General features: G+C 62.3%; 54 protein-coding genes and 2 pseudogenes. 25 read left to right on the forward strand and 31 right to left on the reverse strand.

Annotated elements, in window-relative coordinates; all coding sequences use genetic code 11:
• A pseudogene (locus tag G7016_RS19585) lies at window positions 1-134 on the forward strand (IS3 family transposase); the annotation flags it as partial.
• A gap of 359 nt (window positions 135-493) precedes the next feature.
• Here G7016_RS19585 and G7016_RS19590 read toward each other — a convergent pair.
• The 3 genes from G7016_RS19590 to G7016_RS19600 form a co-directional block, all read right to left on the reverse strand.
• Window positions 494-877 (reverse strand): hypothetical protein, encoded by a 384-nt coding sequence (locus G7016_RS19590; protein ID WP_181117394.1) that lies wholly within the window; start codon window positions 875-877, stop codon window positions 494-496.
• A gap of 165 nt (window positions 878-1042) precedes the next feature.
• Window positions 1043-1456 (reverse strand): hypothetical protein, encoded by a 414-nt coding sequence (locus tag G7016_RS19595; protein ID WP_181117395.1) that lies wholly within the window; start codon window positions 1454-1456, stop codon window positions 1043-1045.
• 17 nt (window positions 1457-1473) lie between these two features.
• Window positions 1474-1914 carry a hypothetical protein gene (locus G7016_RS19600; protein WP_181117396.1) on the reverse strand — a complete coding sequence of 147 codons (441 nt, stop codon included), beginning with the start codon at window positions 1912-1914 and terminating at the stop codon, window positions 1474-1476.
• A 302-nt stretch (window positions 1915-2216) separates the two neighbouring features.
• Here G7016_RS19600 and G7016_RS19605 point away from each other — a divergent pair, with 302 nt between their 5' ends.
• Window positions 2217-2765: a helix-turn-helix domain-containing protein gene (locus G7016_RS19605; RefSeq protein WP_258195255.1), complete on the forward strand. Its 549-nt coding sequence runs from the start codon at window positions 2217-2219 to the stop codon at window positions 2763-2765.
• 199 nt (window positions 2766-2964) lie between these two features.
• On the opposite strand, the gene hrpB is transcribed toward G7016_RS19605, so the two are convergent.
• Together hrpB and G7016_RS19615 are read right to left on the reverse strand one after the other, a co-directional pair.
• A complete protein-coding gene (gene hrpB / locus G7016_RS19610; protein WP_181117397.1) occupies window positions 2965-5487 on the reverse strand; it encodes an ATP-dependent helicase HrpB in 2523 nt (840 codons plus the stop codon).
• A 777-nt stretch (window positions 5488-6264) separates the two neighbouring features.
• Window positions 6265-6645: pseudogene (locus G7016_RS19615) on the reverse strand (DEAD/DEAH box helicase); the annotation flags it as partial.
• A gap of 194 nt (window positions 6646-6839) precedes the next feature.
• Here G7016_RS19615 and G7016_RS19620 point away from each other — a divergent pair.
• Together G7016_RS19620 and G7016_RS19625 are read left to right on the forward strand one after the other, a co-directional pair.
• Window positions 6840-7259: a polyribonucleotide nucleotidyltransferase gene (locus G7016_RS19620; protein ID WP_181117399.1), complete on the forward strand. Its 420-nt coding sequence runs from the start codon at window positions 6840-6842 to the stop codon at window positions 7257-7259.
• Between the two features lie 4 nt (window positions 7260-7263).
• A complete protein-coding gene (locus G7016_RS19625) occupies window positions 7264-8163 on the forward strand; it encodes a cation diffusion facilitator family transporter (protein WP_181117400.1) in 900 nt (299 codons plus the stop codon).
• On the opposite strand, the gene G7016_RS19630 is transcribed toward G7016_RS19625, so the two are convergent.
• On the reverse strand, window positions 8148-9251 hold the full coding sequence (locus tag G7016_RS19630) for a DUF6515 family protein (protein WP_181117401.1): 1104 nt from the start codon (window positions 9249-9251) through the stop codon (window positions 8148-8150). The genes G7016_RS19625 and G7016_RS19630 overlap by 16 nt on opposite strands.
• Before the next feature lie 467 nt (window positions 9252-9718).
• Between G7016_RS19630 and G7016_RS19635 the strand changes: the two genes are divergently transcribed.
• From G7016_RS19635 to G7016_RS19645, 3 genes are all read left to right on the forward strand, one after another.
• A complete protein-coding gene (locus G7016_RS19635; RefSeq protein ID WP_181117402.1) occupies window positions 9719-10198 on the forward strand; it encodes an Lrp/AsnC family transcriptional regulator in 480 nt (159 codons plus the stop codon).
• A gap of 86 nt (window positions 10199-10284) precedes the next feature.
• A complete protein-coding gene (gene amn / locus G7016_RS19640; RefSeq protein ID WP_375139197.1) occupies window positions 10285-11757 on the forward strand; it encodes an AMP nucleosidase in 1473 nt (490 codons plus the stop codon).
• A gap of 53 nt (window positions 11758-11810) precedes the next feature.
• Window positions 11811-12419, forward strand: a complete 609-nt coding sequence (locus G7016_RS19645) for a pseudouridine synthase (RefSeq protein ID WP_181117404.1) — start codon at window positions 11811-11813, stop codon at window positions 12417-12419.
• Between the two features lie 40 nt (window positions 12420-12459).
• Here G7016_RS19645 and G7016_RS19650 read toward each other — a convergent pair whose 3' ends face one another.
• Together G7016_RS19650 and G7016_RS19655 are read right to left on the reverse strand one after the other, a co-directional pair.
• Complete coding sequence (locus tag G7016_RS19650) at window positions 12460-14106, reverse strand: acyl-CoA dehydrogenase family protein (protein ID WP_181117405.1); 1647 nt, start codon at window positions 14104-14106, stop codon at window positions 12460-12462.
• A gap of 85 nt (window positions 14107-14191) precedes the next feature.
• Window positions 14192-16612 (reverse strand): hybrid sensor histidine kinase/response regulator, encoded by a 2421-nt coding sequence (locus G7016_RS19655; RefSeq protein ID WP_181117406.1) that lies wholly within the window; start codon window positions 16610-16612, stop codon window positions 14192-14194.
• A gap of 247 nt (window positions 16613-16859) precedes the next feature.
• On the opposite strand from G7016_RS19655, the gene G7016_RS19660 reads away from it, so the two are divergent.
• From G7016_RS19660 to G7016_RS19675, 4 genes are all read left to right on the forward strand, one after another.
• Complete coding sequence (locus tag G7016_RS19660) at window positions 16860-17657, forward strand: hydroxymethylpyrimidine/phosphomethylpyrimidine kinase (protein WP_181117407.1); 798 nt, start codon at window positions 16860-16862, stop codon at window positions 17655-17657.
• A gap of 52 nt (window positions 17658-17709) precedes the next feature.
• Window positions 17710-18333 (forward strand): thiamine phosphate synthase, encoded by a 624-nt coding sequence (gene thiE / locus G7016_RS19665; protein ID WP_181117408.1) that lies wholly within the window; start codon window positions 17710-17712, stop codon window positions 18331-18333.
• 21 nt (window positions 18334-18354) lie between these two features.
• Window positions 18355-19635, forward strand: a complete 1281-nt coding sequence (gene hemL / locus G7016_RS19670; protein ID WP_181117409.1) for a glutamate-1-semialdehyde 2,1-aminomutase — start codon at window positions 18355-18357, stop codon at window positions 19633-19635.
• Between the two features lie 155 nt (window positions 19636-19790).
• Window positions 19791-20339 carry a tetratricopeptide repeat protein gene (locus tag G7016_RS19675; protein ID WP_181117410.1) on the forward strand — a complete coding sequence of 183 codons (549 nt, stop codon included), beginning with the start codon at window positions 19791-19793 and terminating at the stop codon, window positions 20337-20339.
• A gap of 1 nt (window position 20340) precedes the next feature.
• Here the strand turns inward: G7016_RS19675 and G7016_RS19680 are convergent, their stop codons facing one another.
• On the reverse strand, window positions 20341-20667 hold the full coding sequence (locus G7016_RS19680; protein ID WP_181117411.1) for a DUF1820 family protein: 327 nt from the start codon (window positions 20665-20667) through the stop codon (window positions 20341-20343).
• A 219-nt stretch (window positions 20668-20886) separates the two neighbouring features.
• On the opposite strand from G7016_RS19680, the gene G7016_RS19685 reads away from it, so the two are divergent.
• The 4 genes from G7016_RS19685 to lnt are packed head-to-tail and all read left to right on the forward strand — an operon-like array spanning window position 20887 to window position 24770.
• Window positions 20887-21879 (forward strand): PhoH family protein, encoded by a 993-nt coding sequence (locus G7016_RS19685; protein WP_181117412.1) that lies wholly within the window; start codon window positions 20887-20889, stop codon window positions 21877-21879.
• Window positions 21872-22345, forward strand: coding sequence for an rRNA maturation RNase YbeY (gene ybeY / locus G7016_RS19690; RefSeq protein ID WP_181117413.1), 474 nt, complete (start codon window positions 21872-21874; stop codon window positions 22343-22345). The genes G7016_RS19685 and ybeY overlap by 8 nt, the downstream gene beginning before the upstream one ends.
• Window positions 22346-22380: 35 nt before the next feature.
• Window positions 22381-23220, forward strand: a complete 840-nt coding sequence (locus tag G7016_RS19695) for an HlyC/CorC family transporter (protein ID WP_181117414.1) — start codon at window positions 22381-22383, stop codon at window positions 23218-23220.
• Window positions 23221-23228: 8 nt separating this feature from the next.
• Window positions 23229-24770, forward strand: a complete 1542-nt coding sequence (gene lnt, locus G7016_RS19700) for an apolipoprotein N-acyltransferase (protein ID WP_181117415.1) — start codon at window positions 23229-23231, stop codon at window positions 24768-24770.
• Here the strand turns inward: lnt and G7016_RS19705 are convergent.
• Together G7016_RS19705 and G7016_RS19710 are read right to left on the reverse strand one after the other, a co-directional pair.
• A complete protein-coding gene (locus G7016_RS19705) occupies window positions 24764-25525 on the reverse strand; it encodes a YdcF family protein (RefSeq protein ID WP_181117416.1) in 762 nt (253 codons plus the stop codon). The genes lnt and G7016_RS19705 overlap by 7 nt on opposite strands.
• A 42-nt stretch (window positions 25526-25567) precedes the next feature.
• Window positions 25568-25876, reverse strand: coding sequence for a hypothetical protein (locus G7016_RS19710; RefSeq protein ID WP_181117417.1), 309 nt, complete (start codon window positions 25874-25876; stop codon window positions 25568-25570).
• 215 nt (window positions 25877-26091) lie between these two features.
• Between G7016_RS19710 and leuS the strand changes: the two genes are divergently transcribed.
• The 4 genes from leuS to G7016_RS19730 all read left to right on the forward strand — a co-directional run bounded on the left by leuS (window position 26092) and on the right by G7016_RS19730 (window position 31797).
• Window positions 26092-28698 (forward strand): leucine--tRNA ligase, encoded by a 2607-nt coding sequence (gene leuS / locus G7016_RS19715; protein WP_181117418.1) that lies wholly within the window; start codon window positions 26092-26094, stop codon window positions 28696-28698.
• Between the two features lie 67 nt (window positions 28699-28765).
• Window positions 28766-29371 (forward strand): LPS-assembly lipoprotein LptE, encoded by a 606-nt coding sequence (locus G7016_RS19720; protein WP_181117419.1) that lies wholly within the window; start codon window positions 28766-28768, stop codon window positions 29369-29371.
• A 31-nt stretch (window positions 29372-29402) separates the two neighbouring features.
• Window positions 29403-30440, forward strand: a complete 1038-nt coding sequence (holA, locus tag G7016_RS19725; protein WP_181117420.1) for a DNA polymerase III subunit delta — start codon at window positions 29403-29405, stop codon at window positions 30438-30440.
• A 67-nt stretch (window positions 30441-30507) separates the two neighbouring features.
• Complete coding sequence (locus tag G7016_RS19730) at window positions 30508-31797, forward strand: lytic murein transglycosylase (protein ID WP_181117421.1); 1290 nt, start codon at window positions 30508-30510, stop codon at window positions 31795-31797.
• A gap of 69 nt (window positions 31798-31866) precedes the next feature.
• Here G7016_RS19730 and G7016_RS19735 read toward each other — a convergent pair whose 3' ends face one another.
• From G7016_RS19735 to G7016_RS19795, 13 genes are all read right to left on the reverse strand, one after another.
• A complete protein-coding gene (locus G7016_RS19735) occupies window positions 31867-32793 on the reverse strand; it encodes a S66 peptidase family protein (protein ID WP_181117422.1) in 927 nt (308 codons plus the stop codon).
• Window positions 32790-33800 carry a lipoyl synthase gene (lipA, locus tag G7016_RS19740; RefSeq protein ID WP_181117423.1) on the reverse strand — a complete coding sequence of 337 codons (1011 nt, stop codon included), beginning with the start codon at window positions 33798-33800 and terminating at the stop codon, window positions 32790-32792. Before lipA ends, G7016_RS19735 begins: the two co-directional genes overlap by 4 nt.
• A gap of 1 nt (window position 33801) precedes the next feature.
• Complete coding sequence (lipB, locus tag G7016_RS19745) at window positions 33802-34452, reverse strand: lipoyl(octanoyl) transferase LipB (protein ID WP_181117424.1); 651 nt, start codon at window positions 34450-34452, stop codon at window positions 33802-33804.
• Window positions 34452-34727 (reverse strand): DUF493 domain-containing protein, encoded by a 276-nt coding sequence (locus G7016_RS19750; protein ID WP_181117425.1) that lies wholly within the window; start codon window positions 34725-34727, stop codon window positions 34452-34454. Before G7016_RS19750 ends, lipB begins: the two co-directional genes overlap by 1 nt.
• 81 nt (window positions 34728-34808) lie before the next feature.
• Window positions 34809-35969 carry a D-alanyl-D-alanine carboxypeptidase family protein gene (locus G7016_RS19755; RefSeq protein ID WP_181117426.1) on the reverse strand — a complete coding sequence of 387 codons (1161 nt, stop codon included), beginning with the start codon at window positions 35967-35969 and terminating at the stop codon, window positions 34809-34811.
• Window positions 35970-36095: 126 nt separating this feature from the next.
• The gene (locus G7016_RS19760) at window positions 36096-37103 is read right to left on the reverse strand and encodes a septal ring lytic transglycosylase RlpA family protein (protein ID WP_181117427.1); all 1008 of its coding nucleotides are present in this window, start codon (window positions 37101-37103) and stop codon (window positions 36096-36098) included.
• Window positions 37103-38113 (reverse strand): lytic murein transglycosylase B, encoded by a 1011-nt coding sequence (gene mltB / locus G7016_RS19765; protein ID WP_181117428.1) that lies wholly within the window; start codon window positions 38111-38113, stop codon window positions 37103-37105. Before mltB ends, G7016_RS19760 begins: the two co-directional genes overlap by 1 nt.
• 17 nt (window positions 38114-38130) lie before the next feature.
• The gene (gene rodA / locus G7016_RS19770; RefSeq protein ID WP_181117556.1) at window positions 38131-39234 is read right to left on the reverse strand and encodes a rod shape-determining protein RodA; all 1104 of its coding nucleotides are present in this window, start codon (window positions 39232-39234) and stop codon (window positions 38131-38133) included.
• A 31-nt stretch (window positions 39235-39265) separates the two neighbouring features.
• Window positions 39266-41161, reverse strand: a complete 1896-nt coding sequence (mrdA, locus tag G7016_RS19775) for a penicillin-binding protein 2 (RefSeq protein ID WP_181117429.1) — start codon at window positions 41159-41161, stop codon at window positions 39266-39268.
• A 20-nt stretch (window positions 41162-41181) separates the two neighbouring features.
• Window positions 41182-41649, reverse strand: a complete 468-nt coding sequence (gene rlmH, locus G7016_RS19780) for a 23S rRNA (pseudouridine(1915)-N(3))-methyltransferase RlmH (protein WP_181117430.1) — start codon at window positions 41647-41649, stop codon at window positions 41182-41184.
• Window positions 41650-41657: 8 nt separating this feature from the next.
• Complete coding sequence (gene rsfS, locus G7016_RS19785) at window positions 41658-42047, reverse strand: ribosome silencing factor (RefSeq protein WP_181117431.1); 390 nt, start codon at window positions 42045-42047, stop codon at window positions 41658-41660.
• 54 nt (window positions 42048-42101) lie between these two features.
• Window positions 42102-42770 (reverse strand): nicotinate-nucleotide adenylyltransferase, encoded by a 669-nt coding sequence (gene nadD / locus G7016_RS19790; protein WP_181117432.1) that lies wholly within the window; start codon window positions 42768-42770, stop codon window positions 42102-42104.
• Window positions 42767-44041: a glutamate-5-semialdehyde dehydrogenase gene (locus G7016_RS19795; protein WP_181117433.1), complete on the reverse strand. Its 1275-nt coding sequence runs from the start codon at window positions 44039-44041 to the stop codon at window positions 42767-42769. Before G7016_RS19795 ends, nadD begins: the two co-directional genes overlap by 4 nt.
• Window positions 44042-44206: 165 nt before the next feature.
• On the opposite strand from G7016_RS19795, the gene G7016_RS19800 reads away from it, so the two are divergent.
• Both G7016_RS19800 and G7016_RS19805 read left to right on the forward strand, forming a co-directional pair.
• A complete protein-coding gene (locus G7016_RS19800; protein WP_181117434.1) occupies window positions 44207-44884 on the forward strand; it encodes a DNA-3-methyladenine glycosylase in 678 nt (225 codons plus the stop codon).
• Between the two features lie 2 nt (window positions 44885-44886).
• A complete protein-coding gene (locus G7016_RS19805) occupies window positions 44887-46203 on the forward strand; it encodes a bifunctional DedA family/phosphatase PAP2 family protein (protein ID WP_181117435.1) in 1317 nt (438 codons plus the stop codon).
• Window positions 46204-46230: 27 nt separating this feature from the next.
• On the opposite strand, the gene G7016_RS19810 is transcribed toward G7016_RS19805, so the two are convergent.
• From G7016_RS19810 to G7016_RS19820, 3 genes are read right to left on the reverse strand one after another with little or no spacing between them, the layout of a single operon-like run.
• The gene (locus G7016_RS19810) at window positions 46231-46821 is read right to left on the reverse strand and encodes an LON peptidase substrate-binding domain-containing protein (RefSeq protein WP_181117436.1); all 591 of its coding nucleotides are present in this window, start codon (window positions 46819-46821) and stop codon (window positions 46231-46233) included.
• Between the two features lie 11 nt (window positions 46822-46832).
• Window positions 46833-47549, reverse strand: a complete 717-nt coding sequence (locus G7016_RS19815; protein WP_181117437.1) for an LrgB family protein — start codon at window positions 47547-47549, stop codon at window positions 46833-46835.
• Complete coding sequence (locus tag G7016_RS19820) at window positions 47539-47916, reverse strand: CidA/LrgA family protein (protein WP_181117438.1); 378 nt, start codon at window positions 47914-47916, stop codon at window positions 47539-47541. Before G7016_RS19820 ends, G7016_RS19815 begins: the two co-directional genes overlap by 11 nt.
• Before the next feature lie 160 nt (window positions 47917-48076).
• On the opposite strand from G7016_RS19820, the gene G7016_RS19825 reads away from it, so the two are divergent.
• From G7016_RS19825 to G7016_RS19835, 3 genes are all read left to right on the forward strand, one after another.
• Window positions 48077-48532 (forward strand): MaoC family dehydratase, encoded by a 456-nt coding sequence (locus G7016_RS19825; RefSeq protein WP_181117439.1) that lies wholly within the window; start codon window positions 48077-48079, stop codon window positions 48530-48532.
• 84 nt (window positions 48533-48616) lie between these two features.
• On the forward strand, window positions 48617-50344 hold the full coding sequence (locus tag G7016_RS19830) for a C13 family peptidase (RefSeq protein WP_181117440.1): 1728 nt from the start codon (window positions 48617-48619) through the stop codon (window positions 50342-50344).
• 16 nt (window positions 50345-50360) lie between these two features.
• Window positions 50361-51002 (forward strand): oxidoreductase, encoded by a 642-nt coding sequence (locus G7016_RS19835; RefSeq protein WP_181117441.1) that lies wholly within the window; start codon window positions 50361-50363, stop codon window positions 51000-51002.
• Between the two features lie 12 nt (window positions 51003-51014).
• Here G7016_RS19835 and G7016_RS19840 read toward each other — a convergent pair whose 3' ends face one another.
• From G7016_RS19840 to G7016_RS19855, 4 genes are all read right to left on the reverse strand, one after another.
• Window positions 51015-51299: a YceK/YidQ family lipoprotein gene (locus G7016_RS19840; protein WP_181117442.1), complete on the reverse strand. Its 285-nt coding sequence runs from the start codon at window positions 51297-51299 to the stop codon at window positions 51015-51017.
• Entirely contained in the window at window positions 51292-51921 is a 630-nt protein-coding gene (gene ubiX / locus G7016_RS19845; protein ID WP_181117443.1) for a flavin prenyltransferase UbiX, read from the reverse strand. The genes G7016_RS19840 and ubiX overlap by 8 nt, the downstream gene beginning before the upstream one ends.
• Complete coding sequence (gene mpl / locus G7016_RS19850; protein WP_181117444.1) at window positions 51918-53267, reverse strand: UDP-N-acetylmuramate:L-alanyl-gamma-D-glutamyl-meso-diaminopimelate ligase; 1350 nt, start codon at window positions 53265-53267, stop codon at window positions 51918-51920. The genes ubiX and mpl overlap by 4 nt, the downstream gene beginning before the upstream one ends.
• Before the next feature lie 71 nt (window positions 53268-53338).
• Window positions 53339-55237 (reverse strand): sigma-54-dependent Fis family transcriptional regulator, encoded by a 1899-nt coding sequence (locus G7016_RS19855; RefSeq protein WP_181117445.1) that lies wholly within the window; start codon window positions 55235-55237, stop codon window positions 53339-53341.
• 264 nt (window positions 55238-55501) lie between these two features.
• On the opposite strand from G7016_RS19855, the gene exaC reads away from it, so the two are divergent.
• On the forward strand, window positions 55502-57022 hold the full coding sequence (gene exaC, locus G7016_RS19860; RefSeq protein WP_181117446.1) for an acetaldehyde dehydrogenase ExaC: 1521 nt from the start codon (window positions 55502-55504) through the stop codon (window positions 57020-57022).
• The last annotated feature ends 98 nt before the right edge of the window (window positions 57023-57120 follow it).

Below are 57120 nucleotides of genomic sequence, written 5' to 3' on the forward strand. Positions count from 1 at the left end.
CTTCGCTAGCGCAACAGGATATCAGCCGGTTCCTGATGGAGCGATACAACTGGCGGCGACCGCATCAGTTCAACGAAGGGCTAGCGCCGGCGGTCGCTGAGGAAAAACTCAATTCAGTGTCCGGGATCAGTTGACCACTACATGGCAGCGCTCCCCAAGGGTTGTCTGGCACACCGCCCCGCCACTCAACAATCACGTAGGAAAATACACGCGTCTCTAGCAGCCAGAAACTGTTGTTTCTCCAGGCTGCCTTGATTCCATCCGTTCGGGTTATGCAGCCGATCTGGAAGAACCTTGACGTGATCCGCTCTTGATTCCTAGAAATGATGCCGACGGCGCTCGTCCCGCTGATGAACACATCACACAGGTAAAAGTCCACCAGATACCCTGCGAAGCATTCCCCGGCCTGAACGGTTAGCCGACATTGCAAAGGGGAAAGCGGCCTAGGGAGTGGGAATGTCTTTTCACGCTTCAACAGCGAAGCCCTCCAACCTCAGTGCAAGGTCAGTTGAGGGAAGTCTCCAGCCGTAGCAGAGTTTCCGCCCTCGCTTTCGAAAATCGCTTCATCCGCACCTGCTCGCCACGAGGCAACAATGTAGAGGCTGTTGCGCGTTTGCACCGCGCTGAAGCAACCGATTTGCCACGCCTTGAGTAGCATCGAGGTATGGATGACATGGCCATCCATGAAGGTACCGTCCGCGGTCTTCCGCACGTGCCCGTAGACCACTCCAATGACAGCGCCATGGGACACAAAGGCGTCACTGATGAAACCGGTGACAGCTTTGCCTGCAAAATCGTTGTAGGCATCAGCAAGAAGGGAAAGCTGCTTCTCAGTGAGTCGCACGCGCAGGAGGGCGTTGATATTCAGTTCAGGCATTTTCAATTCAGTTGATCATATCGGGGCGGCGTCACACATACCTATGCCTGCATACAATACAGATGGCCTTTGCTCGGGCCGGTTTGGGCGTTTCCAATCTGGTAGCCGAGATGGATGCATTAACGTCGATCAATGCAGATCTCGATTGACGAAGCAGCGTCGCAGCTATAGGCGGAACCCCTTTCGCCACTGCCGGTTAGTCAGCGCAACCTCAGGATCAATATACTCAACGCCGTCTTCCACCGAGGTTGCGTACTCAAGAGACTCTTCCCAACTTAAAACCAGGAAACGCTCCTCCTCGCTGCACAGTAGCCAGAAGCGCCCGAGCGGCACGGCGAATGACAAAACCTTTGAGCGAAAGATTGCCCCCTCATGTAAACGACGTGAACCAGGCGCGTCTTGATCAACGTGTCCATACACGTACCCGACAGCTGTTCCTTCCATGATGAAGGCTTGGCAGAGGATGGCGGTCAGCTTTTCGACATCACATAGAAGAGGGACGAAGTCGACGTTACGCTCCTCCTCTGCTGTCAACGGACGTCTCACATATTCGGGAAGTCGAGATGATGCGATTGCCATAGAGGTGTCCATCGACGTTACGAGCTAAGGGAATGGGCAGAACGATAAAGGGTCTTGACTCGGTGTAACTCGCTTGCCGACGAAAGCGTATGAGGTTCGGTTACCACCGAACCATCCTGCAGTTCGTGAACGACAACCTGTCGTCCATCATGTTCGTAACCAACCTTGAGAGCTGTGACGGAGCGCATTTCCCAGGCCGCTTCGTCTCCGGACTGAGGTAGAACGATCTGCATAGAGAGAATCGTGTGGTCGTCTTCAAGGCTTCTGATGGAATCATTGAGTGACCTAATGTCCGGGCACATTCTCCGGTAGCGTCGCATGCCCGCCTCGTCCGCCTGGACAATATCCAGGTGGTACCAGGCAAGCGTTCCCGGAAGCTCAACGGCTTTTACCCTGAAGCAATCCTCACCAAACAGCCCGGGGATGCCGAGCACTGCGTCGTTGTGAATTGAAAACACTGGTGCTCCTACAGCTTGAAAAACGATATGTGCACGGTACTGCGCTCTCTGTCCTTGTGCCTGTACGCGGTCGAGGTAGTGAAGCTCTTCCAACCTAGGTCATCGCTCAGCAGCTACTGCGCCGATGAAGCAAACTTACCCCCTAGTCGTGTTAGGGCGGTGCAGCCGCCAAAGCCAGATATCCGCAACGGCCATTTTTCAACACTGCAAAAGGGAGGTTTCGAGGAAGCCTCGGCGCCCAACCATCCTTTCTACGCTGAGCATCATCTGGAGAGAGCTGGGTAAACGGATAATACATTGTTTTGCTGTTTATCCGCAAAGCCGAACGTGGCTATATCCTGAATTTTGGGTGGCCAATGGATCTCAGGGACGCATTCGCTGGTGCACTGCGGGCTTTTCGTCTTGTCCGCAGAGCTCGATACGCCGACCTATCTGAAGCCACAGATCGAACAAAAATCAGCGCTCTCGAAAACGCTAAAACGAGCATCACGATCGAACGGCTCGAGCAGGTTGCGGATAGCCTCGACGTCGACCCCATCGCTATGCTCGCCATCTCCATCGCGCAAAAACGAGGCGAGCCTGCGGAGGCAGTCATCGCCCGGGCCCTCACTCATATCAATGCGTTCGAAGCGGAAGGCGGTATGAAAACGCTGGCCGAGCAATTCGATGACAACGGCAATCTAATAAGACGAACACGTGGCAAGCCTCTCAATGCGGATAACGAGGCCGCTGTCCTTTCACTGAAAGCAACTGGGATGAAGCAGTATCAGGTAGCGGCTCAGCTTGGCTTGGCATTAACGACGGTTCGAGACTATTGGAAAAAATCCAGGGATGTGAACGGAGGCGGTTGAGTCGAGCCGGTCACTGTCGCACCTGGAAGGTCGATCTGGCGACAAAGTTTGCATCCGAGGGGTTATGCATCAGGCTTGATCGAAAATTCCTAGGGATGCTTGAGCGTGATCTCGAGCCAATCAATTAGTCGCCCCAGTTTGCGGAAAATCAGCCAGCCAATGTGCTTGGCTGACTGCGCTTCGATCGGAAGTCGTCCGTCTAGGTTCCTTTCGGTTTAGCGCGAGCAGTTGCCTCGGCCACCAATGGATCTTCGGGCCAATGGTGCTTTGGGTATCGGCCCTTAAGATCCTTCTTTACCTCTGCATAGGTACTGCGCCAAAAGTTGGCGAGATCCTGGGTCACCTGTACAGGCCTGCGGGCCGGCGATAGGAGATGCAGCACCAGTGGCTGCTTGCCCTGGGCTATGCGGGGAGTTTCAGCCAGGCCAAAAAGCTCCTGCAGCCGCACAGCCAGGATGGGGGGATGCTGCGAGTAATCAATACGAATACTCGAGCCGGACGGCACTTGAATCGCCTGGGGCGCCTGGGCCTCCAGTTCCTGTGGTAGCGGCCAAGGCAGGAGATTTCTGACTATTGAAGACAGATCCAACTGGCTGAAGTGGCTGAGCCTGGTAACTTTGCCCAAGTAAGGAAGGAGCCATTCCTCCAGCGTCCTCAGGAGGTTGGTATCACTGAGGTCAGGCCATTTGCTTTCTGCCTGGCCATTTTGGAGATCGAGCCGGCGAAGCAGCTCCACCCGCGCCTGCCAATGCCGAAGCTCAGTATTCCAGGGTAAGAGTTCGATGCCCTTGCGCCTCACCAAGTTGACCAAGGCGAGCGAACGTGCCTGCTCGTCCAGATTTGTCAGCGGTGTAGTGGACAATACCAACTGCCCCACCTTCAGCTGCCGCTCAGCCTTAAGCACCCCCTCCCTTTCATCCCAGTCGACCTCATCGACAGACCTCACAAGATCAGCCAGTTCGTCATCAAACAGGGCCGGATCAAGGTCACTTGCCAGGTAGATCCGCTCCTCACGCTGGCCTTGCCGGCTACCCAGATCGGCTACCACCAGCCACTCGTGCTTGGTGAGAGCATCAGGCTCTGGGAACACGGCTGCCCGCCCGTTGGAGAGACGGTATTCGGATGCAGTTGCACGCCTTTGGAGGCCAATTCGGTCAGGATAGGCGAACGCTAGTAGGCACCCTACCCAGTGTGGGTGATCAGGCTCACTGACGGAGCTAGACGCCTTCCCACGTAGCAGAGATCGGTACTGCCGAGCAGACTCCTTCACCCGCTGAAACAAGCCACCGCCTCGACGTGCATGTTGCTCGCCTAATAAGGCACTTAGCCTGGTGTGGAGGTCGGCTCCGGCTCCGCGCAGGATGTCCTTTTCACCGAGCAGCGCCGCGATGTTGCACGCTAGGTCATCCAGGCCCATCGCGTTGCCTTTGATGAGCATATGAGCGATTCGGGGATGCATTGGAAGCTCGCTCATGGCTGATCCGTGCGGTGTGAGCTGTCCAGCATCGTCGAGTGCGCCCAGACGCTTCAGCAGGTCTTTGGCTTGGGAGAAGGGAGCTGATGGAGGGTGGTCGAGCCAGGTCATCTCCTCCGGCTTCATTCCCCACCGGGCCAACTGGAGAGCGAGGGCTGCAAGATCCGCCTGCAGGATCTCAGGGGTGCTGTAGCCTGCCATTTGCTCGTGCTGCGATTCCGACCATAGGCGATAGCAGACACCTGGCTCCAGCCGCCCTGCCCGCCCTGCTCGCTGAGTCGCGCTGGCCTTCGAGATACGCTGTGTGTCTAATCGAGTCATCCCACTACGAGGATCGAACTTCGGTACTCGCTCAAGACCACTGTCCACCACGACCCTGACGCCTTCGATGGTCAAACTGGTCTCGGCGATGTTCGTGGCTAGTACGATCTTCCGCGAGCCCTTGGGTGCCGGGTTTATTGCAGCCCGCTGAGTGTTCAAATCGAGGTCACCGTACAGCGGACATACGATCACGTCTGGGCAGCCGCTTAGTTGCTCCTTAAGGGTCTCCGCCACCCGCCTAATCTCTGCCTGCCCAGGAAGGAAAACCAGAATGCTTCCTGACTGTTCATTGATGGCGGCCAAGCATGTGTCGGTGACTCGCGCATCGATTCGCTCGCCCGGTTGATAGGGGTTACACCAAACCGTGGAGACCGGATACGTCCGCCCTTCACTGGTGACCACAGGCGCATCATTCAGCACTTTGGAAAGGCGAGCCCCCTCCAGTGTTGCGGACATCAGAAGCAATTTCAGCGGAGGCTCATCGCGCAGCAATTCGCGGCCACTCAAGCACAGGGCCAGCGCAAGGTCTGAGTCAAGGTTTCGCAGGTGGTATTCATCAAAGATAACCACGCCCACACCATCCAGTGCAGGATCGTCTTGGAGCCGGCGAGCGAGGATACCTTCGGTGACGACCTCGATCTGGGTACGCGGGCCTACCCTGCTTTCAAGTCGAATGCGGTAGCCGACGGTCTCACCAACCTTCTCACCGAGTTCACTCGCCAACCGCTCAGCAGCCGCCCGAGCGGCCAGTCGACGGGGCTCGAGCATAAGGATCTTCTGGTCACCAAGCCAAGGTTCGTTCAGCAGCGCTAGGGGCACCCGAGTGGTCTTGCCAGCGCCAGGAGGAGCTTCAAGGATTACTTCGTGGCGTTCGGTCAAGGCCTTTTGTAAATCTGGTAATACAGGGTCAATAGGTAGAGAAATCATCTTGGCTCCCCAGTGCGGGAAGCAGTATACGCCGCCCTAGGTATAGACGTGGTTCAGCCCCGTAAGCTGTGATGAAAGAGTCCGGGATTCGCGAATGAAAAGATGACGTCTTCTTTCGAGTTAGCAGCTAGCGCGACTCATCGAGGATCAGCAAGCCAACTTGTTTAAAAGAGGATCGCCCCGCAGACGACAGAGTCTTCATGATGGGATCATTCACCCAGATATCACCGCTGCATCCAAGTCGTCAGGCCAATCAGTTTCGAATAGGTCTGGCACATCCAGATGCCGTTGGCGGAAAGCTTGCACAGACTTTGGTCTGCGCACATCGTACTGCGCCTGCCTTATGCAACGCCTCTGATGTGGCATGCGGCACCAATGCGTCAGTGCCTCTAATCCTGACTTCGCACGGAGAATGTGCGGAGACGCCGGGGGAAAGAAGCCAAGCTCCCAGCAGAAGCGGGAGATCTTTGCATTGTCGTAGCTAAGAAAGGGCCACGCTTTGAGGTAAGACGCGTGGGCTTTTACCACTGGCCTTAGGCTTGATCATGCGTCGTCCTGGCAAATTTCATTGCAGAAATGATCTTGAGTTACGAGATGGATCGCGATGAGGCAGAAGTCTGGGCCAGAGGTGCGCAGGGTGATGAGGCTAAGGGCCGAAGGTATCGCTTGATGGGGAAGGATGGCGGTAATGGTGCCACAGGCGTAGCGCCAAAGCAGAAGCTGGGTGAAAGGTGTCTTTTGACAAAATACAGGTTATTTTGGTGCAAATGGCAAAACATGGAATTCATCGAAAATGACCAGCCCTACCCCTTCGAGGGCCGGATCATCCTGCAGCCGCCGCGCCAGGATGCCCTCCGTTACCACCTCGATGCGGGTGCGCGGGCCAACCCGGCTTTCGAGGCGTATGCGGTAGCCCACCGTCTCGCCCACCTTCTCACCCAACTCACTGGCCAACCGCTCCGCTGCGGCTCGCGCGGCAAGGCGGCGAGGCTCGAGCATGAGGATGGTCTGGCCGCTCAGCCAGGCCTCCTCCAGCAACGCCAAGGGTACCCGGGTGGTTTTACCCGCGCCGGGCGGGGCTTCGAGCACGGCTTCGTGGCGGGTACGCAGGGCGCTGCGTAGATCGGGTAATACGGTGTCGATGGGCAGCGGGGTCATGGGGGCTCCTGGTAGGCTGGCGATTATAGCGACCTTGCCTCCAACCCTCCCGCTCCCATCGACAAGCACACGTCACTGGCCCCCCACCAAGCCGCAAGGTATAACGGCGAACCGCAACGGCCCGACCATGGTCGTAGTTGTCGGTAGCGGCCATTTATGCGAATGGCCGAGCCTTTTAACCCCAGGAGAAATTCATGCGTTTCCCTACTCGTATGATCGGCAGTGTTCTGGTTATTTCGGTGTTCACTCAGCTCACCGCGTGCGGCACCTTGTTCTGGCCTGACCGCCGTGGGCAGATCGAAGGCAAGATCGACCCGGTAGTCGCCGCCCTCGATGCCATCGGCATTCTGTTCTATGTGATTCCAGGCCTGATCGCCTTTGGCGTGGACTTCGCCACCGGCGCTATCTACCTTCCGGGCGGCACCCATGCGCAGGTCGATCCTGATCTGCTCAAGGGCGCGGTCAAGCCCGATGGCAGCGTGGACAACAAGCGCTTGCAAGCCATTCTGGAAAGCCAGCTGGGCAAGCACTTGCCGCTGGACGACCCGCGCCTGATCCAACACCACGGCAGCGTCGAGCAACTGGCGGCGTACGGCCTGCGCCCGGCAGCCTGATCGCATGGTCGTCGCCCCCCGCCATCGCCGCCTGCTACGCCTGGCAACCCGCGCGTCGCTGGGCGTGGCAACGGTGCTTATCCTGTGCAAGGCCATTGCCTGGTACTTGAGCGGCTCGGTCAGCCTGCTGGCCGGGCTGACCGACTCGGTGCTGGATGGGGCGGCGTCCTTCCTCAACTTGCTGGCGGTTCACTATTCGCTGCGCCCCGCAGACGACGACCACCGCTACGGGCATGGCAAGGCCGAGGCCCTCGCCGGCATGGGCCAGGCACTGTTCATTGGCGTGAGCGCGGTGTTCATCGCAATCCAGGCGGCTGAGCGTTTGCGCACGCCAGAGCCCATCGGCGAGGCCGGAATAGGCATTGCCGTGATGGTGCTGTCACTGGTGCTCACGGTGGGGCTGCTGATTCTCCAGCACAAAGTGGTAAAGGAAACCGGCTCTACCGCTGTGCGCGCCGATTCCCTGCATTACCGGTCCGACCTGATGCTCAACGGCAGCATCCTGCTGGCACTGGTGCTTGCCGGCTGGGGCTACCCGCAGGTGGATGCGCTGTTCGGCCTGGCTATCTCGATTTATATCCTGTGGAGCGCCTATCAGATCGCCAAGGAGAGCTCGGCCATCCTGATGGATCAGGAGCTTGATCCCGACGTTGGCGAACAGATGCTTGCGCTCGCGTGTGCAGTCCCGGGCGTGCTGGGCGCCCATGACCTGCGCACGCGGATGTCAGGCCAGCACTGGTTCGTTCAGCTGCACCTGGAGCTTCCCGGGCAGCTGTCACTGTCCGCGGCCCATGCGCTGTGCGAACAGGCCGAAGCCGCGATCATCGCGAAATTCCCCAAGGCCGAAGTGCTGGTTCACGCCGACCCTGAAGAAGCCGTTCACCCCGCTCAGTTGAGGCCGTAACCGCGGCTGCTCAAGCAATTGGCCATGTTCTGCCGGAACAGGTACACCACCTGATCGGAGGGCGCGTAGGTGGCAGTAGCGGGGTCGAAGCCGGTCTGCTGTGCGGCCCAACGCTGGCAGTCGTACCGATCCCGCTCCATTTGCGAAGGCGTCTGCCCATTGGCGGGGTAGAACGCAACGTCATACCCGCTCGGTGCCGCCACAGGCTGTGGTACGGGTTGCGGCTGCGACTGGATGGGCGCGGCAGGTGCGTCGACCACCACGTATTCCTGGGTTTCGTTGACCCACTGATAGTAGGTGCCCGCCGCCAGGAAGAACATGCCACCGCCGATCCACACGCGGGTGGCGTAGTCCGGCAGGTAGCGCACCCGAATCCCACGCGGTGGCGCGACCACGACATAGCCCGGACCATTGGGCCGGTACCAGTATCCGCTGGAATAGAAGTAGTCGCCCCCACGGTATGGAACTCGGTAGTGGTCACCGGGGAAGCGGTCTATGCGCTGCCCAGGGCGATACTGAGGGCCGGGCCCCCAGCCGTCGTTGTGCCAGCGAGGATCGCGGTCGCGGTCACCCCCGGCTTGCCATTGGCGATTGCCGTTCTGCCGGGGCAAGTCGGGATAGCTGCCGCGCAGGGGCGACTGGGTTTGCCACACTTCACCGGGCTTGCCATGGATAGGGGGCGTGTTGTCCGGGCGCTGAGGTTGGGGGCGGTCGTTCCCGTTAGGGTTGTTCTGCCAACTCTGGCCCGGCCGGCCACTATCGGGGCGAGGGTCCGGGCGATTGGTTGGCCGTGGGTCTGGCCGTGGGTCTGGTCGAGCGTCTGGCCGAGTGTTCATTGGCCGATCGTTATCCGGCCGCGTGTAGCCCTGCTGCGGTTGGCGCTGAGGGCCTTGCCCCGCATTGGAGCCGGACGGGCGCTCCTGATTTCGCGAGGGGCCCTGGCCCTGATAACCGCCATGGTCCTGGCGGCTGGGCGCCGCGCCGCGCAATTGGTCCTGGGCGCTGGAATTGTTGTCCGCGAAAGTCGGCGAAGCCAGGCACAGGCTCAGTGCGCAAGCACTGGCAAGGCACCACGGGCGGGTGTTCATGGGTATCCTCATTATGTGCGGTGCACCAGCGTTTGACTGAGAAAACCGAGGGCGGTTCGTGGCCATGCTAACAGCCGCTTCGGTTGTGCTATCGGCCGTGACGCTTATTTCATGAATGACGCGCGACTGCTCGCGCATCTGTATCGCACCCATAAAAAAAGGAGGCCCCGAGGCCTCCCTTGATGAACTGCGTCCAGGCGCGTCGCTTGTGGCGGCGGCTCACTACAGCCGGCCTGATTGGGCCAGCGTCAACCCGGTGGCCAGCTCGACCCTGTGGGGGCGGTGGCCGCAAGCGGCCTGATTGGGCGGCTCGCAGTGGACTCATGTCCGGGCGGTGATCATGGGGTAAAGCTTATCGCGCCACCGGCGGCAGAAGATTGCGAAGATTGCCCTTCAATATGGCTATTGCGCAATTTAAAATCCTGCGCAGATAATCTTCCGCAATTCTACTAATGCAGGTGGGTGCCATGGGCAAGTTGGACCGTTACGATCTGAGCATCCTCGCCGAGTTACAGCGCGATGCCCGCATCTCCAATCAGGAGTTGGCCGAGCGGATCGGCTTGTCCCCTTCGCCCTGCTCCCGCCGGGTGAAGCAGTTGGAAGACGACGGCTATATCACCCGCCAGGTAGCACTGCTGGACCGAAAAAAGCTGGGCTTGAACCTTACTGCCTACGTGCTGATCGGGATGGACCGGCATACGCCGGAGCGTTTCGAGAATTTCGAGGCCGCCGTGCGCAACCTTCCGCAGGTGCTGGAGTGCAGCCTGGTCACCGGAATGGAAGCGGACTACCAGCTCAAGGTGGTGGTGCAGGACATGGACCATTACCAGCAATTGCTGCTGGGGCACCTCACCCGCATTGAAGGCGTCACCAGCGTGCGGTCCAGCTTTGTGCTCAACCAGGTATTGGCGAGCTCCGAGCTGCCGTTGGCGCACCTTCGCCCCTGAGCACCGTCATGCCTGTGTCGCGCGGTACTGTTAAAACGTTTTGGAACAGGCAAGATAGTGACTTGCCAGAAGAGAAGGATCCGCCTGTGAGCACCGATGCCGATGCATTCGTTACCTTGAACACACCTGAACAGGTTGTGGATCGCCTGGCCTGGCTGCATGACCGTGCAACTGGCGCGCTCAGCCAGGCCCTCAAGCGCTACCTCAAAGACCGCACCGAGCCCACCCCCGAAGAGCGGGCCCAGTTTCGTTACCCTGAATTGCGGCTCACCTATCAGTCTCATGGTGAAGTGCCCAGCACCACGCGCGCTTATGCCAAATTGCAGCTGCCAGGCACCTACTCGGTCACCGTGACCCAGCCTGAAGCCTTCCGCAAATACCTGTTGGAACAGCTGGTGCCGCTGATGCGGGACTTCGACGTGGTGCTGGAAGTAGGCGCCAGCCAACAGAACATCCCCTATCCCTACGTAGTTGAACAGGGCGATGAGCTGGCCGGCACGGGCGTGACCGCTGCTGCCTTGGCGCGGGTATTCCCCAGCACCGACCTGTCCGCCGCCACCGATGGCATCGCCGATGGGCTGTACGACTGGGCCAACGCCGATCCCCTGCCGCTGGCACTGTTCGACGCCGCGCGCGTGGACTTCAGCCTTCGCCGGCTGGTGCACTACACCGGCAGCGATTGGCGCCACGTGCAACCCTGGATTCTGCTCACCAACTATCACCGTTATGTGGACCAGTTCGTGGCACACGGCCTGGAGCAACTGCAAAGCGACCCCCGCTTCGTGCGCATGGTCATGCCAGGCAACGTAGTGATCGAAAAAGGCATGGACCCTGGCGAAGCCCAGGCGCTGGTGGCCAGCGTGGTGTGGCATCGCTATCAGATGCCGGCGTACCACCTGATTGCCGCCGATGGCGACGGCATCACACTGGTGAATATCGGTGTGGGGCCATCCAATGCCAAGAACATCACCGACCACCTGGCCGTGCTGCGCCCCCACTGCTGGCTGATGATCGGCCATTGCGGCGGCCTGCGCGCCTCGCAGACCATCGGCGACTATGTACTGGCCCACGCTTACATGCGCCGGGACGGCATTCTGGACCGTCTGGTACCGCCACATATTCCGATCCCCGCCCTGGCGGAGGTGCAACTGGCCCTTCAGGAAGCCGCCGCGCAAGTGACCGGCGAGCGGGGCGACGAGCTGAAGAAGCGGCTACGCACCGGCACTGTATTGACCTACGACGATCGGAACTGGGAGCTGCGCTGGGCCCAGGAGCGGCCGTTGATCAACCTTTCCCGGGCGGTGGCCGTGGACATGGAAAGCGGCACCATCGCCGCCCAGGGCTATCGCCTGCGCGTGCCTTACGGCACGCTACTGTGTGTATCGGACAAACCGCTGCACAGCGAGATCAAGCTTCCTGGCTCGGCAAACGCGTTCTATAACCGTGCCGTTAGCCAGCATTTGACGATTGGCATTGCCGCGCTTGACCTGTTGCGCACGCAGCTGAATGCCCTTCACTCGCGCAAACTGCGCAGCTTCGACGAGCCGCCCTTCCGCTGATCGACCGCAGCGGGGCTGGTATGCTATCGGCCCCGCTGCAATTGGTTGACCTTATGCCCGCCCCCACTCGCCGCCCTCCGCCACGCCGTGTTGCCAAGGCTCCGCCTGTTGCGCCTCGCCTCGTGGTGCTCAACAAACCCTACGATGTGCTCACGCAGTTCAACGACGATCAGGGCCGGGACACGCTCAAGAACTACCTAGACATGCCGGGTGTATACCCCGCCGGCCGCCTGGACCGGGACAGCGAAGGCTTGCTGCTGCTGACCAACGACGGTCGCCTTCAGGCGCGTATTGCCGACCCTAAGCACAAGCTGGCGAAAACCTACTGGGTGCAGGTAGAAGGCGAGCCCGCGGAGGCCCAACTGGCCCAGCTACGGGCAGGTGTGGTGTTGAATGACGGCCCCACACTGCCCGCCGAGGCGCGGCTGCTCGCCGAGCCCGACCTGTGGCCACGAAACCCGCCGGTGCGTTTTCGCAAGAGCGTACCCACGGCCTGGCTGGAACTTACCATCCGCGAAGGCCGCAACCGCCAGGTGAGGCGCATGACCGCCGCGGTAGGCCTGCCGACGTTGCGCCTGGTGCGGGTGCGGATCGGGCCGGTCGATCTGGAAGGCCTCGCGCCCGGGGCGTGGCGGGAGGTTGATCCAGCGGTTCTCCGATAGCCTGTGGGACCGCAGCGCCATTCGGGGGCTTAGCCCCCTCCTACAGGTCAGGGGCTGATCGCTGGATAAGTAGCTCGACGGCGATACCCCGGGGCAAGGCGCCATAAGCGCCGGCCCTTTGCTCCAGCCGGCTGGCAATAAAAGCATCGCTGACAACGCTGTTGCCAGCTTCCAGCAACAGCTTGGCCTGAAGCGTGAGGGCGATGTTTTCGGTCAGTTGCCTGGCTCGATAAGGCAGCTCGGCGGTATCACGCAATTCGCCCTTCAATTGTTCAATGGCCGTAGCAAGCCGACGATCGCCATGGCCGTCTCCCAGTTCGGCGAACAGAGCGTCCAGCACACCGGCCTCTTTGGATAGCGCCCGCAGCACGTCCAGGCATTGCACATTGCCCGAGCCTTCCCACGTTGAATTCACCGGCGCCTCGCGGTACAGACGGGGAAGGATGCTGTCCTCAACATACCCTGCGCCGCCCAGGCATTCGGCGGCTTCGTTGATCATTCCCGGCGCTCGCTTGCAGATCCAGTATTTACCCACCGCTGTAACCAAGCGGGCGAACAAGGCTTCGCCGGGGTTATCCAGCCGGTCCAGTGCCTGGCCCATGCGCAGGCTCAAGGCCAGGGCGGCTTCGCTCTCCAGCGCCAGGTCTGCCAGTACGTTCTGCATCAAGGGCTGCTGCACCAGCGGCCGGCCGCCCACGCTGCGGTGCGCGCAATGGTGAATCGCCTGGGTGAGGGCCTGACGCATCAGCGCGCTGGAGCCCACCATGCAATCGAAACGGGTCATGGCGACCATTTCGATGATCGTCGGCACTCCCCGACCGGGCTCGCCCACCATCCAGGCCAGCGCGCCACGGTATTCCACCTCGCTGGAGGCGTTGGACTGGTTGCCCAGCTTGTGTTTGAGCCGCTGGATATAAAACGCGTTCCGAGTGCCGTCCGGCCGATGGCGCGGCAGTAAAAAGCAGCTCAAGCCTTCGTCGGTATACGCCAACGTAAGGAAGGCGTCGCACATGGGCGCCGAGCAAAACCATTTGTGGCCCAGCAGTTCATACGGCTGCCCCGGCCCTGGCTGGCCTACGGCGAACGCGCGGGTGGTGTTGGCGCGCACATCCGTGCCGCCCTGCTTCTCGGTCATGGCCATGCCGATGGTCGCACCGGCCTTCTGGCTGATCTCGATATTGCGCGGGTCGTATTCGGTGGAAAGCACCTTGGGCAGCCAGCGCTCGGCAAGGTCCGGCTGCAAGCGCAAGGCGGGTACGCTGGCGAAGGTCATGGTGAGGGGGCAGCCACTGCCGGCTTCGGCCTGGGTATGCAGGTACGTCATCGACGCCCGCGCCACGTGAGCGCCCGGCTGTGGCTCGCGCCAAGGCAACGACGGCAGGCCATGCTCGATGGCAGCGGCCATAAGCTGATGGTAGGCCGGGTGGAATTCTATAAGGTCGATCCGGTTGCCGTAGCGATCATGGCTATGAAATACCGGCGGGTGCTCATTGGCGCGAAACCCGGCCGCCATCAGCGGCCCGCCCGCCAAGGCCCCATAGGCATCGATCCGCGGCTGCGCCCAACCCGCACCGAAGCGGCGCGACCACTCCTGCAATGGCATGTCCAGGCGATAAAGGTTGGCGCCCTCCAAGCCCGGCGGCTGATTGGTCACCTCGTGGGTTTCGGCGAATCGTTGCAGGCTCATGGAAGGCTCCGCGGCATTGGCTGTGCTTGTTCAGTGAAGCACGAGTTGTCGCGAAGCGGCCATGGCCATTGATCTCAACCCGCAGTCAAGCCATCCCCCCCGCCGCCCCGCCATACTGCTGGCCGCTTTCTGCGGCACGGCCATCTTCCAGCAATACCTCGCTGAACAGGGCTTGCAGCGCCTCGAAGCGTACCGGCCGGGCGATGACGCCGCTGATGCCGGCGTCGCGGCAGCGTTGGCGATCAGTGCCCACGGCGCTATCGATCACCGCCAACAGTTTCCATTGGGCATTGCTCGCCATTTGCTGTAACCGCCGCGCCTGTTCCACCAGAGGTTCCAACGGGCCGTTGCCGTCCAGCAACAATGCGGCTGCAGGGTGAGCAGCCAAGGCTTCGAGCGCCGCAGCTTCGCCTTCTACCGTGCGCACCTCATAACCAAGCCGCAGCAGCATGCCACGCGTGAACAGTTGATCCACCCGCTCACTTTCGATCATCACCACCAGGCAATCGCCCGGCCGCCGCATCGCGCCTTCGCTATCAACAGTACGGGGGCGTACGGGTTGGGCGGCGGGCGGTGCGTCCACGCCCAGGCTCAGGGTCAATTCAAAGCAGCTGCCTTCACCCGGCGTGGACTGGTGGCTCAGGGTTCCGCCCACCAGCGTTGCCAGCTGCCGACAGATCGCCAGGCCAATTCCAAGGCCGCCGTGCTCGCGAGTCATCGAACCATCCACCTGGTAGAACTGCTGATACAACGCATCGCTGTCCAGGCTGAAGCCGATGCCAGTGTCGATCACTCGAAACACCACACGCACTTCGCTGTAATGCTGTTCCACGGCCTCCACCATCAACGTAACGCCGCCTTCGCGGGTGAACTTGATGGCGTTATCCAGCAGGCGGGCCAGGCACAGCGCCATTTTCTTCAAATCGCCCTGCAGAACCCCAGGCACGCCCGGGACCACTTCGGTACGCAGCGCCAGGCCTTTTTCATTCGCTTGCGCCACAAATTGCATGTGCAGGCTGTCGAGCAACACCTGCAGGCGGAAGGGTTCCACCCGCGGCGCCAGCCGGCCGGCTTGCAGCTCGGTAAGTATCAGAATGTCGTCGACCATGCGCATCATGTCGCGGGCCGAGCGGGTGGCGGTTTGCTGATATGAACTGAGCTCGCCGTTCATCGGCACGGTCTGCATCAGCTCCAGGGACCCGATCACACCGTTCATTGGCGTGCGCAGTTCATGGGTAACCGTAGCCAGGAACTCGTCCTTCAGGCGATTACTCTGAGACAGCCGCTGGTTGAGGGCTTCAAGCTTATGGCCGGCATCCAGCAGTACCTGCGCCTGTTGCTCACGCATCACGTTGATGCGATCGGCCAAGGCCAGCGACAGCAGCGCCACTTCCAGCGCCGAGCCCAACTGGCTGGCGTACATGGTGAGAAACACGTTAGGCAGCAGCCCGAGCACCATCAAGGTGTTGACGATGCCGCCCACCAGAAACGCCGACCAGGCGATCATGAAGTAACGCGCCTGCCGCTGCCCCTTGAACCAGGCAATGATCCCCGCGCTGAAGATCACCACGGTGAACACCAGCGCCAGCCCGGTAGCCAGGCGCAAGGCCAGCCCATAGCTCGCCATCAGGGAGATTGCCATCACCCCGACCCCCGCGCCCATCAGCAGCTTGAGCAGCCAATCCAGCCAGCGTGCGTGGCCCGCCGTGCGGAGGAAGTGCCGGGAAAACTGGCAGCCAAAAAAGGCCGCGGCGCCGATCAGGAAAGGGGTGGCTGCGTTGGCCCACCAAGGGTTGTTCGGCCAGAAGAACTGGATACCTGCCCCGTTCACCGATACCTGGTACAAGCCGAACGAGGCGATATAAAGGATGTAGTACAGGTAGCTGGTATCGCGCACGCTCAAATAAATGAACAGGTTGTAGACCAGCATCACCAGCAGCACGCCGTAGATCAGGCCGAATACGTAGAGCCGCTCGGGCTGCGCCTCCAGAAAGGCTTCGGCGGACCACAGCGACAATGGCACCTGCACCGATCCCTCGCTCTGCACCCGAATCAAGGCCGTGCGTGCTTCGCCGGGTTTGAGCGGCACGTTGAACACGTAGTTGTTCTGGCGAATGGGGCGGCTGTCCCACGGCAATTCATCGCCGGTTTTCGCCTCCAGGTGCCAGCTGCCGCGGCCATCCTGAAGGTAAAGATCGACGTGGTCCATCGGCGGGTAGGCAAGCTCCAGCAGCCACGTACGCGCGCCGCTGTCATCCTGGCGTGGCAGGTAGCGCAGCGGGATCTTCAGCCAGAAGGCGGAGCTGGAATAGCCGGCGTTCAACACCTGGGTGGTGTTGGGCGTGAAGGGCTGGGACAACACCTGCTCGATGGTCGCGGTGCTGGTTTTATCTTCGAAGTACGACAGCTCCCGGCCCAGCGGCAGGTTGCGGGTACTGTCGTCAAAGTCGACGGCGGTCGCAAGCGATGGCAACCAACACAGCATCAGAAAGAGAATGTAGCGCATACAGCCCCAGTTCAGGCACCTGCAGCATCGGGAAGCCTCCCCAGTTCCCTTTGAGTCGACGTGCTGGCAACCTGTTATCAATTTTGCCGCATCCTACCATAGCCTTCGACGTCTGCATCCTGCTTGCAACAATTGCCGACAGCCGCTCTGTGATGCACCGCTGCCACCCGTGAACAGGGCGTGCGAGGCTTCAAAACGGTACAGCCCCGCGCACCGCACGGCGGCTTTGGTGGTAAGCTCGCGCACCATGAATACCTATACCTCACGCCCTGTTGTTCTATGCCTCTCGGGCCATGACCCGAGCGGTGGTGCCGGCCTGCAGGCCGATATCGAAGCCTTGCTCGCACAAGGTTGTCACGCCGCGCCCGCGATAACGGCCCTTACGGTGCAGAACACCGTGGACGTTATCGACTTCCGCGTGCTGGACCGCGCCTGGGTGCTGGCCCAGGCGCAGGCGGTCATGGCCGACTCGCCTATCGCGGCAATCAAGCTGGGCATGCTCGGCTCGCTGGAAATGGTCGATACCGTCGCCGAGCTGATCCTCGCCAACCCGGGCGTTGCGGTGGTGTGCGATCCTGTGCTGCGCGCGGGCGGGGGTGGGCGGCTGGGCAAGGATGAAGTGGGCTATGCCATTCGCGAGCGGATCTTGCCGCTGGCCACCATCACCACGCCTAACCTTCCCGAGGCACGCATCCTGGCCGAGCTGCCGGACGGCAGCGCCGAGGCCTGTGCCGAACGGCTGCTCCAGCACTGCGCCCATGTGTTGATCACGGGCGGCCATGGCGACGAACAGGAAATCCACAACCGGCTGTACGGCCGTAACGGCCTGCGAGAAACACGCACTTGCCAGCGACTGCCTGGCAGCTACCATGGGTCTGGGTGCACCCTGGCCAGCGCCTTGGCCGGCCGTCTGGCGCTGGGCGAAACCCTGCCCAGCGCGGTGCGTTCGGCGCTTGACTACACCTGGCGCACACTGCGTGACGCAGAACGCCTGGGCCAGGGGCAATACGTCCCCCGGCGGCTGCCGCTCGACTTCTGTTCCTGATGATCCGCGACGCCAGGCGCAGGACGCTCCTCGACGCCCCAAGAGGTTTGACATGAAACTACGCGGCCTTTACGCCATCACCGACCACAAGTTGCTCAGTGGCCATTTTCTCGATTACGTGAAAGCGGCCCTGGATGGCGGCGTAACACTGCTGCAGTATCGGGACAAACGCCAGGAAGATGCCCGGCGCCTGCGCGAAGCCGAAACACTCAAGCGCCTTTGCGAAGGCTACAAGACCCAACTCATCATCAACGACGACGCCGAGCTGGCCGCCCGTCTCGGTGTTGGCGTTCATCTGGGGCAGACCGACGGCCCGTTGCCTCCGGCACGCAGCCTGCTTGGCCGCAACGCGATCATCGGCGCCACCTGCCACGCCAACCTCGAGCTGGCGCGTGAAGCCGCCGCCAATGGCGCGAGCTATGTTGCCTTCGGCCGCTTTTTCAACTCCTCCACCAAACCGGAAGCGCCGCCCGCCAGCCTCGACCTGCTGGCCGATGCCCGGCGCCAGCTCAAGCTGCCGATTTGCGTCATCGGCGGCATTACGCTGGACAACGCGCCCCTGCTGCTTGAACGCGGCGCCGACCTGCTGGCGGTCGTGCATTCGCTGTTCGCCGCCGATACCGCAAATGAAGTCACCCGCCGCGCCCGCGCTTTCAATGCGCTGTTCGGCGCCTGAACCGATCGAGAGAATTGTCCCATGTCCCGCTCTGAAAACCTGTTCGCCGCCGCCCAGAAACACATCCCCGGCGGCGTGAATTCACCTGTCCGCGCGTTCAAGAGCGTTGGCGGTACGCCCCTGTTCTTCAAGCATGCGGCCGGTGCGTACGTGACCGACGAAGACGACAAACGCTATGTGGACTACGTAGGCTCGTGGGGCCCGATGATCCTGGGGCACAGCCACCCAGACGTGCTTCAAGCCGTACGGGATCAGCTCGAGCATGGCCTTTCCTACGGCGCGCCCACCGAGATGGAAACCCACATGGCCGAGCTGGTGTGCTCGCTGGTGCCCTCCATGGAAATGGTGCGGATGGTCAGCTCCGGCACCGAAGCCACCATGAGCGCCATTCGGCTTGCCCGAGGCTTCACCGGGCGCGACAGCATCATCAAGTTCGAAGGCTGCTACCACGGCCACTCCGATAGCCTGCTGGTAAAGGCCGGCAGCGGGGCGCTCACCCTGGGGGTGCCAAGTTCACCAGGGGTGCCGGCCGCCTTCGCGCGCCACACGCTCACCCTGCCCTTCAACGACCTGGACGAAGTTGAAAAAACCCTGGCCGAGTCGGGCTCGGAAGTCGCCTGCATCATCGTTGAGCCCGTGGCCGGGAACATGAACTGCGTGCCGCCAGCGCCAGGCTTCCTGGAAGGCTTGCGCACGCTGTGTGACCGCCACGGCGTGGTGCTGATCTTCGACGAAGTGATGACAGGCTTCCGCGTTGCGCTCGGTGGTGCCCAGGCGTATTACGGCGTCACGCCAGACCTGTCCACCTTCGGCAAGATCATCGGCGGCGGGATGCCGGTGGGCTGTTTCGGCGGCAAGCGCGAGATCATGTCCCACATCGCACCGCTGGGCCCGGTGTACCAGGCCGGTACGCTTTCAGGTAATCCTCTGGCCATGGCTGCGGGGCTGACTACCCTCAAGCTGATCAGCCGCCCGGGGTTCCATGACGAATTGACGGCCTACACGAGTGCGATGCTGGACGGCCTGCAGCAGCGCGCCGACGCGGCACAGATCCCCTTCGTAACCACCCAGGCGGGCGGCATGTTCGGGCTCTATTTCAGCGGTGCCGACGATATCGTCACCTTCCAGGATGTGATGGCCAGCGACGCGGAACGATTCAAGCGGTTCTTCCATCTCATGCTTGACGGTGGCGTCTATCTCGCGCCTAGCGCGTTCGAAGCGGGCTTCACCTCCATTGCTCATGGCGAAGCGGAAATGAAGATCACTTTGGACGCTGCGGAGCGGGCCTTCGCCCAGCTGTAAGGGGCAACGCCGAGCCACGCGCCCCCTATGGCGTGTGGCTATCACGGAAAAATCCGAGTAAAGACTTTGTAAGGTGTGACCGGCTTATTTCATAATGCGCACATTGTTATCCCGAGGGTGGCACTGCCCGCCCGCTCAGAGGTAAATCGATCCCCATGAACCGCACCGGCCGCGCCCTCGCCATGGGCTGCCTGTTGCTTCTCGGTCCGCTGCTGGCTCAAGCTGACGGCAATTCGTTGCTGGTGCCTGCCCCCAGCCGCTGCACCCTTGATACCGCTCCTGCTTCGCTCGCCCAAGCCGTTACGGCATGCCAGCAGGCGGCGGCAGGTGGGGACGCCCAGGCGCAGTACGAACTCGGCCGGTTCTATTACGACGGCAAGCAGACCGAGCGCGACCTCAATCAGGCCTTGAATTATTTCGAGCAGGCTTCGTTGCAGGGCAATGCCGACGCTCAGTATCACCTGGGGTTGATGTTTTTCCGGGGCGAAGGCGTGCCGGCGAACAATATCCAGGCCTATATCGTGCTGAAAATGGCAGCCGTGAACGGAGCCGAGGATGCCCTGGACTCCGCCGACGAGGTGTCGGCCAGCATGAGCCACGAAGACCTGGAACGCGCTACCGAGGTGCTGGGGCAGATTTTCCGCAAATACCTGCTCGAGCTGCAGACCGCGGACGGGCGCACCCCCTTCGCTCCGCTTCCGTAGGCTATTTTTCGGGCAGGGGCACTGGGAACGGCATCACGTTGCCGGTCATTTTTGCGTCGGAAATCTTTGCGGTGCCCAGCCGCTCCACTTCATCGATCCGCACGATCGAATGCACCGGCACAAAGCTGCGGGTAACGCCTTCGAACTGGGCTTTAAGCTTTTCTTCGCCCGGATCAACGATCATCTGGGTACGTTCGCCGAACACGAACTCTTCTACCTCGAGAAAGCCCCACAGGTCGCTCTGGTAAATATGCCGGGCATACATTTCGAACACTTGGCCCTGGTTCAGGAAGATCACTTTGTAAATAGGTTCTTCGCGCTTGGTCATCGTAGGCAGGAGTAACAACTGGAAAGAAAAAGGGCGCCGATCATACCACGCTGTCTTCGGCACGATTCCACCGCTGGTGCTTGCCGCGAAGCGCCCACGCAACTACCGTGACCCATTGCACCCCCGGTCGAGCGCGCCACGCGTTACGCTTTCCCCTCGCCGGCTCTGGGGTTATCCTTGAGCCCAACTTCTCAGCCGTAGAGCGGCCATAAAACGACCTTGAACGCACCCATAGAACCCCATCGCTTCACCCTGGAGCCCTTCGAAGCTCGCCGTTTCGCCAACCTGTGCGGCCAATTCGACGAGCATTTGCGCCTGCTTGAGCAACGCCTGGATGTGGAAATCCGCAACCGGGGCAACCAGTTCGAGCTGATCGGCGACCCCGGGCATACCCACTCCGCCGAGCTTCTCCTGCGCCGCTTGTATCGGGAAACCAAGGCCACCGAGCTTTCGCCGGACCTGGTTCACCTGTTCCTGCAGGAATCTGCCGTTGAGCAGCTGGACGACCCGGCGAACAACGAGGTCGCGGTCACCCTGCGTACCCGCAAGGGCATGATCCGCCCCCGCGGGCTGAATCAGCAGCGTTATGTGAAGGCCGTGCTGGCCAACGATATCAACTTCGGTATCGGCCCGGCGGGCACCGGCAAGACGTATCTGGCGGTAGCGTGCGCGGTGGATGCGCTGGAGCGCGAACAGGTGCGCCGCATTCTGCTGGTAAGGCCTGCGGTTGAAGCGGGCGAAAAGCTTGGCTTCCTGCCAGGGGACCTCGCACAAAAGATCGACCCCTACCTGCGACCTCTCTACGACGCCTTGTATGAAATGCTGGGCTTTGAACACGTGGCCAAGCTCATCGAGCGCCAGGTGATCGAAATCGCTCCGCTGGCCTACATGCGCGGCCGAACGCTGAACAACAGTTTCATCATCCTCGATGAAAGCCAGAACACCACCACCGAACAGATGAAGATGTTCCTGACCCGGATCGGCTTCGGTTCCACCGCGGTCATCACAGGGGACATCACCCAGGTCGACCTGCCCAAAGGCACTCGCTCGGGCCTGGCACACGTGATCGAAGTGCTCAAGGACGTACCAGGCATCAGCTTCACCCACTTCAAACCCAAGGATGTGGTCCGCCATCCGCTGGTACAGCGAATCGTCGAGGCCTACGAGCGGTTCGACGAGCCGAAGCCGCGGGACACCACACCCCATGGTTGAGCTCGACCTTCAGCAGGCCACTTCGATCCCGGTGCCCAGCGGGGCGAAATTCCGCCAATGGTGCGAACTTGCGCTACGCCAGCGCACGGCGGATTCGGAACTCACGATCCGCCTCGTTGACGAAGCGGAAGGGCAGATGTTGAACCGCACATACCGCCAGCGGGACTACGCCACCAACGTACTCTCGTTCCCGGCGGACGTGCCTGACGACATGCTGGACATCCCACTGCTCGGCGACCTGGTCATCTGCGCCGCGGTGGTAGAGCGTGAGGCATCGGAGCAAGGCAAGGCGCCAGAGGCCCATTGGGCCCATATGGTGATCCACGGCTGCCTGCACCTGCTGGGCTACGATCACATCGAAGATGAAGAGGCTGAAGAGATGGAAAGCCTGGAACGGGAGTTGCTTGCAGAACTCGGGCACCCGGATCCGTATGCTGAAACCGTCACTGCGCCCCCTACCCCTTAATCCGCTGTATCCAAGGAACACGAGTAAACAACGCCATGAGCGAAGATCGATCGAGCAACGGGCAAAGGTCCTGGCTGGAAAAAATCACCCAGGCTTTTGTCCATGAGCCCAAGAATCGTCAGGAGCTGCTAGAGCTTCTGCGCGAAGCCCACAGCAACAAGCTGCTGGACAGCGAAGCCTTGAGCATCGTTGAAGGCGCCATCCAGGTCGCCGACCTGCAAGTACGGGACATCATGGTTCCGCGCTCGCAGATGATCACCATCAAGGCCGTGCAAACGCCAAAGGACTTCCTTCCTTCGGTCATCGATGCGGCCCACTCGCGCTACCCGGTCATGGGCGAGAACCATGACGAAGTGCTCGGGGTATTGCTGGCCAAGGACCTGTTGCCGCTTATCCTTCAGGGCAGTACCGAAGGCTTCAACATCAAGGACCTGCTGCGCCCTGCGACGTTCGTGCCCGAGTCCAAGCGCCTGAACGTGCTGCTTCGCGAGTTTCGCGCCAACCATAACCACATGGCGATCGTGATTGACGAATACGGCGGCGTGGCAGGCCTGGTGACCATCGAAGACGTGCTTGAACAGATCGTCGGTGATATCGAAGACGAGCATGACGTTGAAGAAGACAGCTACATCAAGCCGCTGCCCAGTGGTGACTTCCTCGTCAAGGCACTGACACCGATCGAAAACTTCAACGAGTTTTTCGACAGCGAATTCTCCGATGATGAGTTCGACACCGTGGGCGGCCTGGTCATGAGTGCCTTTGGCCACTTGCCCAAGCGCAACGAAACCACCGTGATCGGTGAGTACCGTTTCCGCATCCTCAACGCCGACAGCCGGCGAATTCACTTGCTGCGTATTACCCCGATCAACCGCTAAGGACCTTCATGCGCTGGATTACCCACCCCGGCTGGCCCGGTAACCTGCTGGCCGCGGTGGCCGGCAGCCTGACCACCCTGGCCCTGGCCCCGTTCGATATCTGGCCGCTGGCGGTGCTGTCGCTGGCGCTGTTCTACCTAGGCCTGCGCGAGCTCAGCCCTCGCCAGGCGCTTCTACGCGGCTGGTGCTACGGGTTTGGTACCTTTGCCGCCGGTACCAGCTGGATCTACGTCAGCATTCATACCTATGGCGGGGCTTCGGCACTGCTGGCGGGCTTGTTGATGTTCGGTTTCATTGCCGGGGTAGCGCTGTTTTTTGCCCTGCCCGCCTGGCTGTGGGCACGGCTGCTGCGTCGCACCTACGCTCCTCTGGCTGACTCACTGGGGTTTGCTGCGCTGTGGGTCGCCCAGGAGGCCTTCCGGGGCTGGTTCCTTACCGGTTTTCCCTGGCTGTACGCGGGATATAGCCAGCTGGATGGGCCGCTGGGAGGGTTGGCGCCTGTCGGCGGCTTGTGGCTGGTGTCGTTCTGCCTGGCACTGACCGCCGCGATCCTCTGCAACCTTGCGCGCATGCGTCAATACAAGGCCGCTCTGGTTACCGCTCTGGTGCTGCTTGTGTCCCCCTGGCTGGCCGCCTACGGCCTTCAAGGCCACGCCTGGACAGCGCCTGCAGGCAAGCCTCTGAGCGTCGCCGCGCTGCAAGGCAACATTGCACAAAGCCTCAAATGGGACCCGGCGCAGATCGACGACCAATTGGCGCTCTATCAGGACCTTACGCTGAAGGCGCGCCGTACCGACTTGATCATCTGGCCGGAAACGGCAGTGCCGGTGTTGCTGGACAATGCCAGAGGTTACCTGGACCGCCTGGGTGATTTCGCCAACAGTCGGCAGTCGGCCTTGATCACGGGTGTACCGATTCGCCAGGAAGTACGGCATGAACGCCGCTATTTCAATGGCATCACCGTGGTGGGTGCGGGCGAAGGGACCTACCTCAAACAGAAACTCGTGCCATTCGGCGAATATGTCCCATTGCAGGACCTGCTCAGAGGCCTGATTGCGTTCTTTGACCTGCCGATGTCCGACTTTGCCCGCGGCCCGGCAGATCAGCCATTGCTGCAGGCCAAGGGCTACGAGATCGCTCCGTTCATTTGCTACGAGGTGGTGTATCCCGAGTTTGCCGCAGGTATGGCTGCACGCAGTGACCTGTTGCTGACGATCAGTAATGACACCTGGTTCGGCACCTCGATCGGCCCCCTCCAGCACTTGCAGATGGCCCGGATGCGCGCACTGGAGGCCGGACGGTGGATGATCCGGGCCACCAACAGCGGTGTCACTGCGTTGATCGATCCTCAAGGCCGGATCACCGAGCAGCTGCCGTCGTTTGAACCAGGCGTAATGTATGGGGACGTTGTGCCCATGAGCGGGCTTACCCCTTACCTTCACTGGCGTTCATGGCCGCTGATCTGCCTCTGCACGCTCATCTTCGGTTGGGCACTGTGGCAGCGTTCCAGGGCGCGCCGGCAGGTGTTTACCACCACACCGGCTCAATAAAACAGGCGGTAGCCCAACTGGCCGATCGCCTCGTTCAATAGCTGGCTGTTCTGCCAGAACGCCTTGGTATCGGGCACCCACCCCCCGAAGGGGCGCCCGGTGCTGCGGCTCAGAAAGCCTACCGGCGCGCTGACCACTTGCAGGCCGGCGCGCTCGAAGCTCCAACGCGCCCGCGCCATGTGCCAGGCCTGGGTGACTACCACTACCTTGCTGATGCCCTGCGCCTTGAGCAGCGCAGCGCTGAAGGTAGCGTTCTCCCAGGTGGTACGGCTTTGTGGCTCGAGCCAGCGTGTGCTCATGCCGAAATCACGCTTGAGCGACCTGGCCATGATCTCGGCCTCGCTCGGTGGCTCGCCGTAATGAAGGCCGCCCGAGGTCATGAGGGGCAGGCCGCTGGCCCGGGCCAACGTTGCCGCGTAGCGCATGCGTTCAAGTGCGATCCCGGTGGGCTGGTCTTCACCGTCCCAAGCCGGGTCGCCACGCTCCCGCCCGGCGCCCAGCACCACGATCACTTCACCCTGCTGCGCCAGGTTTGCCCAGGCAGCTACCGGCAAGACGGGCTCTGTCTCAAGCATACTTGCAGCCGTTTGGGTCACCACCGGCAGGCTCATGGCAACCAGCCCCAGCAGGCCTGCCGCAAAACACCCTGTTGCCAGGCGCGGCGCGCGGCGGCGAAGCAGCCAACCCAGCAGCAACAGGATGATCAGCAGGCACGGCGGGTAAAAGAGTTGTTTGAGGAAGTAACGCAAAAACATCGGGCACCGCTCGCTGGTTGGGTGCCCGAATCGTAACAGGATCTACTCGAACGTCATCGCCTGGGCGCTGCCCCGATTGCCCCGCCGGCGCCTGTCCTTGAGCCACGCCACGTTGCTGGCCCGCTCGACGATCGGGCGGGCCGGCGCGGATTGCACGCTGGCGGCGCTTGCATGCAGATAGGCACTGAGCCAATCGAATTCAGCGCGGCTCAGGCCTTTGAGCTCGAGCTCGGCCGGCACTTCCTTGCGCAGGTGAACCGAGGTGCGCGCAGCGTCCAGCGCCAGGCCCAGGCGGTCGATCAAGCGTTCGTAAAGCTCCGGTTTAATGGCTGTGAGATGTGTTTCCACCATCCGCTCACCTCTCTGCTGACGAAACTTCTTGCCCCACACAACAGCTTAGCGTCACCCGCCCCGCCAGCTTGGCGCCGCGACCAACGGAGGCGCAGGCGCAATCAGCGTTTCACGCCCCCCCGGGGGTCATGTATGCTACGGCGTTCATCAAGACACTGGATCGTTGGCCGCTGCGCACGTCAGCTCGTCACTCACTTCCCCAGCAAAAAGTAGCCATGCACGAACACTACCAGCCTCGCGAAATCGAAGCCGCCGCCCAGGCTTTCTGGGATGCGCAAAAGTCCTTTGAAGTCAGTGAAGAGCCCGGCAAGCCGACCTACTACTGCCTGTCCATGTTCCCTTACCCCAGCGGCAAGCTACACATGGGGCATGTGCGCAACTACACCATTGGCGATGTGATCGCTCGCTATCAGCGCATGCTGGGCAAGAACGTGCTGCAGCCCATGGGCTGGGACGCCTTCGGCATGCCGGCGGAAAACGCGGCGATGAAGAACAACGTCGCGCCTGCCAAGTGGACCTACGAAAACATCGCCTACATGAAAACCCAGCTCAAAAGCCTGGGCCTGGCGATCGACTGGTCGCGCGAAGTCACTACCTGCAAGCCGGACTACTACCGCTGGGAACAGTGGCTGTTCACCCGCCTGTTCGAAAAGGGCGTGATCTACCGCCGCAACGGGACCGTGAACTGGGACCCGGTCGACCAGACCGTGCTCGCCAACGAGCAGGTCATCGACGGCCGCGGCTGGCGTTCCGGGGCTGTGATCGAGAAGCGGGAAATCCCGATGTACTACTTCAAGATCACCGCCTACGCCGAAGAGCTGCTGCAAGGCCTGGACGACCTGCCGGGCTGGCCCGAGCAGGTCAAGACCATGCAGCGCAACTGGATCGGCAAGTCCAAGGGCATGGAAGTACGCTTCCCCTATGACCAGGCCTCCATCGGCGAAGCTGGCGTGCTCAAGGTGTTCACCACCCGCCCCGACACCTTGATGGGCGCGACCTATGTCGCCGTTGCCGCCGAGCACCCGCTGGCCACCCTCGCCGCGCAGAACGACCCCGAACTGCAGGCCTTCATCGCTGAATGCAAGGCTGGTAGCGTCGCCGAGGCTGACGTCGCTACCCAGGAGAAAAAAGGCCGTGCCACCGACCTGTTCGTGGAGCACCCGCTTACCGGCGAGAAACTCCCTGTATGGGTGGCCAACTATGTACTGATGCATTACGGCGACGGCGCCGTGATGGCAGTGCCGGCGCACGACGAACGCGATTTCGAGTTCGCTACCAAGTACAACCTTCCGATCAAGGCCGTGGTGCGCACCAGCGCCGGGGACACTACCCCTGCCCCATGGCAGCCTGCCTACGGCGAACATGGCCAATTGATCAACTCTGGCGAGTTCGACGGGCTGGACTTCGAGGGCGCGTTCGATGCGATCGAAGTCGCGCTGCTGAAAAAAGAACTTGGCCAATCCCGGGTGCAGTACCGCCTGCGTGACTGGGGTATCAGCCGCCAGCGCTACTGGGGCTGCCCGATCCCGATCATCCATTGCGACGGCTGCGGCGACGTTCCCGTTCCCGAAGACCAGCTGCCCGTGGTTCTGCCTGAAAACGTGGTACCCGACGGCGCCGGTTCACCCCTGGCTCGCATGCCCGAGTTCTACGAGTGCACCTGCCCACGCTGCGGCCAGGCTGCCCGTCGTGAAACCGACACCATGGACACCTTCGTAGAGTCGTCCTGGTACTTCGCGCGCTATGCCTCGCCGAACTATACCGGCGGCATGGTGGACCCAGCCGCAGCCAATCACTGGTTGCCGGTCGATCAGTACATCGGGGGCATCGAGCACGCCATCCTGCACCTGCTGTACGCGCGCTTCTTCCACAAGCTGATGCGCGACGAAGGCCTGGTCACCTCGGACGAGCCCTTCAAGAACCTGCTCACCCAGGGCATGGTGATCGCTGAAACCTACTTCCGCACCGAAGCCAACGGCGGCAAAACCTGGTTCAACCCGGCGGATGTGGACCTTGAGCGCGATGCCAAGGCCAAGGTCATCGCCGCCACACTGCGCAGCGATGGCCTGCCGGTGGAGATCGGCGGCACCGAGAAGATGTCCAAGTCCAAGAACAACGGCGTCGATCCTCAGTCGATGATCGACCAGTTCGGCGCCGATACCTGCCGCCTGTTCATGATGTTCGCCTCGCCGCCTGACATGAGTGCCGAATGGTCGGATGCGGGCGTAGAGGGCGCCAACCGCTTCCTGCGTCGCGTATGGCGCCTGGCTCAGGCACATGTGGCACAGGGCCTGCCAGGGCCGCTGGACACCGCCGGGCTCAACGATGGTCAGAAAATCGTGCGCCGGGCCATCCACCTGGCCATCCGCCAGGCCAGCCAGGACGTAGGCCAGCACCACAAGTTCAACACGGCCATTGCTCAGGTAATGACGCTGATGAACGTGCTCGAGAAAGCCCCACAGGCCGATGCGCAGGATCGCGCGTTGCTCCAGGAAGGGCTTGAAGCCGTGGTTCTGCTGCTCGCGCCGATCACACCTCACCTTTCACATGACCTGTGGCATCACCTGGGCCATGCGCAAGCTGTAATCGACGCCGCCTGGCCTGCCCACGACGAAGAAGCACTGGTGCAGGACACCCTCACGCTGGTGATTCAGGTGAACGGCAAGCTGCGGGGCCAGATCGATATGCCGGCCGGTGCAAGCCGCGAAGAGATCGAGGCCGCCGCGCGCAGCAACGAGAATGTACTGCGCTTTACCGAAGGCCAGACCATTCGCAAGGTCATCGTGGTGCCAGGCAAGCTGGTCAATATCGTCGCCAACTGATCCCCGGCCTCGCGGGCGCCCTGCGCCCCGAGGCGCGTCGGCTAAAAGGTTTGAAGGAGCAACAACCATGATCGTACGTAACCTGCTGGTACTGGGGCTCGCCACGCTGCTGAGCGCCTGCGGTTTCCAGCTGCGCGGCACCGGCACCAATGAAATGGGCATCAAGGAGCTGAACGTCCAGGCTCGCGATGCTTACGGCACTACCATTACCGACCTGCGTGCCGCACTCGAGCGCAGCGGTGTTCAAGTCGTGGCCGGCGCGCCCTATACGTTGACGCTTACCGACGAGCAGGAAGAAAACCGTAGCGCCACCTACAGCGGCTCGGCGCGCACCTCGGAAGTGGAGATGACCCTGCGCGTGGACTACACCATCACAGGCAGCCAGCAACGTGTACTGCTGGACGATCACATGGATGTACAGAAGATCTACGTGCATGACAGTAACAACCTGACCGGCTCGGATCAGGAAGCCACCCGTGTACGCACCGAAATGCGCCGGGAGCTGATCCAGCGCATGATGCTGCGCCTGAGCCAGCTCACGCCGGCCGAGCTGCAAAAGCGTCAGGCCCAGGCGGATGCCAAGGCCGATGCCGACGCCGCTGCAGAAGCCGAGGCGCAGCGTATCCGCGACGAAACCCCGCAACAGTCCCCGATGGAAATGCCCACCAAGTGATCCTGCTTGCCAGCTCCCGGAGGCCCCTGCGTTGAAACTGCCTCCGGCCCAGCTGGGCAAGCACTTGCAGGGCCCCTTGGCAGCCATCTACGTGGTCAGTGGTGACGAACCGCTGCTATGCCAAGAGGTTGCCGATGCCATCCGGGCCGCAGCCCGCAAGCAGGGCTTCGATGAGCGGCAGGTATTCAATGCCGATGCCAGCTTCGATTGGGGCGGCCTGCTCCAGGCTGGCGCCAGCCTCTCCCTTTTCGCCGAAAAACGTCTGCTCGAGCTTCGCCTGCCTGGCGGCAAGCCCGGTGACAAAGGCTCGGCAGCACTGCTCGAATACGCGGCACGCCCTGCCGAGGACACCCTGTTGCTTGTCAGCCTGCCCAAGCTGGACGGCAGCACACAGAAAAGCAAATGGGCCTCGGCCCTCATCAATGCCCCTCATGCACAGTTCATCCAGGTGTGGCCGGTGGATGCGAACCAGCTGCCCCAATGGATCAACCAACGCCTGGCGCAGGCTGGCCTGTCGGCGCATCCCGATGCAGTAGAGCTGATCGCTGCCAGGGTGGAAGGCAACCTGCTCGCTGCCGCCCAGGAAGTGGAAAAGCTGAAGCTGCTTGCCGACGGCAATCAGGTAACCCTCGAAACCGTGCAGGCGGCGGTCGCTGACAGTGCGCGCTTCGATGTATTCGGGCTGGTGGACGCGGTGTTGGCCGGTGACGCCACGCATGCGCTGCGCATCCTTGAAGGGCTGCGAGGCGAAGGCGTGGAAGCGCCGGTCATCCTCTGGGCGCTGGCCCGCGAACTCCGCACGCTTGGCGGGGTAGCGCAGCTGTCCAGCCAGGGCGTGCCACTGGATAAAGCCTTCAGCCAGATGAAACCGCCAGTGTGGGACAAACGCCGCGCACTGGTCGGCAAGGCCATGCAACGTTACCCGGCGGCACGGTGGAACCTTCTGTTACAAGATGCCCAGGGCCTGGACGCGCAGATCAAAGGGCAGGCGCCGGGCTCGGTGTGGACAGGGCTTTCCCGCCTCACGCTACTGATGGCCGGTCAACGTTTCGCGCTACCCGCGCAATAGCCCCTTGGCGGCCCCCAGCCTTGGCGTGTTAAGGTTTTCCAACACTTACATATGCCTGGGCAATTGCATGTTTTTTCGCCGTATCTGCCGTCGTCGCTCCAGCCGAATCATTGCTGCTTCCAGCCTGTTTGTTCTTGCCGCCTGCTCGGAAACCCCCACTGCCGCCGATGCGCTGCCATCGAGCCCAGCCACCAGCGTCGTTGCCGTTGCCACGGATGCCGAGCCTGCACAGTCCTTCGAGCAGTGGCAGGCGGCATTTCGTGCCCATGCGCTTCAGTCCGGCATCCGTACAGAGGTGTTCGACAGCGCTTTCACCGGCGTAAGCCCAGACCCGTCGGTGATTACGGCAGATCGCAGCCAGCCGGAATTCACCCGGCCGGTATGGGAATACCTCGACAGCGCCATTTCGCCTATACGGGTACGCAAGGGCCAGGCACTGCTCACCCAATATGCCGACGTGCTGCAGCGCATCGAGCAACGCTATGGCGTCGACCGGGAGGCACTCGTTGCCGTGTGGGGCATGGAAAGCAGCTTCGGCCAGTTCCAGGGTGACAAGTCGGTGATTCGCTCGCTGGCTACCCTGGGTTATGAAGGCCGGCGGCCAGGTTTCGCTCAGGAGCAGCTGGTAGCAGCGTTGCAGATCCTGCAAAACGGCGACATCGACCCCGCGCATATGCTGGGGTCCTGGGCCGGGGCTATGGGCCAGACCCAGTTCATCCCCACCACCTATAACGCCCATGCCGTGGACTTCGACGGTGACGGCCGGCGCGACATCTGGAACAGCGCGGTGGACGCCCTGGCCTCGACTGCGCAATACCTGCAAGCGTCCGGCTGGCAGCACGGCCAGCCCTGGGGCCTGGAAGTGCAGGTTCCCAGCGGGTTCGACTACGCCCAAGCGGATGGCAGCCTGCGCAAGCCTATAGCTGAATGGCTTGCTCAAGGCGTGAAGCTCGCGCCCGGCACCTCCTTGCCGCCTATCCTTGGCCAGGCCCAGGCGAACCTTTTACTGCCAGCAGGTTACCGTGGCCCTGCCTTCCTGGTGCTAGACAACTTCCGCGCCATCCTCAAATACAACAATTCGTCGTCCTACGCGCTCGGCGTAGGCCTGCTATCGCAGCGCTTCGAGGGGGGTGGTTTCGTTCAAGGCAGCTGGCCCAAGGATGACCTGCCGCTCAGCCGTTCCGAGCGTATCGAGTTGCAAACCCTGCTGAGCGCAGCTCAATACGATGCAGGCACACCTGACGGCATCATCGGCAGCAATACCCGCAAAGCCATACGCGCCGCCCAGCAGGCACGTGGCTGGCCAGCCGACGGCTACCCCACGCATAAGCTGCTGGAAAGCCTGCGCGGCATGTGAGCAAGGCGAAGCCCGCGAACCCAGGCGCTAATGCCTGGTCGCGGCCTCCCCGGAGCTTGAATGTGGAGGTTAGCGGGTGATCGATTGGGCCAGGGTAAGCCGCTGGCTATCGGCATCCAGCACCACCCGTGCCCCCAGGGGCAGGGTGAGGTTGGGATTGCAATGGCCACTGCGCCAGCCAGCCAGTATCGGTATCTCCAGTTCGGCAAAGGTCGCCTTTACCAACTCGAACAGCGGGCCAAGCTCGATCTTGGCCACATCGCCCAGCAGCACACCGCGCAGCCCAACGAACTTGCCCGCCAGCCGCAGTTGGTTCAGCGTGCGGTCGATGCGGAACAGCGGCTCGTTCACGTCTTCGATAAACAGCACCGCGCCGTCGGTATCGATCGGCCAGGGCGTGCCTAGCGAAGCGCCGATCATTGTGAGGTTGCCACCCACCAAGCGGCCCTCGGCCACGCCGGGGTGCAGCGTGGTCAAAGGCCAGTCCAGCGGGTGATGAATGCAATCCCCCTCCCCCAGTTCGCCCCGCAGCATCTGCAGCAGCAGTGTTTCAGTCGGTGCCAGGCGGGGGGTAAGCAGGTCCGGGCGCATCATGGGGCCATGGAAGGTGATACAGCCGGTTTCGAGCAGAATCGCCTGGTGCAGGGCGGTAAGGTCACTGTACCCCACGAACGGTTTGGGGTTGTTCGCGATCAGGGAGTAATCAATCTGGTCGAGCAAGCGAGGGCTGCCATACCCCCCGCGAACGCAGAGGATTGCCGCAATGTCGGGGTCGACAAAGGCTGCATGCAGGTCGTCGAGCCGCACGGCATCGCTGCCAGCGAGGTAACCCGTGGCCTGGGGTACGCCAGGAAAGATCTTGAGGCGGTAACCATGGCGCTCCGCCCAGGCATGGGCGGCGCCGTGGTCGAACTCTGCAGGGCCGGCCGGTGCGATCAGCCCCAGGCAATCGCCGGGGAGCAGCGCCGGTACCGGCTGGCCAAGGGCACCGGTCAAAGCTTGATCTTCGCCTCGTGAGCTTGCTGGTCCGCATGGTACGAAGAGCGTACCAACGGCCCGGAAGCCACGTTCTTGAAGCCCAGGCGGTACCCTTCCTCGGCGAACCAGGCAAAGGTGTCCGGGTGCACGAAACGCTGCACTGGCAAGTGGCTGCGGGAAGGCTGCAGGTACTGGCCAAGCGTCAACATGTCGATGTCATGCTCGCGCATCTTGTGCATGACTTCGATCACTTCCTCGTCCGTCTCGCCCAGGCCAAGCATCAGGCCGGATTTGGTCGGTACCGTGGGCACGCGCTGCTTGAACTTCTGCAGCAGGTCCAGGGACCACTCGTAGTCCGAACCCGGGCGGGCGGCGCGATAAAGGCGCGGTACGGTTTCCAGGTTGTGGTTGAACACGTCTGGCGGTTCCTGCGCGGTGATGTCCAGCGCAACGTCCATGCGGCCGCGATAGTCAGGCACGAGGGTTTCCAGCTGGATACCTGGAGAGAGCTTGCGGATTTCGCGCAGGCAGTCAGCGAAATGCTGTGCACCGCCATCGCGAAGGTCATCGCGGTCCACCGAGGTGATTACCACATACTTCAGGCGCAGGTCGGCAATGGCGACGGCCAGGTTATGAGGTTCGTCCATATCCAATGGCTTTGGCCGGCCGTGGCCCACATCGCAGAAGGGGCAGCGGCGGGTACAGATGTCACCCATGATCATGAAGGTGGCGGTGCCGCCGGAGAAACATTCACCCAGGTTCGGGCACGAAGCTTCTTCGCACACGCTGTGCAGCTTGTGCTTGCGCAGCAGTTGCTTGATACGGTCGACTTCCGGCGAGACAGGAATGCGTACGCGAATCCAGTCCGGTTTTTTTGGAAGTTCTTCGGTGGGGATGATCTTCACCGGGATGCGGGCCACCTTGTCGGCGCCTCGCAGCTTCACGCCCGCCTCTACCTTTTTCGGCGCCGAAGCCTTTTGAATCGCGGCCTCTGGGCTGGCGACGGTGTCTTGCGCAGTAGTCATATCAGTCGATTCCGCCCGTGAGGGTCGTCTGCTCAGCATAATCGAGGTGTTCGACGAGCTGCGCGCGCAGCCGGGCACTTACCTCGGAAAGTTCTGCACCGGGCGCATGGTCGGCCAGTTGCGTCATGGCAAGGCCGGCGTAGCCGCACGGGTTGATTCTCTGGAAGGGGCGCAGGTCCATGTCAACGTTCAGCGCCAGGCCATGGAACGAACGACCGTGGCGGATGCGCAACCCCAGCGAGGCAATCTTCGCCCCGTTCACATACACACCGGGCGCGTCCGGCTTCGCCGCGGCGGTTACACCGTAACTGTGGAGCAACGCCACAAGCGCGTTTTCGATCCGGGTAACGAGTTCTCGCACCCCGAAGCCCCGCTCGCGCAGGTCAAGCAACAGGTAGGCGACCAGCTGGCCGGGGCCGTGGTAGGTCACCTGGCCTCCACGGTCGACCTGCACCACCGGGATATCCCCCGGCAGCAACAGATGCTCGGCCTTGCCAGCCTGCCCCTGTGTGAACACCGGCGGGTGTTGCACCAGCCACACCTCGTCACCCACATTACGCTCGCGGGCTTCGTCAGTGACCCGGCGCATCGCCTGCCACACGGGCTGGTAGGGTTTCAGGCCGAGCTCGCGAAAGCCCAGGCAACCGGGCATCAAAGCACCATGTGCACGAAGCCGGTGGCCCGCAACGCGCTGTTGATGTCGCGCAGCTGCTCCTGGCCGGTAGCAATGATATGCAACTGCACCGTGGTGTACTTGCCATTGCTGCTTTGCCGCTCCGCCAGGGTTTTTATGTCCACCTTGGCATATTTGGCGAGGATCTCGATGACCGCATCCTTGAACCCCACGACGGTGTCGCCGATCACCTTGATCGGGTAGTCGGGGCAAGGAAACTCAATGATATGAGACTTTACATCTGTGTCTGTCATGGCAGTGACGGCCTCATCAAGCCGTGGAAAAAAGCTACCCCTCCCGCAGCCGGAGGCTGGGGAGGGGTAACCGACGGTTCGTCAGTTGAACAAGCCGTAGAAGAATAGACGAATGCTATCCCACAACCGACGGAAGATGCCACCCTCCTCGACTGAGTCCAGGGCAATCAGGTCCTTGGTTTCAACTACCTTGTCGCCGTTCTTCACTTCCACCTTGCCGATCACCTGGCCTTTTTCGATAGGCGCGGTGAGCTGCGGGTTCATGGTCATGCTCGCTTGCAGGTTCTTCAACTGGCCGCGTGGCAGGGTCATGGTGAGGTCTTCGGCCAGGCCAGCCTTCACTTCATTGGTGGTGCCTTTCCAGACCGGCGCCTTGTTCAACTCGGTGCCTGCCTTGTAGAAAGTCTGGGTTTCGAAGAAGCGGAAACCGTACGTCAAGAGCTTCTGGGTCTCGGCCGCCCGGGCCTGCTCACTGTTGGTACCGAACACCACTGCGATCAGGCGGGTGCCGTCGCGTACCGCCGAAGCCACCATGCAATAGCCGGCTTCCTGGGTATGGCCGGTTTTCAGACCGTCCACGGTCTTGTCGCGCCACAGCAGCAGGTTACGGTTAGGTTGCTTGATGTTGTTCCAGAAGAACTCTTTCTGCGAGTAGATCGCGTAGTGAGCAGGGTCTTCATGAATGATCGCGCGGGCCAGGATGGCCATGTCATGCGCCGAGGCGTAGTGATCCGGGTTCGGCAGGCCGGTCGGGTTCATGAAGTGGCTGTTGTCCATGCCCAGCTTCTTGGCCGTGGCGTTCATCATGTCGGCGAAGGCATCTTCGCTGCCCGCGATGTGCTCGGCCAGGGCGACGGTAGCGTCGTTGCCCGACTGGATGATGATCCCGTGGAGCAAGTCACTCACGGTCACCTGCGACCCCACCTTGATGAACATCCGCGAACCGCCGGTGCGCCAGGCGTTCTCGCTTACGGTCACCAGATCGTTCTCGCCGATTTGCCCGCGGCGAATTTCCAGCGTAGCGATATAAGCCGACATCAATTTGGTCAGGCTGGCCGGAGGCAGCCGCTCATCGCCATTGCTGTCGATCAGAACGTTGCCGCTGGACGCCTCCATCAGCACATAGGCGCGCGCCGCCAGTTGAGGCGCGGCAGGTACCATCTGGTCGGCAGCCCACGCGGTGGGGGAAAGCAGCAAGGGAACAAGCAGGCACAGGCGTTTGGCAAAGTTGGTGATGTTCATCCGTCTCTCGAGATTACTGATGGCACAGGCCCTGTGGGCAAATCTTTTCAAAGCCTTGTCAGGGCTTACGTGGGTGCCGTCCATGGCGCACGCTCGCAGGGAGCATGAAGCGATACAGGTGGCGGGTCAGTCCGCCGTGACCATGCTCGGCGAGCCGAGGTTGGCCAGGCGAATGCTGTTCTGCACCTGCTGGGCTTCATCCTGGGTTCCGATCGGCCCCAGCCGAACGCGATAGAGCGTTTGCTGGTTGCGAACCGTAGGGCTGGTAAAGGCCGGGGCCTTGACCATGGTACTCAGCTTCGACCGTAGCAGCTCGGCAGCGTCCGGGTTGGCGAAGGCTCCCACCTGGAGATAGAGGCCAGTTGCCTGCGCAGAAGCGTTTTTTTTTGGGTCGATTGCGACCGGAGCAGCCGCCGAGGCGTGTTGCTGCGGTGGCGGGGTGTATTGTTCGATGGTGCCGGTGGCCGGGGTAAGCGCCGGGCGCGCCTGGGCCACTTGTACCGCTGGCTGCTGCAGCACCATGGGCGCCGGCCGGCCGCGCTGGGCCCACCATTGCTGTGGGTCGATGCCTTCTACCTTCACCCGGGCGGTACCGGTTTCGGCATAGCCAAGCTTTTTCGCCGCGGCGTAGGACAGGTCGATGATGCGATCAGAATAGAACGGCCCGCGGTCGTTCACGCGCAGGATCACGCTGCGGTTGTTGTCCAGGTTGGTCACACGCACGTAGCTGGGCAGCGGCAGCGTTTTGTGGGCCGCGCTCATGCCGTAGAGGTCGTACACCTCACCATTGGCGGTGTTCTGCCCGTGAAACTTGGTGCCATACCAGGACGCCGTGCCTACGGCCACATAGTTGCTGGCATCCGGTATCGGGAAGTAGGTCTTGCCCAGCACGGTATAAGGGTTGGCCTTGTACGGCCCGGTATGCAGCGTAGGAATCGCATCGGGAATACGGGAAACATCCACGTCCCACCAGGGGGCGCCGTCCTTGTGGGCACGGTTGATGTCCAGGCCAGGTTGCGCACGCACCGTATAGGTAGGCTCGGGCGAACGGCTGCTGGAGCAGCTGGCCACCAGCAATGCCACCGCTCCATAGAGCGCCAGTTTCAGTGATGTGCGAAACGGCAAAGCCCGCATTACTTGGTGCCCCGTGCTTGAACCAGCATTTGCGACAGTTGGTGAACCGCCATCGCGTACATCGCGCTGCGGTTGTAGCGCGTGATGACGTAGAAGTTCTTCAGGCCCATCCAGTACTCCGGCCCGGCCTCTCCATCCAGCTTGAACGCAACGACTGGCAAGTCATCGCGGAGCGCATCATGACTCGACCAGCCCAACCCTCGCAACTCTCCAACGGTTTTCGTAGGGTCCAGGCCAGGGCTCAGCCCTTCATCGGCACGAGCGCCTCGTACGTCGGCGCGGCTGACCACAGGCTCGCCGGCCACCCAGCCATGCCGGGAGAAATAGCTGGCCACGCTGCCGATAGCGTCGGTGGGATCGCTCCAGATATTGATGTGGCCGTCACCGTCGAAATCCACGGCGTAGGCGCGGAAGCTGCTGGGCATGAACTGCGGCAGGCCCATCGCTCCGGCATACGAACCCTTGAGTGTCATGGGGTCGACCTGTTCGTCACGGGCCAACAGCAGGAACTCGCGCAGCTCCTTGCGGAAGAAGTCGGCGCGTGGAGGATAGTCGAAGCCCAGGGTGGACAACGCATCGATCACTCGGTAGTTGCCGGTGTTACGGCCGAAGAAGGTTTCCACGCCGATGATCGCAACGATCACCTGGGCGGGCACGCCGTATTCCTGCTCGGCGCGGGCCAGCGCGGCTTCGTGTTGGCGCCAGAAGTCCACGCCCCGGGCGATACGGGCATCGGTGATGAAGATAGGGCGATAGTCTTTCCAGGGTTTCACGCGCTCGGCGGGCCTGGAAATGGCGTCGAGGATTGCCTGCTTGCGCTCCACTTCGCGGAACACACCCATCAGTTGCTCACCGGCAAAGCCATAGTCCCGGGTCATCTCGCCTACGAACTCCGCCACCTGCGGCGACCCTTCGTAGTCACCTGCCACAGACGAGGCGGGCGTACCAAGGATGCCAGCCAGGCCGACCCAAGGAGCGTATCGAGCGACCCAGCCGCGCATTGCTTGCATTGAAATCTTCACCTTATTCAAACCTGAGCGATCCACTTGCGATGGGTATGGATCGACATCAAAACCCCAAACGCTGACAGTAGCGTCACGAGCGAAGTTCCGCCGTAACTAATGAAGGGCAAGGGCACGCCAACCACTGGAAGAAGGCCGCTTACCATGCCGATGTTCACGAACACATAAACGAAGAACGTCATTGTCAGGCTACCCGCCAGCAGCTTGCCGTAGAGGGTTTGCGCCTGAGCGGTGATCACCAGCCCACGGCCAATGAGCAGCAGATAGATCAGCAGCAAGGCACAGATGCCCACAAGGCCGAACTCTTCGCCGAGGACCGCGATGATAAAGTCCGTGTGGCTTTCAGGCAAAAAATCCAGGTGCGACTGGGTACCCAGCAGCCACCCCTTGCCAAACACCCCGCCCGAGCCGATCGCGGCCTTGGACTGGATGATGTTCCAGCCCGTACCCAGCGGATCGCTTTCGGGATCGAGGAACGTGAGAATCCGCTGCTTCTGGTAGTCGTGCATGATGAAGAACCACATGGCGACTGCAACGGGCACCGCGGCTGCAATCACGCTGAGTATCCAGCGCCACCGCAGGCCGGCCATGAACAGCACGAACGCACCCGAAGCAAGGATCAGCAAGGAGGTGCCCAGGTCGGGCTGGCGCACAATAAGCACGAATGGCACGCCAATCAAGGCGAGGCTGATTGCAACATGTTTAAGGTGCGGCGGCAGGGTTCGCTTGGAGAGGTACCAGGCAATGGTTGCCGGCATGATGATTTTCATGAACTCCGAGGGCTGAAAGCGTATCACCCCCGGAATGTTGATCCAGCGTGTGGCTCCCATGGCGTTATGGCCCATTACGTCTACCACCACCAGTAGCACCACCCCGATCACATAGGCGAGTGGCACCCATCGCGCCATGAACCTGGGCTCCAGTTGGGCGATGACGAACATGGACACAAGGCCGATCCCGAAGGATGTGGCCTGCTTGATCAGCAGGTCCCAGCTTTTCCCGCTGGCTGAATACAGCACGAACAGGCTGCCGCTGGCCAAGGTGAGCAGCAGGATCAGCAAGGGGCCATCCACGTGGATACGCTGCAGGAAGGTGGCGCGGCGGCGCATCACGTCTTCGCTGGACAGAATACGGTCGAAATTATTCTTCACGGGCGGTTACCTCAGGTGCCGACGCGCTGGCGTACTGCGGTTTCAGCCGACCGTCCGGGCCCAGCAGCCAGGCGTCCATTACCTGGCGTACCACCGGGGCCGCCACGCCAGAGCCCGACTCGCCATTTTCCACCATCACGGCCACAACGATTTTCGGGTTGTCTGCTGGCGCGAAGCCCACGAACAGTGCGTGGTCGCGATGCCGTTCCTGGAGTTTGTTGCGGTCATAGCGCTCGCCCTGGCGGATCGCGACCACCTGAGCGGTACCGCTCTTGCCGGCGATGCGGTACACCGAGCCTATCGCCGCCTTGCGCGCGGTACCCCGGGCGCCCTGCATTACTTGCTCCATTCCGTGTGTAACGCGTGCCCAGTCGCTCGGGTCCCGCAGTACGATATCGGGCATGGGTGAAGGATCTTTCGGCGGCTGATTCTCGATAGTCCGCGCCAGGTGCGGCCGGTTCCAGCGGCCCTTGTTGGCGATCAACGCGGTCGCCTGGGCAAGTTGCAACGGCGTGGCCTGCATGTAGCCTTGGCCGATCCCCAGAATGAGGGTTTCACCGGGGAACCACGCCTGCCGGCGGGTGATGCGTTTCCATTCACGCGAAGGCATGAGCCCGGGCGATTCTTCGAACATGTCCAGGGAAACCTTTTGGCCTATGCCGAAGCGAGACAAATAGTCGCCCAGGCGGTCGATGCCCAGCTTGTGCGCCAGGTCATAAAAATAGGTGTCGTTGGAGCGCATGATCGCGGTGTCGAGGTCGACGAAGCCGTCACCGCTGCGGTTCCAGTTACGGTACTTGTGGTCATAGTTGGGCAGGGTGTAATAGCCGGGATCGAACACGCGGCTGGAAGGTGTGATCACGCCGCTGTCGAGCCCGGCGATGGCCACCGCAGGCTTGATGGTCGAGCCGGGCGGGTAAAGGCCTCGCAGCACGCGGTTGAACAGCGGGCGGTCGATGGAGTCGCGCAGCTCGGCGTAGGTCTTGAACGGAATGCCAGTGACGAACAGGTTAGGATCGAAACTGGGCTGGCTGACCATGGCGAGCACTTCGCCATTGCTCGGGTCCAGCGCGACGATGGCCCCGCGGCGCCCGCCGAGCGCCGCCTCGGCAGCCTCTTGCAGCTGGATATCCAGCGTGAGCACGATGTCCTTGCCGGGCACGGGGTCGGTGCGCTTGAGCACCCGCAGCACCCGCCCCCGGGCGTTGGTTTCTACCTCTTCATAACCTACCTGCCCATGCAGCTCGGGTTCGTAGAACCGCTCTATACCGGTTTTGCCGATCTGATGGGTGCCGCTGTAATTGACCGGATCGAGCACCTTGAGCTCTTTCTCGTTGATGCGCCCCATGTACCCCACGGAGTGTGCAAAATGCGCCCCCTGGGGATAATGCCGGGTGAGCTGGGCGACTACCTCCACGCCAGGCAGGCGGAACTGGTTCACCGCAATGCGCGCAATCTGCTCTTCGGTCAGTTCCTGCATCACAGGCACCGGCTCGAACGGCCGCCGGCCCTGCCGCATACGCTTCTCGAACAGCGTACGGTCTTCCGGGGTAAGCTCCAGTACTTCCACGATCAGGTCGAGAATGCCTTCCCAATCCCCGGCGCGTTCGCGGGTCACGCTCAGGTTGAAGCTGGGCCGGTTGTTGGCAATGATCACCCCATTACGGTCGTAGATCAGGCCCCGGCTTGGCGGGATCGGCTGTACGTGGACGCGGTTGTTCTCTGACAAGGTGGAGTGGTACTCGTACTGCACCACCTGCAGGAAATACAGCCGCGCCACCAGCACGGCAATCAGCACCACCACCGCTACTGCGCCCACGACCACGCGCCCACGCACAAGGCGGGCGTCTTTTTCGTGGTCCTTGAGGCGGATCGGCTGGGACATCGAAGAGGGCTTTGTAAGGCTTATTTATGGTAGGGATGGCCGGACAATACCGTCCACGCCCGATAGACCTGCTCGCCGATCAGAATGCGCACCAGCGGATGCGGCAGGGTAAGCGCCGACAACGACCAGCGTTGGTCCGCCCTTGCGCACACCTCGGGCGCCAACCCCTCGGGCCCGCCCACCATGAAGTTCACGGTGCGCGCATCCAGGCGCCAGCGGTCCAGTTCGGTAGCCAGCTGCTCGGTGCTCCAGGGCTTGCCGTGCACTTCCAGGGTAACCACGCGTTCGCCAGGCTGAACCTTGGCCAGCATCGCTTCGCCTTCCTGACGGATCAGGCGAGCCACATCGGCATTCTTGCCGCGGGTATTGAGCGGAATTTCCACCAGCTCAAGCGGCAGTTCCGCCGGCAAGCGCCGAGCGTACTCCTGCCATCCCTCTTCCACCCATTTCGGCATGCGCGAGCCGACCGCGATCAGACGCAGACGCACAGCGGTACTTATTCCTGGTCGGCAGCGTGCGGGTCGGGCGCGTGCTGGGCGCGGCTTTGCTCGGCACCTTGCCACAGGCGCTCCAGGTCATAGAACTGGCGGGCTGCCGAAGTCATGACATGCACTACCACATCGCCGAGGTCCAGCAGCACCCAGTCGCTGTCGCCCTTGCCTTCTTCGCTCAACGGCTGAACACCTTGCGCCTTCACCTTTTCCCGGACGTGCTCGACCATGGAATTGACGTGGCGGTTGGAGGTACCGGTCGCGATCAGCATGTAATCGGTAATGCTGGTCTTGTCCTTCACATCGATGCTGAGGATGTCCTGGGCCTTGATGTCTTCCAGCGCGGCGGTCGCCAACTGGACCAGGTCTTCGCTCTTCATTGTGTGCTTCTTCATATAAAACTCATCAACTCGTGTGGTCGGGGCGCGGAGTATTCCGTCGCTGCCCGGTCAATTGGGCGCACGGTACAGCCCGTGCGCCTCGATGTAGGCCAATACCGCGTCTGGCACCAGATAACGAACCGACTTGCCGCTGGCCAGCAGCTGACGGATCTGGGTAGCGGACACCGCCAGGGGTGTCTGCCAGACGAAAGCAATGCTTCCCGCCGGGCCCTTGAGGCCGGATGGGGAGCTGACCGCGCGGGCGCCCAGCAGGTTACGCAAGGCGTCGGGCGGTTCGCTGTCGGCGTCCGGGCGCTGCAACACAATGATGTGGCAGTGCCAGAGCAGCTCCTCCCAGCGGTGCCAGCCCGGTAGCCCGCAAAAGGCATCCCAGCCCACCAGCAGAAACAGCTGATCACCGGTGGCAAGTTCGGCGCGCACGGCTTCCAGGGTTTCGATGGTATAGGACGGCCGCTCACGCAGCAGCTCTCGACCATCCACCTGAAGCGTAGCGACACCCTGCACCGCCTGTTGCACCATGGCCAGCCGTTGCTCGGGGCTGACCTGAGGCCGGCCGCGGTGCGGTGGGCGAGCATTGGGCACCAGCCTCAACTCGCTCAGCACCAGCATGTCGGCCACCTCGAGCGCACTGCGCAGATGGCCGATATGCACCGGATCGAACGTGCCTCCCAGCAACCCGATCCGGCGGGGGCTTGCGCCCTGTGCCTTGTCACTCAATGGGCGTTCGACTCGCCACGCAACTGGCCATCGCCAATCACTACGTATTTTTCGCAGGTGAGCCCTTCGAGGCCAACCGGGCCACGGGCATGCAGCTTATCCGTGGAAATGCCGATTTCTGCGCCAAGGCCATATTCGAAGCCGTCGGCAAAGCAGGTTGGCGCGTTGAGCATGACCGACGCCGAATCCACCTCGGCCATGAACCGGCGGGATTCGCCCTGGTGCTCGGTGACAATGGCATCGGTGTGGTGCGAACCGTAGTGGTTGATATGCTCGATGGCCTGATCCAGCCCGTTGACGACCCGAATTGAAAGAATGGGCGCCAGGTATTCGGTTTGCCAGTCCTGTTCGGTGGCAGGCAGTGCGTCGATCAGGGCGCGGGTACGCTCGCAGCCACGCAGCTCCACACCCTCTTCGCGCAATTGCGCGGCCATGGCCGGGAGAAACGCGGCAGCCACGGTGGCATCCACCAGCAACGTTTCCATCGCGCCACAGATGCCATAACGGTACGTCTTGGCGTTGAAGGCGATGCGCTGCGCTTTGGCCAGGTCGGCGTGGGCAGCAACATACACATGGCAGATGCCGTCCAGGTGCTTGATGACCGGCACACGGGCGTCGCGGCTGATACGCTCGATCAGGCCGCGGCCGCCACGGGGCACGATGATGTCCACGTACTCGGGCATGGTGATGAGCGCGCCGACGGCGGCGCGGTCGGTGGTTTCCACTACCTGCACCACTGCCGCGGGAAGCCCGGCAGCCTCCAGCCCCTGGCTGACGCAAGCGGCGATGGCCCGGTTGGAATGGATGGCTTCGGAGCCGCCGCGCAGAATGGTCGCGTTGCCCGACTTCAGGCACAGGCTGGCGGCATCGATGGTCACGTTGGGGCGGGATTCGTAGATGATCCCCACCACACCCAGCGGCACGCGCATCTTGCCGACCTGTATGCCCGATGGCCGATAGCTCATGTCACGAATGGCGCCGACCGGGTCGGGCAGCGCCGCGACCTGGCGCAACCCGGCGATCATGCCGTCGATGCGGGCCGGCGTGAGCGCGAGGCGATCGACCAGCGCGGGTTCCAGCCCACTGGCACGGGCGGCGTCCAGATCCAGCTGATTGGCCGTGGCCAGCGACTCGCGAGCGGCGTGCAGCGCGTCGGCGGTAGCGAGCAGGGCCTGGTTCTTCTGGCGGGTGCTCGCGCGCGCGATGACCCGCGCAGCGTCGCGCGCGGCGTGCCCGAGGCGTTGCATGTAGTCGAGGACGGGCTCAGTCATGATTCCACGGCTTGGAAAAGAGGAAAGCCGCTGATTATAGCTGCGACGGATAGCGACTAACAGCGGCGCCGGGCAGATGGTTACAAACAACCGCCCTCGGGGCGCTGAAACCTTTCCCACGGGCTTGCTATCATCTGGGTTCATTCCATCGGCCGTATTGGTGATATGCCCTCTCACGCTCCTTTGCCCGACTCATTCTTCGACCGCGATGCACAGCTTGTAGCCCGCGAGCTGCTGGGCAAGGTCATCCGTCATCGCCAGGGCGATCACTGGCTGGCCGCACGCATCATCGAGACCGAGGCTTACTATCAGGCTGAAAAAGGCAGCCATTCCTCCCTGGGCTACACCGAAAGCCGCAGGGCCATGTTTCTCGATGGCGGTCACATTTACATGTACTACGCCCGGGGCGGTGACTCGCTGAACCTCAGTGCCCATGGCCCCGGCAACGCTGTACTGATCAAATCGGGTTTTCCCTGGGTGGATGACATCAGCGATGAAAACGCGCTTGCACGCATGACCCTCAACAATCCCGATGCCAGCGGCCAGCCCCGGCCACCCGAACGGTTATGCGCGGGGCAAACCTTGCTATGCCGGGCCTTGGGGCTGAAGGTTCCCATGTGGAACGCGCGGCGGTTCGATCCTCAGGGCCTTTACGTGGAAGACGTCGGTAACCAGGTACCGGTGGTGGTCCAGACCACGCGCCTGGGAATCCCCCTTGGCCGGGACGAGCATTTGCCCTACCGCTTCGTGGACGCCCAATACGCTCGCTTCTGTACCCGGAACCCGCTGCGGCGGGGGCAAGTCGAAGGTCGCGACTATCAGCTGATTACTCAAGGACACTGACCATGCACGCCTGGCTGGCCGAACTGAACCAATGGCTGGGCGCCAACCCCCAGTGGCTGGGAGCGACGATTTTTATCGTGGCTTGTATCGAATGCCTGGCCGTGGCCGGGCTTATAGTGCCGGGCACTGTCGCGCTGTTCGCAGTCTCGGCGCTGGCCGGGGGTGGCGCGCTCGGCCTGGGTGACACTTTGCTGCTCGGTTACGCCGGCGGGCTGTTGGGGGACGGGTTGTCCTATGCCATCGGCCGTGGCATGCACGAGAACATCCGGCGCTTGCCCGGCCTGCGCAGCCACCCTCAGTGGCTGGGCGGCGCCGAGACGTTCATTCAACGGTACGGCGTGGCGAGCTTGCTGGTAGGCCGCTTCATCGGCCCGTTGCGCCCCATGCTGCCGATGGTCGCGGGCATGCTCGAAATGCCACTGCCGCGGTTCATTCTGGTAAGCCTGGTGGCGGCCGCAGGGTGGTCCGTGGCGTACCTGCTGCCTGGCTGGATGACCGGCGCCGCCGTACGCTTGCCGCTACCGCCGGGCTTCTGGCCGCAGGCGGCGGTGGTAGTGATCGGCCTGCTGGTGCTTATTGGCCTGGCGGTGAACAGCAGCCTGCGTCGGCAGCCCAGCGCCACGGTCGTCACCAGCGCGGCAAGCTTCGTACTCATGCTTTCGGTGTTTTTGGGCTGGCCTTACCTGACTCATTTCGATGAGGGCCTGGTCACGCTGGTGCAGGAGCACCGCAGCGAACTGCTCGACCGTATCGTGGTGGCGGTCACTCGCCTGGGGGATTTCCGCACCCAGCTCTGCGTAGGCGTGCTGCTCACCAGCCTGCTGCTGGTGGCCCGGCACTGGCGGCATGCACTCTTTGCCGGCGGCGTGCTGCTGTGCACGGCGCTGGGCAATGGCACGCTGAAGTGGCTGTTTGCACGCACGCGGCCAGAGGTGCTCAGCACCCCCCTGAGTACCTACAGCATGCCCAGTGGGCACAGCTCCGCGTCGTTTGCGTTCTTCCTGGTACTGGCGGTACTGGCCAGCCGTGGGCAACCGCCGCGCATGCGCCTCACCTGGGTATTGATGGCGTGCATTCCCGCTTTGTCGATCGCATTGTCGCGGGTGTACCTGGGTGCCCACTGGCCGACCGACGTACTGGCGGGCGCCCTGCTGGCGGTGTTCGTGTGCGCCGCAGGGCTGGCCATCACACTACGGGTGCACCGCCTCGAGCCTTTGGGCTGGCGCACCTGGGTGCTGCTGCTGGTGCCATGCCTGCTGCTGTTTGCCTGGTTTACCTGGCATGACCTCGCCAATGCCCTGGCACGCTATGCGTACTGAGCCATTGGCTCGCAAGCGCAGCGCCGGTCACGCCTGAAGGTCACCCTGCATCCGCTCGAGCAGCTCCTGGACCATCGCCAGGCGAATGGTAGGGTCGGTCATCTCAAGCAGGTCGAGCTTGTCCCGTTCGTCGAACGGCAGCAGGTACGCCAGGCGGTTGGCCAGGCCCTGCCGCCCGGTAGGCGTGCCACCGAGGTCCAGCGCAGCCACGAGTGGGTGGTCGGCCAGCGCGGACAATAGCGCGAGCAGGTCTTCGTCCTCTCCCTGCAGCGGCACATCGGGGTGCTCCTGCAGCCAACTCACCTGCGCCAGGATCAATTGGTCCCGCTGCACCTCAACGCTTTCTACCTGAAAGCGGCGTCCGCCTTCGATACGGATGCCCAGCAGGCCGTTGTCCTGGCGCTGGAAGTCCAGCACCCGGGCCTCACAGCCGATTTCAGCATGGGCGCTGGCCGCTTCGCCAACCTCCCTGCCCTCCAGGATGCACACGATGCCAAAGCCTTCGCCTTGCTTCATGCACCGGCCGATCATGTCCAGGTAACGCGCTTCAAAAATCTGCAGGTCGAGCGTACACCCCGGAAACAATACGGTGTTGAGCGGAAATAACGGCAGCGTCATCAGGCTTTCCTCTATACGAACAGGCTAACGGCCAGGGGCAGGAATACCGCCGTGGCCAAACCCATCAAGCTCATGCCCAGCGCGGCGAACCCGCCACAGGTTTCGCCTTCCTGCAGGGCCACCGACGTGCCGACCGCATGGGATGTAAGCCCCAGCGCCATGCCGCGGGCTTCGGGTGCTTCGACCTTCAATAGCCGAAGAATTCCCGGCCCGAAGATCCCGCCGATCACCCCGGTGGTCAGAACGAACACCGCCGCGAGGGCGGGTACCCCGCCAATCTGGTCGGCTACCAGCATTGCGATGGGCGATGTAGCGGACTTCGGCGCCATGGTCATGAGGGTTTCGTGATCCGCCCCGAAGCACCACCCCAGCCATACGCCGGAAGCCGTTGCCACCACGCCACCCACCACAAGCGTGACAAGCGTGGGCCAGAGCAATTGGCGAATGCGCCGCAGATTAAGGAAAAGCGGCACCGCCAGGGCCACAGTGGCCGGGCCCAGCAAGGTGGCGAAGATCTCAGTACCTTGCCGGTACTGGGCATAACTCAAGCCACAGAGCAGCAGCACCGCCACCACCATCACCATGGACAGCAGCACCGGTTGCAGAAACACCAGCCGCGTCCGCTCGTAGAGCGCCATCGCCAGCTGGTAAGCCGCAAGGGTAACGCCCATCCCGAACAAGGGATGGTGGGTGACGGCCGTGGCCGCGCCCTGCCAATCAAGCATCATGGCCAAGGCCTCGCTCAGCGCGTCGCGCCTTGGCCGCGATCAGCCGGTTCATCAGCCAGCCTGTAAGCCCCAGCGAGGCGACGACGGAAATACCAAGCGCGCCGATAATGGCCCAGAAGTGTTGAGCGATCAGCGACGCGTAGACCATTACACCCACGGCCGGCGGCACCAGCAGCAATGGCAGGTAGCGCAGCAGGCTGGAGGCCGCCAGCTCGACCGGCTCCGGTACTTCGCCCTGGTAGATCAGCCACCCCAACAGGCACAACAAGCCAATGACTGGCCCGGGCAGCAAGGGCAGGAACAATTCGTGGATAGCCGTGCCAAACAACTGGAATACGATCAGCCAGGTCAGCCCTCTCAACAACATCGCTCTCTCCGTTATTCGGCAGCCCGTGATTCGGCGGGCATTATAGCCACGGCATCGGGTATTCATGGAGTGGATTGGGCCAGCCTTCGCTTGACCGTGCCAACGACCGCATGATGAGCTGCGGTGGTTGCCAACCCTGTCTTGCCTTCGGGATTCAACCATGCGCTACGTACCCGCCGACCGTCTGGCGGACCATATTGGCCAGGAGCTGGGCTGCTCCGACTGGCTGACTATCGACCAGGCCCGGATCGATCTGTTCGCCGAAGCAACGGGCGACCACCAGTTCATCCACACCGACCCCGTCCGCGCCGCCGCTACCCCCTTCGGCACCACGATCGCCCACGGCTTTCTCACCCTGTCGCTGATCCCGCATCTGCTGGAGGGCATCATGGTGCTGCCGGAAGGCCTGAAGATGGTCGTCAACTATGGGCTTGAAGCGGTGCGCTTCATGCAGCCGGTGCCGGTGAATTCCCGCGTGCGCTTGCGCCTTGCGCTGGTAGAGGCCAGCGAGAAGCGACCGGGCCAATGGCTGCTACGCGCCCGGGCCACGCTGGAGATCGAAGGCCAGGAGAAGCCTGCGTATGTAGCCGAGCCGCTTTCCCTGTGTTTCGTCTGAGCAGGCGCGTGTAAGGGCGGCTAAGGCTATATGCGACAACGGCTTGTGCGGCATACTCGGCGCTTCGATTGCCCGGACCCTGTCATGCGCTCACTCGTTCCACTTGCCCTGTGCCTGTTCCTTGCCGCTTGCGGCGAAGGTAAACCGCTGCTGCCTGCCGACGCCCGCCTGCCCGACGGCGGGCAATACCGGGGGGATGTTGTGGATGGTGTGCTTCAGGGCCAGGGCCGGGTGGATTACCCCAACGGCAGCTGGTACGCCGGCACCTTCAAGGATGGCCAGTGGAACGGCGCCGGTGAATGGCATGGGCCGAACGGTGAAATCTATCGCGGCGAATTCAGCCAAGGGTTGTTCGATGGCCAAGGCACACTGACCACGGGCGCAACCACGTATACAGGCGCCTTCAAGCGGGGCAAGCGCGAAGGTGAAGGATTTTTGAAAGAGCCGGGGCGTAGCTACCGCGGCGGCTTCCTGAATGACCAGTATGCCGGCGCAGGCCATCTCGACCTGGATGATGGCAGCACCTATCAGGGCGATTTCGAACGTGGCCAGCCCAATGGTGAAGGTGTGCGTACCGACGCCGACGGTAACCAGTTCAGCGGGCACTTCGTGGACGGCCAACTGGAAGGGCACGGCACCTTCAGCAACGGCGACGGGGACCAGTACATCGGCGACTTTCACCATGGGCGCCTAGAGGGCCGTGGCCGTTATGAAACCCAGGCAGGGGATGTGTGGATCGGCCAGTTCAAGGAGGGTGCACCCAACGGGCCGGGGGATCTCTTCGCCAACGACGGTAGCCATTACCAGGGCGAGTTTGCCGACTGGCACTTCCATGGCGAGGGCCAGCTGGCTTCCGCGGACGGCAGCCTCTACACCGGGGGCTTCGTCAATGACGCCTATCAAGGCAAGGGCATTTTGGTGCTCGCGAACGGCAACCGCCAGGAAGGCTACTGGCTGGAAGGCCGGCGCGTACGTGATGAGCATGACCGTGCCCTGCCCGACCCGCTGGAACAAGGAATGCTCGCCCAGGGCGGCCTGCTGGAACGTGCCCTCGCGCGGGTGCCGAACTCCAGCCCCACCGTTGAGCTCTATAGTTTGACGGTGGGCGGCGATGGGGAACAAAGCGTGTTCATGCGGGAAGCGGATTATGTGCATGACCTGCTGGCCAGCCGCTTTGGCGCGGTAGGTGGATTAACGCTTGTGAACCACCGGGACCACATGGTGGACCGGGTGATGGCCACCCGGGAAACCTTGGCCCGTGCAGTGCAAACCATTGCCCAACGCAGCGGCCCGGAAGACCTGGTGTTCATTTACCTCACCAGCCACGGCACGCCGGAGCATGAGTTGGTGCTGGAGCAACCCCGGCTGCAACTGGGTGACCTTTCTGCCCAGGACCTCGCCGTGTTGATGGCCCCTTTGAAAGACAGGGACAAGATCGTCGTGGTGTCTGCCTGTTATTCCGGGGGGTTCATTGAGCCGCTGAAAAACGAGCACACCTTGGTGATCACCGCCTCCCGGCCAGACCGAGTGTCCTTCGGCTGTTCCGAGGAGGCCGATTTCACCTACTTCGGCGATGCGTTGTTCGCCCAGGCCTTGACCGAAACCGATGACCTGCAAGCGGCTTTCGATCAGGCCAGCGCCATCGTGGCGCAACGCGAGCAGGCCGAGAATTTCGAACCCTCGGAGCCCCAGATGTGGGCGCCCAAGGGCGTTCTGACCCACTGGCACCGGTTACGCCAGCAACAGGCCAGCGCCGCGCTTCATAGCGGCGCCGACCATGGCACGCCATCGCAACCGGCCGCCAGCCACTGATAGCGCAGGAGGCACCATGTACCTCACACCGCAAAATATCCTTATGGCGGGTGCCACCGGCCTTACGGGTGAGCATTTGCTGGATCGGCTATTGAACGAGCCAACGGTGAGCCGGGTACTGGCGCCAACCCGTCGCCCGCTGGCAGAGCATGCCCGGCTGGAGAACCCGGTGGGCGAACTGGGCGCTTTGCTACCTACCCTTGAAGGGCCGGTGGATATCGCGTTCTCGTGCCTGGGCACGACCATCAAGCAAGCGGGCTCGCAGGAAGCGTTCCGAGCGATTGATCACGACCTTGTGATCGCATTCGCTCAGCGGGCCCGTGAGCTCGGCGCCCGCCACCTGCTGGTGGTTAGCGCCATCGATGCGGACCCAACGTCGTCCGTGTTCTACAGCCGCGTGAAGGGTGAGCTGGAGCTGGCGCTCAGAGAGCAGGACTGGCCACAACTGACCTTGGCACGCCCTTCGATCCTGATCGGCAACCGTAGCGAACCCCGCCTGGCGGAACAGATCGCCGCCCCGCTCTCCCGGCTTATTCCGGGTAAATACCATGGGATCGAAGCCTGCCACCTGGCCCGCGCCCTGTGGCGGCTGGCGCTGGAGGAAGACAACGGCGTTCGGGTGGTGGAATCGGACGAGCTGCGCAAGCTGGGCCGATAGGCGGGGGCGAGGTTACAGCCCGCCCTGGGCCTGGTAGCCGATCCCTAGCGTTGCCAGCAGAGAAAACGGCAACAGCACTGTATCCAGCAGGGCGCTGGCGGGCAAATCAGCGGCAGGCCAGGCCGGCGGCTCCGTGCCAAAGCGGTCCATTGCGCAGCAGCCGCCGTTCAGTGCATACAGGTCCAGTCGCGTACCGGCATACACCAACGGCGCGCCGGGCTTGGCGGCGTCCAGGGTCTTGACGCTGGCGCAACCGGTGGCCAGCGCCAGCATCAATAACAGCCAGGTTTTATTCATCATTGCCCACGTGGTACTCGCCCCAGCGTGGGAGCATGTCCTGGGGGATGTCCAGCAGGTTGAGAATGCGCGCCACCACGAAGTCCACCAAGTCATCGATGGTCTGCGGCTGATGATAAAAGCCTGGAGAAGCCGGCACGATGATCGCGCCGATCCGGGACAGTTTGAGCATGTTTTCCAAGTGCAGCGTGGAATACGGTGCTTCGCGAGGCACCAGGATCAACGGGCGGCGTTCCTTCAGGGTAACGTCTGCGGCGCGTTCGATCAGGTTGTTGCAGGCGCCGGTGGCGATGGCCGACAGCGTGCCGGTAGAGCATGGCACCACCACCATGGCGCCGGGCGCTCCGGAGCCAGACGCTACCGGGGCCATCCAGTCTTCCTTGCCGTAAACCTTCACCTGGCCAGCACTGGCACCGGTGTATTCGGTAAGGAATGCCTGCATCGCCTGGGGCTTGGCCGGCAGGGTAACGTCTGTTTCCGTGGCGAGTACCAACTGCGCCGCTTTGGAAATCAGGAAATGCACCTCGCGATCTTCGCGCACCAGGCAATCCAGCAGCCGCAGGCCGTATTGGGCGCCTGACGCGCCGGTCATTGCCAGGGTAATACGTTCCGGGCCACTCATTTCAACGCCTCAGCCAGTTTGCCATGAAGGCCGCCGAAACCGCCGTTGCTCATGATCACCACATGCGTGCCGGGCGTGGCCTGGGCTTTTACCTGAGCGATGATCGCGTCGAGGTTATCGGCTACGGTGCTCGATACCGTGCACTGGGCCGCGGTAGCCGCCAGGTCCCAACCCAGGTTTGGCGGCGCATACCAGATCACTTGGTCCGCCTGAGCGACACTGGCTGGCAGCCCGTCGCGGTGAGCACCCAGCTTCATGGAATTGGAGCGCGGCTCGACGATGGCAATGACGGGGGCGGACCCTACGCGCTTGCGCAAACCGTCCAAGGTAGTAGCAATGGCGGTGGGATGGTGGGCGAAGTCGTCATACACCGTAATACCCTTTACTTCGGCCACAACTTCCATGCGGCGCTTCACGTTGCGGAAACGGGACAGCGCTTCAATCCCCAGCGCCGGTACCACGCCTACGTGCCGCGCTGCCGCCAGGCATGCCAGGGCGTTGGCCACGTTATGCTGCCCGGTGAGCGGCCATTCCACCACGCCTTCGGCGTTTCCATCGAACATTACTTCAAACCGGGAGCCGTCCTCGGCCAATAGCCGGGCCTGCCATTGCCCGCCGTCGCCGGTGGTTTGCACCGGTGTCCAGCAGCCCATTTCCACCACGCGTGCCAACGCCGTTTCGCTCCGTGGATGGATGATCAGCCCCTCGCCTGGAATAGTCCGCACCAAGTGATGAAACTGCCGCTCGATCGCTGCCAGGTCAGGGAAGATGTCAGCATGATCGAATTCAAGATTGTTCAGGATGGCGGTACGAGGGCGGTAGTGAACGAACTTGGAGCGCTTGTCGAAGAACGCGCTGTCATATTCGTCCGCCTCTACGACGAAAAAGGGCGTGTCGCCCAGCCGCGCGGACACCTCGAAATTCTGCGGAATGCCGCCGATCAGGAACCCTGGCGCCATGCCTGCATGCTCCAGCACCCATGCGAGCATGCTGCTTGTGGTGGTTTTGCCGTGAGTGCCCGCGACCGCGAGCACCCACCGCCCTTGCAGCACGTGATCGGCCAGCCATTGCGGCCCGGAGACGTACGGCAAGCCTTTGTTCAGCACATATTCCACGGCAGGGTTGCCGCGCGACAACGCGTTGCCGATCACCACCAGGTCTGGGGCTGGGTCCAACTGAGCGGGGTCATACCCTTGGGTCAGCTCGATGCCCTGGGCTTGAAGCTGCGTGCTCATGGGTGGGTATACATTGGCGTCGGAGCCGGTTACCCGGTGCCCCGATTCCTTGGCGAGAACCGCCAGCGAGCCCATGAAAGTACCGCAGATGCCAAGAATGTGGATATGCATGATCGACCTCGAAAAACGTCGAGGCAGGGTAGCCCAGGCCAAGAAGAATTTCACCCGCGGCGAAGCGGGTATCAGTGATCCCGGGCCAAGCCGTGACGGCGCATCTTGCGATACAGCGTGTTGCGGCTGAGGCCAAGCGCCTCGGCGGTACGGGTCACATGCCATTGTTGCACCTTGAGCGCTGTCAGCAGGGCCTCCCGCTCGGCGTCGGCCAATGGCGCCGCTGCCACGCTCGGTTCACGCCTGAACTCTACAGGCAGTGCTTGGAGGTCGATCACCCCGCCGTCCGCCAAGGCAGCCAGCGTTCGCAACACTGTTCGCAATTGCCGTACGTTGCCCGGCCAGGAATGGGCGAGCAGGCATGCGCGAGCGTCGGCGCTCAGCCAGATATCGCCATCCGGCGCTTCCACCGCCAGCAAGTGATCGAGCAGTTGCGATTTGTCGGTACGGTCGCGCAGGGGCGGCAAATCAATGGTCAGGCCGGCCAACCGGTAATAGAGGTCTTCACGGAAGGTACCTTCCCTTACACGCTCCAGCAGGTTCCGATGGCTTGCGCTGATGATGCACACATCCAGTGCCTCTGGCTCACCGCCGATGGGCTCCACTTCTCTGGCTTCCAGCACCCGCAACAAGCGGGTCTGCAGGCCAAGCGGCATGTCGCCGATTTCGTCCAGCAACAGGGTGCCGCCGTGTGCCTGCCGTAACTTGCCCCGCTGCCCCTCCTTGCTCGCGCCGGTGAAACTGCCGGGGCGATAGCCGAACAGCTCGCTCTCGATCAAACCTTCGGGAATGGATGCACAATTGAGCGCCACGAACGGCTGGCTGGCACGGCTGCTCGCCGAGTGTACAGCCCTTGCGAAGGCCTCTTTGCCCGAGCCTGTTTCGCCGCTGAGCAGCAGCGGCACGTCGCGCTCCACAACCCGGCAGGCCCGGCGAAACGCCTCGGCAAGGGCAGGGTCTTCGAGGCAAGGGCCAGCCTGGGCAGGCATGGCGGCCCTGGCGTTCACAGCCGGCGCGCGCGCCGATGTCGCCCTTGATAGCGGGGCGGGCGCGCCGGAGACAGACGCGAACAACGCCCTGCCGTCGCGGCAGCGTAATGGCCAGGTTGCCGAAGTGGCGTGTCGGGAGCGGTCGAAGAAAGCCGCCTCTGTGCAGTCGAACAATTCGTGCAGCGTTCGCCCTTTTAGCCCGGCCTGCCCAAGCAGCTTTATCGCGCTCTGGTTCGCCGCCCTTATCCGGCCGTCTTCGCCAAACGCTAGTAGCCCATCCGAAAATGCACCGGCCGGCCCCGGTCGCACTTGCAACCGCAGCAGCCACTGGTTTTGGTATTGGCGCAGGAAGTAGGCGTTCTCGATGCTCCGCGCCGTAAGGTTTACCAAGGCTACGGTGTGAAACTGGCTCTGCCGACTGCCATCGGCCACCGCAGAAACGTCCAGCACCGCCAGCAACTCGCCACTGGGATCGAACACCGGGCTGGCAGAGCAGGTAAGCCCGGTGTGGCGGCTGCGGAAGTGTTCGTTACCGTGGATGGTCAAGGGCTGGCGTTCCACCAGGCAGGTACCGATGCCATTGGTGCCTTCGCAGGCCTCACTCCAATCCGCACCCAGCCACAAGCCAGCCTGCTCGAATACCCGACGCTCCGGGCTAGCCGTCACACAGCTGAGGATCACACCACTGGCATCGGTGAGTAACACCGCGTGCCCGGCGCCCCCGAGTTGCCGGTGCAGGTCATTCATCTCACCGTCTGCCACGCCAAGCACCTGCCGAAGGCGCTCGCGACCGTCGAGCACACGGCTGTGCTCTACTACGCAAGGCGCGGCCAGGGTGGCAGGGTCCAGCTTGTAGTCATCCAGGCAGCGCAACCACGAACGGGTGACCGCCAACTCGGCGGCCGGCCCCGGTGACTGGGCCAGGCTTCGGGCAGCGCTGATGACGTGCCGCACATGGCGGTTGGATGGATCGCTGTGCATTGTTGTTGTACTCCCTTGCCGGGGGAGCATCAGCATCCTCCAGCCCTGCCGGCAATGCAACGCCGCAGCCAATGCGCGCCTCGGGTGTATCGAATATGGCACAACGTTGTCACCTGGCCGTGTCACAACCAGTACAACCGCTGCGCTGCGAAGGCTGGAAACCCCTGAAACAGGCGGCCACAGCGCAGTGGCGCGGGCTTTGCTCTACGCTCTACAGACGCTAACGCGCGTGTTCCGCAAACAATAAAAGCCCAGGAGACACCCATGCGATATGCACACCCCGGCACCGAAGGCGCCACCGTTTCCTACAAGGAACGCTATGGCAACTACATTGGTGGCCGTTTCGTAGAACCGGTGAAAGGGCAGTACTTCACCAATACCTCCCCGATCAATGGCCAGCCCATTGCCGAGTTCCCTCGCTCAACCGCCGAAGACATCAACAAGGCGTTGGACGCTGCACATGCGGCAGCTGACGATTGGGGCCGCACCTCGGCACAGGCGCGCTCGCTGGTGCTGCTGAAGATTGCCGACCGCATCGAGCAGAATCTCGAACTGCTGGCCATTACCGAAACCTGGGACAACGGCAAGGCCATTCGCGAAACGCTGAATGCTGATATCCCGCTGGCGGCGGACCACTTCCGCTACTTCGCCGGGGCCTTGCGCGCCCAGGAAGGCAGCGCGGCCGAGATCGACGGCAATACCGTGGCTTATCACATCCATGAGCCCCTGGGCGTGGTTGGCCAGATCATCCCTTGGAACTTCCCGATCCTGATGGCTGCGTGGAAGCTGGCCCCTGCGCTGGCGGCAGGCAACTGCGTGGTGCTCAAGCCCGCCGAGCAGACCCCGCTGGGCATCTCGGTGCTGCTGGAAGTGATCGGCGACCTGCTGCCACCGGGCGTGCTCAACGTTGTGCAAGGCTATGGCAAGGAAGCGGGTGAGGCCCTGGCCACCAGCAAGCGTATCGCCAAGATTGCGTTCACCGGGTCTACACCGGTGGGTTCGCACATCATGAAGTGTGCGGCGGAGAACATCATCCCCAGCACCGTAGAGCTGGGCGGCAAATCGCCGAACATTTTCTTCGAAGACATCATGCAGGCCGAGCCTTCGTTCATCGAAAAAGCTGCCGAAGGTGTGGTACTGGCGTTCTTCAACCAAGGCGAGGTGTGCACCTGCCCTTCCCGCGTGCTGGTTCAGGAGTCGATCTATGGCGCCTTCATGCAAGAGGTGATGAAGAAGGTCGAGCAGATCAAGCGTGGCGACCCACTGGACACCGACACCATGATCGGCGCCCAGGCTTCGCAACAGCAGTTCGACAAAATCCTTTCCTATCTGCAGATCGCCAAGGACGAAGGCGCCGAGCTGCTGGCCGGTGGCCAGGTGGAAAAGCTCGAGGGCGACCTGTCCACGGGCTATTACATCCAGCCTACCCTGCTCAAAGGCAACAACCGCATGCGGGTGTTCCAGGAGGAAATCTTCGGGCCGGTGGTCAGCGTGACCACCTTCAAGGATGAGGCCGAAGCGCTGGCGATCGCCAACGATACCGAGTTCGGCCTGGGCGCCGGGGTATGGACCCGCGATATCAACCGCGCCTATCGCATGGGCCGGGGCATCAAGGCCGGCCGCGTGTGGACCAACTGCTACCACCTCTATCCCGCGCATGCGGCGTTCGGTGGCTACAAGAAGTCCGGCGTAGGCCGCGAAACCCACAAGATGATGCTCGACCACTACCAGCAAACCAAGAACCTGTTGGTGAGCTACGACATCAACCCGCTCGGCTTCTTCTGACTACCCTCTGGCGGGCGCCTTCCCGGGCGCCTGCCGTCTGTTTCCTGCCAGGTGGGCTTGCCCTTCGCCCACGGTGCGCTATCTATTGCTCATTGCCC

This window comes from Pseudomonas japonica, from assembly GCF_013522925.1.
Lineage (GTDB): Bacteria > Pseudomonadota > Gammaproteobacteria > Pseudomonadales > Pseudomonadaceae > Aquipseudomonas > Aquipseudomonas japonica_A.

Coding starts and splice junctions, on each gene's coding strand:
- G7016_RS19760 (WP_181117427.1), bottom strand. CDS start 37,103: ATGCGGGCTTTGCCGTTTCGCACATCACTGAAACTGGCGCTCTATGGA.
- G7016_RS19650 (WP_181117405.1), bottom strand. CDS start 14,106: ATGAGCCTGCAACGATTCGCCGAAACCCACGAGGTGACCAATCAGCCG.
- hrpB (WP_181117397.1), bottom strand. CDS start 5,487: ATGATTTCTCTACCTATTGACCCTGTATTACCAGATTTACAAAAGGCC.
- G7016_RS19660 (WP_181117407.1), top strand. CDS start 16,860: ATGAATACCTATACCTCACGCCCTGTTGTTCTATGCCTCTCGGGCCAT.
- leuS (WP_181117418.1), top strand. CDS start 26,092: ATGCACGAACACTACCAGCCTCGCGAAATCGAAGCCGCCGCCCAGGCT.
- mrdA (WP_181117429.1), bottom strand. CDS start 41,161: ATGTCCCAGCCGATCCGCCTCAAGGACCACGAAAAAGACGCCCGCCTT.
- G7016_RS19680 (WP_181117411.1), bottom strand. CDS start 20,667: ATGACCAAGCGCGAAGAACCTATTTACAAAGTGATCTTCCTGAACCAG.
- G7016_RS19830 (WP_181117440.1), top strand. CDS start 48,617: ATGCGCTCACTCGTTCCACTTGCCCTGTGCCTGTTCCTTGCCGCTTGC.
- G7016_RS19810 (WP_181117436.1), bottom strand. CDS start 46,821: ATGACGCTGCCGTTATTTCCGCTCAACACCGTATTGTTTCCGGGGTGT.
- hemL (WP_181117409.1), top strand. CDS start 18,355: ATGTCCCGCTCTGAAAACCTGTTCGCCGCCGCCCAGAAACACATCCCC.
- G7016_RS19595 (WP_181117395.1), bottom strand. CDS start 1,456: ATGGCAATCGCATCATCTCGACTTCCCGAATATGTGAGACGTCCGTTG.
- G7016_RS19755 (WP_181117426.1), bottom strand. CDS start 35,969: ATGAACATCACCAACTTTGCCAAACGCCTGTGCCTGCTTGTTCCCTTG.
- rsfS (WP_181117431.1), bottom strand. CDS start 42,047: ATGAAGAAGCACACAATGAAGAGCGAAGACCTGGTCCAGTTGGCGACC.
- G7016_RS19630 (WP_181117401.1), bottom strand. CDS start 9,251: ATGAACACCCGCCCGTGGTGCCTTGCCAGTGCTTGCGCACTGAGCCTG.
- G7016_RS19730 (WP_181117421.1), top strand. CDS start 30,508: ATGTTTTTTCGCCGTATCTGCCGTCGTCGCTCCAGCCGAATCATTGCT.
- G7016_RS19655 (WP_181117406.1), bottom strand. CDS start 16,612: ATGCGCTACATTCTCTTTCTGATGCTGTGTTGGTTGCCATCGCTTGCG.
- G7016_RS19805 (WP_181117435.1), top strand. CDS start 44,887: ATGCACGCCTGGCTGGCCGAACTGAACCAATGGCTGGGCGCCAACCCC.
- mpl (WP_181117444.1), bottom strand. CDS start 53,267: ATGCATATCCACATTCTTGGCATCTGCGGTACTTTCATGGGCTCGCTG.
- lipB (WP_181117424.1), bottom strand. CDS start 34,452: ATGCCCGGTTGCCTGGGCTTTCGCGAGCTCGGCCTGAAACCCTACCAG.
- G7016_RS19795 (WP_181117433.1), bottom strand. CDS start 44,041: ATGACTGAGCCCGTCCTCGACTACATGCAACGCCTCGGGCACGCCGCG.
- rodA (WP_181117556.1), bottom strand. CDS start 39,234: ATGCGCCGCCGCGCCACCTTCCTGCAGCGTATCCACGTGGATGGCCCC.
- exaC (WP_181117446.1), top strand. CDS start 55,502: ATGCGATATGCACACCCCGGCACCGAAGGCGCCACCGTTTCCTACAAG.
- G7016_RS19825 (WP_181117439.1), top strand. CDS start 48,077: ATGCGCTACGTACCCGCCGACCGTCTGGCGGACCATATTGGCCAGGAG.
- lnt (WP_181117415.1), top strand. CDS start 23,229: ATGCGCTGGATTACCCACCCCGGCTGGCCCGGTAACCTGCTGGCCGCG.
- G7016_RS19620 (WP_181117399.1), top strand. CDS start 6,840: ATGCGTTTCCCTACTCGTATGATCGGCAGTGTTCTGGTTATTTCGGTG.
- G7016_RS19695 (WP_181117414.1), top strand. CDS start 22,381: ATGAGCGAAGATCGATCGAGCAACGGGCAAAGGTCCTGGCTGGAAAAA.
- G7016_RS19835 (WP_181117441.1), top strand. CDS start 50,361: ATGTACCTCACACCGCAAAATATCCTTATGGCGGGTGCCACCGGCCTT.
- G7016_RS19635 (WP_181117402.1), top strand. CDS start 9,719: ATGGGCAAGTTGGACCGTTACGATCTGAGCATCCTCGCCGAGTTACAG.
- G7016_RS19705 (WP_181117416.1), bottom strand. CDS start 25,525: ATGTTTTTGCGTTACTTCCTCAAACAACTCTTTTACCCGCCGTGCCTG.
- thiE (WP_181117408.1), top strand. CDS start 17,710: ATGAAACTACGCGGCCTTTACGCCATCACCGACCACAAGTTGCTCAGT.
- G7016_RS19750 (WP_181117425.1), bottom strand. CDS start 34,727: ATGACAGACACAGATGTAAAGTCTCATATCATTGAGTTTCCTTGCCCC.
- G7016_RS19625 (WP_181117400.1), top strand. CDS start 7,264: ATGGTCGTCGCCCCCCGCCATCGCCGCCTGCTACGCCTGGCAACCCGC.
- G7016_RS19840 (WP_181117442.1), bottom strand. CDS start 51,299: ATGAATAAAACCTGGCTGTTATTGATGCTGGCGCTGGCCACCGGTTGC.
- G7016_RS19590 (WP_181117394.1), bottom strand. CDS start 877: ATGCCTGAACTGAATATCAACGCCCTCCTGCGCGTGCGACTCACTGAG.
- G7016_RS19645 (WP_181117404.1), top strand. CDS start 11,811: ATGCCCGCCCCCACTCGCCGCCCTCCGCCACGCCGTGTTGCCAAGGCT.
- lipA (WP_181117423.1), bottom strand. CDS start 33,800: ATGACTACTGCGCAAGACACCGTCGCCAGCCCAGAGGCCGCGATTCAA.
- G7016_RS19820 (WP_181117438.1), bottom strand. CDS start 47,916: ATGTTGTTGAGAGGGCTGACCTGGCTGATCGTATTCCAGTTGTTTGGC.
- G7016_RS19675 (WP_181117410.1), top strand. CDS start 19,791: ATGAACCGCACCGGCCGCGCCCTCGCCATGGGCTGCCTGTTGCTTCTC.
- G7016_RS19710 (WP_181117417.1), bottom strand. CDS start 25,876: ATGGTGGAAACACATCTCACAGCCATTAAACCGGAGCTTTACGAACGC.
- mltB (WP_181117428.1), bottom strand. CDS start 38,113: ATGCAAGCAATGCGCGGCTGGGTCGCTCGATACGCTCCTTGGGTCGGC.
- G7016_RS19800 (WP_181117434.1), top strand. CDS start 44,207: ATGCCCTCTCACGCTCCTTTGCCCGACTCATTCTTCGACCGCGATGCA.
- ybeY (WP_181117413.1), top strand. CDS start 21,872: ATGGTTGAGCTCGACCTTCAGCAGGCCACTTCGATCCCGGTGCCCAGC.
- G7016_RS19815 (WP_181117437.1), bottom strand. CDS start 47,549: ATGATGCTTGATTGGCAGGGCGCGGCCACGGCCGTCACCCACCATCCC.
- G7016_RS19855 (WP_181117445.1), bottom strand. CDS start 55,237: ATGCACAGCGATCCATCCAACCGCCATGTGCGGCACGTCATCAGCGCT.
- ubiX (WP_181117443.1), bottom strand. CDS start 51,921: ATGAGTGGCCCGGAACGTATTACCCTGGCAATGACCGGCGCGTCAGGC.
- G7016_RS19720 (WP_181117419.1), top strand. CDS start 28,766: ATGATCGTACGTAACCTGCTGGTACTGGGGCTCGCCACGCTGCTGAGC.